The organism is Sphingomonas sp. RS2018, assembly GCF_054489605.1.
Genome location: NZ_JBTMWL010000002.1, coordinates 507,093 through 561,278 on the forward strand (window position 1 = coordinate 507,093; position 54,186 = coordinate 561,278).

The 54,186-nt window shown below is 66.1% G+C and carries 58 protein-coding genes, 3 tRNA genes and 1 other RNA gene (1 of these 62 cut by a window edge); 29 read left to right on the forward strand and 33 right to left on the reverse strand.

Annotated elements, in window-relative coordinates:
- Nucleotides 1-110: 110 nt before the first annotated feature.
- Entirely contained in the window at nucleotides 111-542 is a 432-nt protein-coding gene (locus ACX40P_RS07515; RefSeq protein WP_459125696.1) for a DUF488 domain-containing protein, read from the forward strand.
- Nucleotides 543-685: 143 nt separating this feature from the next.
- Here the strand turns inward: ACX40P_RS07515 and ACX40P_RS07520 are convergent, their stop codons facing one another.
- The 4 genes from ACX40P_RS07520 to ACX40P_RS07535 all read right to left on the reverse strand — a co-directional run bounded on the left by ACX40P_RS07520 (nucleotide 686) and on the right by ACX40P_RS07535 (nucleotide 5,508).
- Entirely contained in the window at nucleotides 686-1,354 is a 669-nt protein-coding gene (locus ACX40P_RS07520; protein ID WP_459125697.1) for a spermine/spermidine synthase domain-containing protein, read from the reverse strand.
- A 121-nt stretch (nucleotides 1,355-1,475) separates the two neighbouring features.
- Complete coding sequence (locus ACX40P_RS07525; RefSeq protein WP_459126035.1) at nucleotides 1,476-1,829, reverse strand: DUF952 domain-containing protein; 354 nt, start codon at nucleotides 1,827-1,829, stop codon at nucleotides 1,476-1,478.
- 8 nt (nucleotides 1,830-1,837) lie between these two features.
- Nucleotides 1,838-4,603, reverse strand: coding sequence for a DNA gyrase subunit A (gyrA, locus tag ACX40P_RS07530; RefSeq protein WP_459125698.1), 2,766 nt, complete (start codon nucleotides 4,601-4,603; stop codon nucleotides 1,838-1,840).
- A 206-nt stretch (nucleotides 4,604-4,809) separates the two neighbouring features.
- The gene (locus ACX40P_RS07535; protein ID WP_459125699.1) at nucleotides 4,810-5,508 is read right to left on the reverse strand and encodes an SDR family NAD(P)-dependent oxidoreductase; all 699 of its coding nucleotides are present in this window, start codon (nucleotides 5,506-5,508) and stop codon (nucleotides 4,810-4,812) included.
- Nucleotides 5,509-5,685: 177 nt separating this feature from the next.
- Between ACX40P_RS07535 and ACX40P_RS07540 the strand changes: the two genes are divergently transcribed.
- Complete coding sequence (locus ACX40P_RS07540) at nucleotides 5,686-6,957, forward strand: hypothetical protein (RefSeq protein WP_459125700.1); 1,272 nt, start codon at nucleotides 5,686-5,688, stop codon at nucleotides 6,955-6,957.
- Nucleotides 6,958-7,028: 71 nt separating this feature from the next.
- Here ACX40P_RS07540 and ACX40P_RS07545 read toward each other — a convergent pair whose 3' ends face one another.
- Entirely contained in the window at nucleotides 7,029-7,490 is a 462-nt protein-coding gene (locus ACX40P_RS07545; protein ID WP_459125701.1) for an Lrp/AsnC family transcriptional regulator, read from the reverse strand.
- A gap of 172 nt (nucleotides 7,491-7,662) precedes the next feature.
- Between ACX40P_RS07545 and ACX40P_RS07550 the strand changes: the two genes are divergently transcribed.
- On the forward strand, nucleotides 7,663-9,345 hold the full coding sequence (locus tag ACX40P_RS07550) for a sensor histidine kinase (protein WP_459125702.1): 1,683 nt from the start codon (nucleotides 7,663-7,665) through the stop codon (nucleotides 9,343-9,345).
- A 49-nt stretch (nucleotides 9,346-9,394) separates the two neighbouring features.
- Nucleotides 9,395-9,471, forward strand: a tRNA-Pro gene (locus tag ACX40P_RS07555).
- Nucleotides 9,472-9,589: 118 nt separating this feature from the next.
- Here ACX40P_RS07555 and ACX40P_RS07560 read toward each other — a convergent pair.
- Nucleotides 9,590-10,432, reverse strand: a complete 843-nt coding sequence (locus ACX40P_RS07560; protein ID WP_459125703.1) for a hypothetical protein — start codon at nucleotides 10,430-10,432, stop codon at nucleotides 9,590-9,592.
- A gap of 133 nt (nucleotides 10,433-10,565) precedes the next feature.
- Here ACX40P_RS07560 and ACX40P_RS07565 point away from each other — a divergent pair, with 133 nt between their 5' ends.
- From ACX40P_RS07565 to ACX40P_RS07585, 5 genes are all read left to right on the forward strand, one after another.
- Nucleotides 10,566-10,781: a hypothetical protein gene (locus ACX40P_RS07565; protein WP_459125704.1), complete on the forward strand. Its 216-nt coding sequence runs from the start codon at nucleotides 10,566-10,568 to the stop codon at nucleotides 10,779-10,781.
- Between the two features lie 85 nt (nucleotides 10,782-10,866).
- Nucleotides 10,867-11,649: a hypothetical protein gene (locus ACX40P_RS07570; protein WP_459125705.1), complete on the forward strand. Its 783-nt coding sequence runs from the start codon at nucleotides 10,867-10,869 to the stop codon at nucleotides 11,647-11,649.
- Complete coding sequence (locus ACX40P_RS07575) at nucleotides 11,642-12,433, forward strand: hypothetical protein (protein ID WP_459125706.1); 792 nt, start codon at nucleotides 11,642-11,644, stop codon at nucleotides 12,431-12,433. Before ACX40P_RS07570 ends, ACX40P_RS07575 begins: the two co-directional genes overlap by 8 nt.
- Before the next feature lie 71 nt (nucleotides 12,434-12,504).
- Nucleotides 12,505-12,900 carry a hypothetical protein gene (locus tag ACX40P_RS07580; RefSeq protein WP_459125707.1) on the forward strand — a complete coding sequence of 132 codons (396 nt, stop codon included), beginning with the start codon at nucleotides 12,505-12,507 and terminating at the stop codon, nucleotides 12,898-12,900.
- Between the two features lie 10 nt (nucleotides 12,901-12,910).
- Entirely contained in the window at nucleotides 12,911-13,138 is a 228-nt protein-coding gene (locus tag ACX40P_RS07585) for a hypothetical protein (protein ID WP_459125708.1), read from the forward strand.
- A 527-nt stretch (nucleotides 13,139-13,665) separates the two neighbouring features.
- Here the strand turns inward: ACX40P_RS07585 and ACX40P_RS07590 are convergent.
- Nucleotides 13,666-14,241 (reverse strand): recombinase family protein, encoded by a 576-nt coding sequence (locus ACX40P_RS07590; RefSeq protein WP_459125709.1) that lies wholly within the window; start codon nucleotides 14,239-14,241, stop codon nucleotides 13,666-13,668.
- A 306-nt stretch (nucleotides 14,242-14,547) separates the two neighbouring features.
- On the opposite strand from ACX40P_RS07590, the gene ACX40P_RS07595 reads away from it, so the two are divergent.
- The gene (locus ACX40P_RS07595; protein ID WP_459125710.1) at nucleotides 14,548-15,555 is read left to right on the forward strand and encodes a DUF4062 domain-containing protein; all 1,008 of its coding nucleotides are present in this window, start codon (nucleotides 14,548-14,550) and stop codon (nucleotides 15,553-15,555) included.
- On the opposite strand, the gene ACX40P_RS07600 is transcribed toward ACX40P_RS07595, so the two are convergent.
- From ACX40P_RS07600 to ACX40P_RS07685, 18 genes are all read right to left on the reverse strand, one after another.
- The gene (locus tag ACX40P_RS07600; RefSeq protein ID WP_459125711.1) at nucleotides 15,552-15,923 is read right to left on the reverse strand and encodes a hypothetical protein; all 372 of its coding nucleotides are present in this window, start codon (nucleotides 15,921-15,923) and stop codon (nucleotides 15,552-15,554) included. The genes ACX40P_RS07595 and ACX40P_RS07600 overlap by 4 nt on opposite strands.
- Nucleotides 15,913-16,365, reverse strand: a complete 453-nt coding sequence (locus ACX40P_RS07605; RefSeq protein ID WP_459125712.1) for a LacI family DNA-binding transcriptional regulator — start codon at nucleotides 16,363-16,365, stop codon at nucleotides 15,913-15,915. Before ACX40P_RS07605 ends, ACX40P_RS07600 begins: the two co-directional genes overlap by 11 nt.
- The gene (locus ACX40P_RS07610; protein WP_459125713.1) at nucleotides 16,362-17,345 is read right to left on the reverse strand and encodes a hypothetical protein; all 984 of its coding nucleotides are present in this window, start codon (nucleotides 17,343-17,345) and stop codon (nucleotides 16,362-16,364) included. The genes ACX40P_RS07605 and ACX40P_RS07610 overlap by 4 nt, the downstream gene beginning before the upstream one ends.
- A complete protein-coding gene (locus ACX40P_RS07615; protein WP_459125714.1) occupies nucleotides 17,342-17,824 on the reverse strand; it encodes a DnaT-like ssDNA-binding protein in 483 nt (160 codons plus the stop codon). Before ACX40P_RS07615 ends, ACX40P_RS07610 begins: the two co-directional genes overlap by 4 nt.
- Nucleotides 17,821-18,141 (reverse strand): hypothetical protein, encoded by a 321-nt coding sequence (locus ACX40P_RS07620; RefSeq protein ID WP_459125715.1) that lies wholly within the window; start codon nucleotides 18,139-18,141, stop codon nucleotides 17,821-17,823. The genes ACX40P_RS07615 and ACX40P_RS07620 overlap by 4 nt, the downstream gene beginning before the upstream one ends.
- 212 nt (nucleotides 18,142-18,353) lie before the next feature.
- A complete protein-coding gene (locus ACX40P_RS07625; protein ID WP_459125716.1) occupies nucleotides 18,354-19,253 on the reverse strand; it encodes a major capsid protein in 900 nt (299 codons plus the stop codon).
- A gap of 24 nt (nucleotides 19,254-19,277) precedes the next feature.
- Nucleotides 19,278-19,583 carry a hypothetical protein gene (locus ACX40P_RS07630; RefSeq protein WP_459125717.1) on the reverse strand — a complete coding sequence of 102 codons (306 nt, stop codon included), beginning with the start codon at nucleotides 19,581-19,583 and terminating at the stop codon, nucleotides 19,278-19,280.
- 8 nt (nucleotides 19,584-19,591) lie between these two features.
- Nucleotides 19,592-20,710, reverse strand: a complete 1,119-nt coding sequence (locus ACX40P_RS07635) for a hypothetical protein (RefSeq protein ID WP_459125718.1) — start codon at nucleotides 20,708-20,710, stop codon at nucleotides 19,592-19,594.
- A gap of 246 nt (nucleotides 20,711-20,956) precedes the next feature.
- A complete protein-coding gene (locus ACX40P_RS07640; RefSeq protein ID WP_459125719.1) occupies nucleotides 20,957-22,639 on the reverse strand; it encodes a terminase large subunit domain-containing protein in 1,683 nt (560 codons plus the stop codon).
- Nucleotides 22,640-23,405: 766 nt separating this feature from the next.
- Nucleotides 23,406-25,145 (reverse strand): tyrosine-type recombinase/integrase, encoded by a 1,740-nt coding sequence (locus ACX40P_RS07645; RefSeq protein WP_459125720.1) that lies wholly within the window; start codon nucleotides 25,143-25,145, stop codon nucleotides 23,406-23,408.
- Between the two features lie 263 nt (nucleotides 25,146-25,408).
- Nucleotides 25,409-25,484 (reverse strand) — tRNA-Ile (locus ACX40P_RS07650).
- Between the two features lie 47 nt (nucleotides 25,485-25,531).
- A complete protein-coding gene (locus ACX40P_RS07655) occupies nucleotides 25,532-26,284 on the reverse strand; it encodes a phosphoadenylyl-sulfate reductase (protein WP_459125721.1) in 753 nt (250 codons plus the stop codon).
- On the reverse strand, nucleotides 26,277-26,705 hold the full coding sequence (locus tag ACX40P_RS07660; RefSeq protein WP_459125722.1) for a DUF934 domain-containing protein: 429 nt from the start codon (nucleotides 26,703-26,705) through the stop codon (nucleotides 26,277-26,279). Before ACX40P_RS07660 ends, ACX40P_RS07655 begins: the two co-directional genes overlap by 8 nt.
- Nucleotides 26,698-28,329, reverse strand: a complete 1,632-nt coding sequence (locus tag ACX40P_RS07665; protein ID WP_459125723.1) for a nitrite/sulfite reductase — start codon at nucleotides 28,327-28,329, stop codon at nucleotides 26,698-26,700. The genes ACX40P_RS07660 and ACX40P_RS07665 overlap by 8 nt, the downstream gene beginning before the upstream one ends.
- Before the next feature lie 87 nt (nucleotides 28,330-28,416).
- Complete coding sequence (locus ACX40P_RS07670; protein WP_459125724.1) at nucleotides 28,417-28,713, reverse strand: DUF2849 domain-containing protein; 297 nt, start codon at nucleotides 28,711-28,713, stop codon at nucleotides 28,417-28,419.
- The gene (gene cobA, locus ACX40P_RS07675) at nucleotides 28,710-29,498 is read right to left on the reverse strand and encodes a uroporphyrinogen-III C-methyltransferase (RefSeq protein ID WP_459125725.1); all 789 of its coding nucleotides are present in this window, start codon (nucleotides 29,496-29,498) and stop codon (nucleotides 28,710-28,712) included. Before cobA ends, ACX40P_RS07670 begins: the two co-directional genes overlap by 4 nt.
- 95 nt (nucleotides 29,499-29,593) lie before the next feature.
- Entirely contained in the window at nucleotides 29,594-31,021 is a 1,428-nt protein-coding gene (astD, locus tag ACX40P_RS07680) for a succinylglutamate-semialdehyde dehydrogenase (RefSeq protein ID WP_459125726.1), read from the reverse strand.
- A 41-nt stretch (nucleotides 31,022-31,062) separates the two neighbouring features.
- Entirely contained in the window at nucleotides 31,063-32,430 is a 1,368-nt protein-coding gene (locus ACX40P_RS07685) for a protein adenylyltransferase SelO family protein (RefSeq protein ID WP_459125727.1), read from the reverse strand.
- Between the two features lie 18 nt (nucleotides 32,431-32,448).
- On the opposite strand from ACX40P_RS07685, the gene ACX40P_RS07690 reads away from it, so the two are divergent.
- From ACX40P_RS07690 to ACX40P_RS07710, 5 genes are all read left to right on the forward strand, one after another.
- On the forward strand, nucleotides 32,449-33,345 hold the full coding sequence (locus tag ACX40P_RS07690) for an alpha/beta fold hydrolase (RefSeq protein ID WP_459125728.1): 897 nt from the start codon (nucleotides 32,449-32,451) through the stop codon (nucleotides 33,343-33,345).
- 34 nt (nucleotides 33,346-33,379) lie between these two features.
- Complete coding sequence (locus tag ACX40P_RS07695) at nucleotides 33,380-34,135, forward strand: SDR family oxidoreductase (RefSeq protein WP_459125729.1); 756 nt, start codon at nucleotides 33,380-33,382, stop codon at nucleotides 34,133-34,135.
- On the forward strand, nucleotides 34,132-35,250 hold the full coding sequence (locus tag ACX40P_RS07700) for a glycoside hydrolase family 130 protein (protein WP_459125730.1): 1,119 nt from the start codon (nucleotides 34,132-34,134) through the stop codon (nucleotides 35,248-35,250). Before ACX40P_RS07695 ends, ACX40P_RS07700 begins: the two co-directional genes overlap by 4 nt.
- A 10-nt stretch (nucleotides 35,251-35,260) precedes the next feature.
- Nucleotides 35,261-35,752 carry a 2'-5' RNA ligase family protein gene (locus ACX40P_RS07705; protein ID WP_459126036.1) on the forward strand — a complete coding sequence of 164 codons (492 nt, stop codon included), beginning with the start codon at nucleotides 35,261-35,263 and terminating at the stop codon, nucleotides 35,750-35,752.
- A 45-nt stretch (nucleotides 35,753-35,797) separates the two neighbouring features.
- Nucleotides 35,798-35,874: transfer RNA gene (locus ACX40P_RS07710), tRNA-Met, on the forward strand.
- Nucleotides 35,875-35,888: 14 nt separating this feature from the next.
- Here the strand turns inward: ACX40P_RS07710 and ACX40P_RS07715 are convergent.
- Nucleotides 35,889-38,735, reverse strand: a complete 2,847-nt coding sequence (locus tag ACX40P_RS07715; protein WP_459125731.1) for a M16 family metallopeptidase — start codon at nucleotides 38,733-38,735, stop codon at nucleotides 35,889-35,891.
- A 126-nt stretch (nucleotides 38,736-38,861) separates the two neighbouring features.
- On the opposite strand from ACX40P_RS07715, the gene ACX40P_RS07720 reads away from it, so the two are divergent.
- Entirely contained in the window at nucleotides 38,862-39,644 is a 783-nt protein-coding gene (locus ACX40P_RS07720) for an enoyl-CoA hydratase-related protein (protein ID WP_459125732.1), read from the forward strand.
- A gap of 96 nt (nucleotides 39,645-39,740) precedes the next feature.
- On the opposite strand, the gene ACX40P_RS07725 is transcribed toward ACX40P_RS07720, so the two are convergent.
- Complete coding sequence (locus ACX40P_RS07725; RefSeq protein WP_459126037.1) at nucleotides 39,741-40,019, reverse strand: phosphopantetheine-binding protein; 279 nt, start codon at nucleotides 40,017-40,019, stop codon at nucleotides 39,741-39,743.
- Between the two features lie 79 nt (nucleotides 40,020-40,098).
- Between ACX40P_RS07725 and ACX40P_RS07730 the strand changes: the two genes are divergently transcribed.
- The 3 genes from ACX40P_RS07730 (at nucleotide 40,099) to ACX40P_RS07740 (ending at nucleotide 43,863) form a co-directional block, all read left to right on the forward strand.
- A complete protein-coding gene (locus ACX40P_RS07730) occupies nucleotides 40,099-41,601 on the forward strand; it encodes an acyl-CoA ligase (AMP-forming), exosortase A system-associated (RefSeq protein WP_459125733.1) in 1,503 nt (500 codons plus the stop codon).
- Complete coding sequence (locus tag ACX40P_RS07735) at nucleotides 41,598-42,797, forward strand: pyridoxal-dependent decarboxylase, exosortase A system-associated (protein ID WP_459125734.1); 1,200 nt, start codon at nucleotides 41,598-41,600, stop codon at nucleotides 42,795-42,797. The genes ACX40P_RS07730 and ACX40P_RS07735 overlap by 4 nt, the downstream gene beginning before the upstream one ends.
- Before the next feature lie 70 nt (nucleotides 42,798-42,867).
- Entirely contained in the window at nucleotides 42,868-43,863 is a 996-nt protein-coding gene (locus ACX40P_RS07740) for an ExeA family protein (protein WP_459125735.1), read from the forward strand.
- A 4-nt stretch (nucleotides 43,864-43,867) separates the two neighbouring features.
- Here ACX40P_RS07740 and ACX40P_RS07745 read toward each other — a convergent pair whose 3' ends face one another.
- The 4 genes from ACX40P_RS07745 to ACX40P_RS07760 all read right to left on the reverse strand — a co-directional run bounded on the left by ACX40P_RS07745 (nucleotide 43,868) and on the right by ACX40P_RS07760 (nucleotide 47,038).
- On the reverse strand, nucleotides 43,868-44,053 hold the full coding sequence (locus tag ACX40P_RS07745) for a hypothetical protein (RefSeq protein ID WP_459125736.1): 186 nt from the start codon (nucleotides 44,051-44,053) through the stop codon (nucleotides 43,868-43,870).
- Nucleotides 44,046-44,477, reverse strand: a complete 432-nt coding sequence (locus tag ACX40P_RS07750; RefSeq protein WP_459125737.1) for an MAPEG family protein — start codon at nucleotides 44,475-44,477, stop codon at nucleotides 44,046-44,048. Before ACX40P_RS07750 ends, ACX40P_RS07745 begins: the two co-directional genes overlap by 8 nt.
- A gap of 147 nt (nucleotides 44,478-44,624) precedes the next feature.
- Nucleotides 44,625-45,704, reverse strand: a complete 1,080-nt coding sequence (locus ACX40P_RS07755; RefSeq protein ID WP_459125738.1) for a 1,9-bis(guanidino)-5-aza-nonane synthase — start codon at nucleotides 45,702-45,704, stop codon at nucleotides 44,625-44,627.
- 104 nt (nucleotides 45,705-45,808) lie between these two features.
- Nucleotides 45,809-47,038: a type III PLP-dependent enzyme gene (locus tag ACX40P_RS07760; RefSeq protein WP_459125739.1), complete on the reverse strand. Its 1,230-nt coding sequence runs from the start codon at nucleotides 47,036-47,038 to the stop codon at nucleotides 45,809-45,811.
- 165 nt (nucleotides 47,039-47,203) lie between these two features.
- Between ACX40P_RS07760 and ACX40P_RS07765 the strand changes: the two genes are divergently transcribed.
- The 3 genes from ACX40P_RS07765 to ACX40P_RS07775 all read left to right on the forward strand — a co-directional run bounded on the left by ACX40P_RS07765 (nucleotide 47,204) and on the right by ACX40P_RS07775 (nucleotide 48,960).
- Nucleotides 47,204-48,172, forward strand: coding sequence for a threonine ammonia-lyase (locus ACX40P_RS07765; RefSeq protein ID WP_459125740.1), 969 nt, complete (start codon nucleotides 47,204-47,206; stop codon nucleotides 48,170-48,172).
- A 205-nt stretch (nucleotides 48,173-48,377) separates the two neighbouring features.
- On the forward strand, nucleotides 48,378-48,536 hold the full coding sequence (locus ACX40P_RS07770) for a hypothetical protein (protein ID WP_459125741.1): 159 nt from the start codon (nucleotides 48,378-48,380) through the stop codon (nucleotides 48,534-48,536).
- 70 nt (nucleotides 48,537-48,606) lie between these two features.
- Nucleotides 48,607-48,960 carry a hypothetical protein gene (locus ACX40P_RS07775; RefSeq protein ID WP_459125742.1) on the forward strand — a complete coding sequence of 118 codons (354 nt, stop codon included), beginning with the start codon at nucleotides 48,607-48,609 and terminating at the stop codon, nucleotides 48,958-48,960.
- Between the two features lie 18 nt (nucleotides 48,961-48,978).
- On the opposite strand, the gene ACX40P_RS07780 is transcribed toward ACX40P_RS07775, so the two are convergent.
- Nucleotides 48,979-49,635: an alpha/beta hydrolase gene (locus ACX40P_RS07780; RefSeq protein ID WP_459125743.1), complete on the reverse strand. Its 657-nt coding sequence runs from the start codon at nucleotides 49,633-49,635 to the stop codon at nucleotides 48,979-48,981.
- Between the two features lie 128 nt (nucleotides 49,636-49,763).
- Here ACX40P_RS07780 and ACX40P_RS07785 point away from each other — a divergent pair, with 128 nt between their 5' ends.
- The 5 genes from ACX40P_RS07785 (at nucleotide 49,764) to ffs (ending at nucleotide 52,753) form a co-directional block, all read left to right on the forward strand.
- Nucleotides 49,764-50,864, forward strand: a complete 1,101-nt coding sequence (locus tag ACX40P_RS07785) for a cysteine desulfurase family protein (protein ID WP_459125744.1) — start codon at nucleotides 49,764-49,766, stop codon at nucleotides 50,862-50,864.
- Nucleotides 50,861-51,916, forward strand: coding sequence for a cysteine desulfurase family protein (locus tag ACX40P_RS07790; RefSeq protein ID WP_459125745.1), 1,056 nt, complete (start codon nucleotides 50,861-50,863; stop codon nucleotides 51,914-51,916). The genes ACX40P_RS07785 and ACX40P_RS07790 overlap by 4 nt, the downstream gene beginning before the upstream one ends.
- Complete coding sequence (locus tag ACX40P_RS07795) at nucleotides 51,913-52,233, forward strand: 2Fe-2S iron-sulfur cluster-binding protein (protein ID WP_459125746.1); 321 nt, start codon at nucleotides 51,913-51,915, stop codon at nucleotides 52,231-52,233. The genes ACX40P_RS07790 and ACX40P_RS07795 overlap by 4 nt, the downstream gene beginning before the upstream one ends.
- Nucleotides 52,234-52,326: 93 nt before the next feature.
- Entirely contained in the window at nucleotides 52,327-52,617 is a 291-nt protein-coding gene (locus ACX40P_RS07800) for a hypothetical protein (RefSeq protein WP_459125747.1), read from the forward strand.
- Nucleotides 52,618-52,655: 38 nt separating this feature from the next.
- An RNA gene (ffs, locus tag ACX40P_RS07805) (signal recognition particle sRNA small type) lies at nucleotides 52,656-52,753 on the forward strand.
- Between the two features lie 128 nt (nucleotides 52,754-52,881).
- Here the strand turns inward: ffs and ACX40P_RS07810 are convergent.
- The gene (locus tag ACX40P_RS07810) at nucleotides 52,882-53,076 is read right to left on the reverse strand and encodes a hypothetical protein (protein WP_459125748.1); all 195 of its coding nucleotides are present in this window, start codon (nucleotides 53,074-53,076) and stop codon (nucleotides 52,882-52,884) included.
- A 154-nt stretch (nucleotides 53,077-53,230) separates the two neighbouring features.
- Between ACX40P_RS07810 and ACX40P_RS07815 the strand changes: the two genes are divergently transcribed.
- Both ACX40P_RS07815 and ACX40P_RS07820 read left to right on the forward strand, forming a co-directional pair.
- Nucleotides 53,231-53,656, forward strand: coding sequence for a hypothetical protein (locus tag ACX40P_RS07815; RefSeq protein ID WP_459125749.1), 426 nt, complete (start codon nucleotides 53,231-53,233; stop codon nucleotides 53,654-53,656).
- A 118-nt stretch (nucleotides 53,657-53,774) separates the two neighbouring features.
- Nucleotides 53,775-54,186: the 5' end (the start) of a DNA polymerase III subunit gamma/tau gene (locus tag ACX40P_RS07820; RefSeq protein ID WP_459125750.1), read on the forward strand. Its footprint extends 1,220 nt past the window's final position; 412 of the gene's 1,632 nt are visible here — the first part of the coding sequence; the start codon lies at nucleotides 53,775-53,777; its stop codon lies beyond the right edge, outside the window.

Here is a 54,186-nt window from a genome sequence, read left to right on the forward strand (position 1 = left end):
GTTGCGATTTCCTGATCCCGTTCGCACGGAGCTTGACGAAGGGCTGCCCGTCTTGCTGCCATGATCGCGCGGCAGGTCGATCGTGAGATGTCTGGTGCGGGAGCGGAACGATGAAAATCTACACTATCGGCTACGAGGCCGCGACCCAGGCCGAAGTCATCGCCGCGCTAAGGCGCGCCGGTGTCCGCCGAGTCATCGATGTGCGCCAGTTGCCGCTATCGCGCCGTCCCGGTTTCTCGAAGACCTCGCTCGCCGCGTCGCTCGCCGAACACGGCATCGATTACGTCCACCTCCGCGCGCTCGGTACGCCCAAGGCTGGCCGCGACGCTGCCAAGAAGGGCGATCGCGAGACGCTCACCACGGTGTACGACGTCCAGCTCGGCCTTCCCGAGGCCCAGGCCGAAGCCGCCCGCATGCGTGCGCTAGCCGCCGACCTGCCGAGCGCGCTGCTCTGCTACGAACGCGACCCCTGCGACTGCCACCGCACGTTGCTGCTGAACGCGGAGGGCGAGGGGGCGGAGGTCGTCGATTTGGTGCCGTAAGGGGTCGGATGGTTTCTACTCGCGCCCCGTTCGTGCTGCCGACGTCGAAGCGCGGTTTCGAACCATGCCCTTCGACTTCGCTCATGGCGAACGGGCACGGGATGGCCTGATCCAGTCTATTCCGAAAGACTGGTCCACACAGCCTACCGTCGCGCAAACCAGATCACATGCCGTGGCCCTTTGCCGTTGCTGCGCGCGCGCACCGCCACCTGATCGACCGCAAAGCCGGCGTCGTTCAGTCGCCGCGTGAACGCCGTATCGTCGCCGGCCGACCAAACCGCCAGCACGCCGCCCGGCCGCAACGCCGCCTTCGCGAGCGCCAGACCGCGCATCGAATAGAGCCGGTCGTTGGCATCGCGCACCACGCCGTCCGGTCCGTTGTCGACATCCAGCAGGATCGCATCATAGGCGCCCACGCCCCGTGCGATGACGGCGGCGACATCGTCCAGCGTGATCGTCACCCGCGGATCGTCGAGGCATCCGGCGGTCAGCGCCGCCATCGGCCCGCGCGCCCAGTCGATGATCTGCGGCACCAGCTCTGCCACCTCGACCTGCGCCGTAGCGGGCAGGGCGGCGAGCGCCGCGCGCAGCGTGAAGCCCATGCCATAGCCGCCGATCAGCAGTCGCGGGGCGGCGAAGCCGCCCAGCCGCGCGATCGTCATCGTCGCCAGCGCCTCCTCGGACCCGCTCATCCGACTGTTCATCAGTTCGTTGCGGTCGAGTACGATCATGTGATCGTCGCCCCGCCGGAACAGCCGCAGCGGCTCGCCGCCGGGAACGGGCGCGGTGTCGATCAGGGTGCGGGGCGTCATGGGCGGCGGGTCGATCCTGATACGAGGCGGCCGGGCGCCGCTATGGCGTGCAGAAGAAGGGCAGGGCTTCGACAAGCTCAGCCCGAATGGTCTTGGGGTCCGACCGTCTACTGCCGGGAGCCTATCCTGCCACCGGCAGCGTCACCCGCCCATCGCCATCGCGCTCCAGCGGGCCATAGGCGATGACCGCCGACAGCGGCAGCGCGGCGTAGATGTGGGGGAACAGCTGTCGCCCACGCGACTCCTCCCACCGCACCGCATCGCCCAGCGCGTCGAGATCGACCGCGACGACGTGCAGATCGTCCTGCCCGGCGAAGTGCTTGTCGACCGTCTCGGTCAGCTGGGTCGCGGTCGACAGGTGGATATAGCCATCGGCCAGATCGACCGGCGCACCGGCGAAGCTGCCGTCCGCCTCCAGCATGTCCATCTGCGCCGCGGTCAGCATCTTGTACGCGGTCGTCGGCCGCTCGTTCATGTCCACGCTCACTGGCCATCCTCCGGTCCGGCCGACAGATCGTCGCCGGTGTCGGCGTCCGGCGTCGTCTCGCGATCGCCCGCACCCTCGTCCAGCTCGGCGGCGATCAGCTCCTCGGCCGGATTCTCGGGCTCGGACTCCTCGTCGATCCGCGCCGCCGAGACGACGTGTTCGTCCTTGCCGACTCGGAACAGGATCACGCCCTGCGTATTGCGGCCGGTCACCCGCACCGACTTGACGGTGGTGCGGATCAGCTTGGCCTGATCGGTGACCAGCATCAGCTGCTCGCCGTTGTGCGCCGGGAAGCTCGCCACGACCGGGCCGTTGCGGTCCGAGCTGACGATGTTGGTGATGCCCTGTCCGCCGCGGTTGGTGCGGCGATATTCATAGGCCGAGGTGCGCTTGCCATACCCATTGGCGGTGACGGTGAGGATGAACTCCTCCGCCGCCTCGAATTCGGCGAGCCGCTCCGGCGACAGCGTCACCTCGCGCTCGCCTTCCTTCCATGGCGCCGCCTTAAGGTAATCTTCTCTTTCCTGCGGCGTCGCGTCGAACCCGCGCAGTACGGAGAGCGAGATGACCTCGTCGCCCTCGGCCAGACGCGCGCCGCGCACACCGGTGGAATCGCGGCTCTGGAATTCGCGCACGTCGGTCGAGGCGAAGCGGATCGCCCGCCCACCGCGCGTCGCCAGCAATACGTCGTCGTCCTCGGTCAGCAGCGACACGCCGATCAGGCGATCGTCCGATCCCTCTTCGAACTTCATCGCGATCTTGCCCGACGTGCGGATGTTCGCGAAGGAATCCATCGAGTTGCGGCGGACATTGCCCTTCGCGGTCGCGAACATGACGTGCAGGTCGCCCCACGTCGCCTCGTCCTCCGGCAGCGGCAGCACGGTCGAGATCGTCTCTCCGCCCGCCAGCGGCAGCAGGTTGATCATCGGCCGCCCGCGCGTCGCCGGCCCGCCCTCGGGCAGTCGCCAGACCTTCAGGCGATAGACCTTGCCGTGGTTCGAGAAGAACAGCACCGGGGTATGCGTCGACGTCACGAACAGGTTGGTGACGGCGTCGGCATCCTTGGTCGCCATGCCGGCGCGGCCCTTGCCGCCCTTCGCCTGCGCGCGGAAGGTTTCGAGCGGGGTGCGCTTGATATAGCCTTCCATCGTCACGGTGACGACCATGTCCTCGCGCTCGATCAGGTCCTCGTCCTCGATCCCGTCGGCGGCGGCGGCGATCTCGGTGCGGCGCGGCGTCGCGTACAGGTCGCGCACCGTGACCAGCTCCTCGCGCATCACTTCGTACAGCCGCACGCGGTCGGCGAGGATGTGGAGCAGCTCGGCTATCGAATCCGCCAGCTTCTTCAGCTCGTCGCCGATCTCGTCGCGGCCGAGCGCGGTGAGGCGATGCAGCCGCAGGTCGAGGATCGCGCGGACCTGCGTCTCCGACAGGCGATAGCTGTCCCCCGTCACCTCGGTATCGACCGCCTCGACCAGGCGGATGTAACCGGCGATCTCGGCGATCGGCCACTCGCGGGCGAGCAGCTTCTCGCGCGCCTCGGCGGGGCTGGACGATCCGCGGATGATCCGCACCATCTCGTCCAGGTTCGTCACCGCGATGACGAGGCCCAGCAAGATGTGCGCCCGGTCGCGTGCCTTCGCCAGCTCGAACTTGGACCGGCGGGTGATGACCTCCTCGCGGAAGCGGACGAACGCCTCGATGATGTCGCGCAGGTTCAGCAGCTCAGGGCGGCCACCGCGAATCGCCAGCATGTTCGCGGGGAAGGACCCTTGCGCCGGGGTATGCCGCCACAGCTGGTTCAGCACGACCTCGGGCGTCGCATCGCGCTTCAGGTCGATGACGATGCGCACGCCGTCGCGGTTCGATTCGTCGCGGATGTCGCTGACGCCTTCGACGCGCTTGTCCTTGGCGGCCTCGGCGATCTTCTCGACCAGCGCGTTCTTGCCCTGCTGGTACGGGATTTCGGTGAGCACGATCGAGCGGCGCTCGCCGCGCTGCTCGGTGATGTAGCGGCTGCGCACGATGATCGAGCCGCGCCCGGTCGTGTAGGCGTTGCGGCAGCCGGATCGCCCGAGGATCAGCGCGCCGGTCGGGAAGTCCGGCCCCGGCACGATCTCCATCAGCTCTTCTGCCGTGACCGCGCCATTGTCCATGTACGCCAGGCAGGCGTCGATCACCTCGCCCAGATTGTGTGGCGGGATGTTCGTCGCCATGCCGACGGCGATGCCGCCCGCGCCGTTGACCAGCAGGTTGGGGAAGCGCGCCGGCAGCACGGTCGGCTCGCGCTCCTGCCCGTCGTAGTTCGGAACAAAATCGACCGTATCCTTGTCGAGATCGTCGAGCAGCGCGGTCGCGACGCGCGCCAGCCGGCTCTCGGTATAGCGCATCGCCGCGGGCGGATCGGGATCCATCGACCCGAAGTTGCCCTGACCGTCGATCAGCGGCACGCGCAGCGACCAGTCCTGCGCCATACGGGCCAGCGCATCGTAGATCGCGGTGTCGCCGTGCGGGTGATAATTGCCCATCACGTCGCCGACGATCTTCGCCGACTTGCGATACGGGCGTCCGGCGACATAGCCGCCGACCTGCGCGGCATAGAGGATGCGGCGATGCACCGGCTTCAGCCCGTCGCGCACGTCGGGCAGCGCGCGCGCCACGATCACCGACATGGCATAGTCGAGATAGCTCGACTTCATCTCGTCGACGATCGAGATGGGTGAAATGTCGGAAGGGTCCGCGAGGACGGTCTCGTCGGTCAAATTCTGGCGCTTTCGGGTGAGTGTGTCAGTACCGTTACGACCTTACTCCGCGCCCGGACCACTCACAACCCCGCGCGCGTACGCGTGAGGGACGCTCCCCCCTCCCTGGAAGGGAGGGGAAGGGGGTGGGTGGGTGTGGGGCGTGCGCACCGGTTCCTCTCGAGCCGACCCACCCCCGACCCCTTTCTTATCAGGGAGGGGAGCGTTCAGGGCGTCACTTCTTCCCCGTCCCACGCGAAGATTCGCCCCGTATCCTTCGGCTTCAACCCGTCGATGACGTCGAGCAGCTGCACCGCCGCCCGGTCGGGCGCGAACAGGCTACCCGCTGCGACATTGCCCTGAAAAGGCCGCGACAGCGCGGTGTCGACAGTGCCGGGATGCAGCGCGACGACGATCGAGCGGGGGGAGGTTCGCGTCGCCTCGATCGCGGCGTTGCGCACGATCATGTTCAGTGCCGCCTTCGACGCCCGATAGCCGGTCCAGCCGCCCAGCCGGTTGTCGCCGATGCTGCCAACCCGCGCCGACAGCGCCGCGACCACTGGCGTACCGGTTCGGGGCAGGATCGGCAGCAGATGCTTGAGGACGAGGGCAGGGCCGATCGCGTTGATCCTGTAGTTGAGCGCCAGCCAGTCGGGGTCAAGGTCGCGAAAGCTCTTCTCCGGCCCGCGCTCGCCGTCATGCAGCAGGCCGCTCGCGATCACCACCAGCGTCGGCGGCGGGCCCGCGGCGATCGTCGCGGCGGCGGCGGCAATGCTGGCTTCATCACAAAGATCGATATGCTCACGACCGGACGACGACCGCGCGAAGCGGTGGACGACGTCGTGAGCGCCCTCTTCGCCGATCGCGTCGGCGAGCGCGCCGCCGATCCCGCCCGATGCCCCGATGACGACTGCCGATCCTGCCATGGCGGCGCGCTATCCGAATGCGGCGGGCCGGTCAAAGCGGGAGCCAACTCGTTCAAAAACCGTTCAGCGCCCATGCGGCAAGGGGTCGGGCATTCGGCCCGCTTGTATGCAGGCCACTCGCCAATTACAGCGGCGCAAAACCCGTTAACCGGGTTCGCCAGAGGAGATTTCGGTACAATGAGGCTCATCTCGAAGCTCGCGCTCGCCGCAGCGATCACCGTCGGCGTGTCGGCGACCGGGGTCGTCACCCCGGCACTTGCCCAGAAGAACAAGAAGGACGCCGCGCCGGCGGGTCCGCAGCTGAAGCTGTCGAACGAATTCCGCGCGCCTTTCGCTGCCGCGCAGACGGCGGCGATCGCCAAGGATACCGCGACCGCCAATGCGAAGCTGGCCGAGGCCGCGCCGTTCGCGAAGACCGAGGACGAACTCTACGTATATAATGCGCTGAAGCTGCAGTTGGTCGCGCCCACCAACGATCCGGCGGCAATGCTCCCCGTGCTCGATGCGCTGGTCAAGAATCCGAAGACCCCGGCGACGGCGTTGCCCGGGTACACCTACTTCCGCGGCGCGCTGCCGTTCCAGCAGAAGAAATATGCCGAGGCGCTGCCGTACCTCGTGAAGGCGCGTGACCTTGGCTACACCAACGAGAATCTGAACCTGCAGATCGCGCTGGCGTCGATGGAAACCGGCAACACCGCTGGCGGCGTCGCCGAGATCCAGAAGGCGATCGACGCCGAGACCGCCGCGGGCCGCAAGGCACCCGAAGCTTGGTACAGCGTCGCCGTCGGCCAACTGTACACGAAGAAGGATCCGGCCGTCGTCACCTGGCTCAACAAGCGCATCGTCGCCTACCCCACGCCGAAGAACTGGCGCGAGGCGCTGCTGACCTACCGCGAGAGCAAGGAAGTGAAGGGCGCCAACCAGCTCGACCGCGGGTTGCAGCTCGACCTTTTCCGACTGATGCGCGCGACCAAGGCGATGGCGGCGCGTGGCGACTATCTCGAATATGCCAACACCGCCTTCCTCGCCGGTCTGGCCGGTGAGGCGAAGTCGGCGATCGAGGAAGGCCGGGCCACCGGCAAGATTCCGGCTACCGATACCGCCGCCACGCAGTTGCTCAACGAATCGAATGCGGCGATCCGCGCCGAGGGTTCGCTTGCCGGCGTAGAGGCGCGCGCGAAGACGGCAGCTAACGGCAAGACCGCGCTGCAGACCGGCGACGCCTATCTCGGCCTCGGCCAGCATGCGAAGGCGGTCGAGCTGTATCAGATTGCCCTGCAAAAGGGCGGCGTCGACGCGTCGGAGGCCAACATGCACCTGGGGGTCGCCCAGACCCTGCTCGGCCAGAAGGACGCCGCCCGCGCCGCGTTCCAGCAGGTCGCCGCCGGTCCGCGCAAGGACATCGCCAGCTTCTGGCTGACGTGGCTGGATACCGGCACCGTCGCCTGATCGCCGGAGTTTCGATTGGAAGAGGGGCGGCGCAGCGATGCGTCGCCCCTTTTCGTGTCCGACTGCGCCGACTAGCCGAGCGGTATACCCGGCTCCGACTTCGCCGTGCGGATCGTCAGCGACGTCTTCACATGGCTGACGTTGGGGGCCGGCGTCAGCTGCGTCGTCAGCAGCTCCTGGAAGGATTGTAGGTCGATCGCGACGATCTTCAGGATGAAGTCGATCTCGCCGTTCAGCATATGGCATTCGCGTACTTCGGGGATGGTCGCGACATGGCGTTCGAACGCGGCCAGGTCCGCCTCGGCCTGACTCTTCAGGCTGACCATCGCGAAGACGGTGATGGTATAGCCCAGACTCGCCGGGTTGATCGTCGCATGATAGCCGCGGATGGCACCGGCATCCTCCAGTGCGCGGACCCGACGCAGGCAGGGCGGGGCGGTCAAACCCACGCGCTCGGCCAGCTCCACGTTGGTCATGCGGCCGTCATCCTGCAACAGGGCCATGATCTGACGGTCGATGCGGTCGAAAGCCATTCTTTCCTCTGCCTCGATATGTCCGGATACTCCCCGGCACGATAATAATATTACGTCATAGCGCAATTGTCCCACATTGCTACGTCCCGAAAAGGGCTGTTTCGCATCGAGAACCGCAGGGTTAAGGATTCGTTACGACGCGCCTGACGCTGCGTCGCGGGCGGGGACATAAGTGCGGTTCGACGATACTCTCGATACGGTTCTGTCTGCGCGCCCGCAAACGCCGGAGGCGCGTAGCGCCGTCTGGCGTCAGGTCGTTGATCTGACCGGGCGGGGGCGGGTCGCTGATGTCGGGCGTGCGGTCGCGGCGCTGTCCGAACTGCGCGACGCCGTGCCGCTGACCGTGCGCAGCGCCAGCGCCCGCGCGCTGTTCGGCGCCTCGCCGCCCGCGCCGCTGGTCACGCTACTGGCGCAGGACGACATCGCGGTCGGCGCGCCGGTGCTGCGATCGGCGACTCTCGCGCCCGACGACTGGTCCGCGCTCATCCCCACGCTCACCCCGACCGCACGCGCGATCCTGCGCCACCGCCGCGACCTGCCCGTCGAGGCGATCCGCGCGCTCGAAAGCTTCGGCTCGGTCGACTTCGTCCTCGGCGACGACGGACGGCAGACCGACACCGTCGCTCCCATTGTGGCCGAACCCGAGCCCGTGCCCGCCGAACCCGGCCCCTTCGTCACCGTCGGTCGCGTCGCGCTGGGCCTGCCGCTCGTCGCCGAGGCGCTGCGGCAGGAGAACGACAACGACGCGCCGCCGCCGGTCGCCGACGGCGGCTTTCGCATCGCCGACATCGTCGCGCGGATCGAGGCCTACCAACGCCACGAACCGATCGCGCCTGTCGCAATCGCCAAGCCTGCCGCTGAGCGCGACCGCTTCCGTTTTGAATGCGATGCCAACGGCACGATCCGCTGGGCGGACGGGGAGATGCGCGGCGCGGTGACCGGCCTGTCGCTCGCGCGCCCCGCCCATCCGGGGCAGCCCGGCGTCGACGCCGCCGTCGCCGGGGCATGGCGCGGCCGCGCGAGCGTGCGCGACGGCCGGCTGCTGGTCGGCGCCGGCACGCATTCGGGCACCTGGCTGGTGAACGCGGTCGCGGTGTTCGACACCGCCAGCGGTCGCTATGTCGGCCATCGCGGCATCGCCCGCCGCCCGCGCGTGCATGAAGCCGCCGTCTCGCCCTTCGCCGATGCCGTGCGCCAGCTCGCCCACGAATTGCGCACCCCCACCAACGCGCTCGCCGGCTTCTCGGAGATGATCGCGGCCGAGATGCTCGGTCCCGTCGCCGAGCCGTACCGCGTGCAGGCGATGGCGATCCACGACGATTCGCGCGCGCTGCTCGCTGCGATCGACGATGTCGATACCGCCGCCCGCACCGCGACCGGCGCGCTGCCGGTACGCCCGGAGGACATCGTGCTCACCGACATGCTCGGCATCGTCGCACGCGATCTCGCCGCCCTGGCGGCCGAGCGCGGCGCGACGCTGGCACTGGGTCGCGCCGACGCCGTCGTCCACGCCGATGCCCCCGCACTCCACCGTCTGCTCAGCCGCATGATCGGCACGCTGCTCGGCGCCGCGCGGGCAGGGGAGACGATCGCGCTGACGATCGAGAGCACCGGTGATTCCGTCGCGCTGACCGCGAATCGCCCCGCGGCGTTCGATGCCTATCCCGGCGAGCAGCTCTACGCGATCGACGCGGAGGCCTGTCCGATCTCGCTGCTCGGCGCCGGCTTCGCGCTGCGCCTCGCGCGCAACCTCGCCCGCGAACTCGGCGGGTCGCTCGGGATCGAGGCGCGCCACCTGACCCTGCATCTGCCCGCTGCGGTCGATCGCACGCTCGGCCAGGCGCAAACCAGCTGAGCTACAGCCGTTGCGCCCGGCGATCCGCTGGGCTAGGGCCCCCATCGGACGGGGAGTGGCGCAGTCCGGTAGCGCGCCTGCTTTGGGAGCAGGATGTCGCAGGTTCGAATCCTGTCTCCCCGACCAACGCGCTTTTATTTAATGAATTCAACCACTTGGCCTGGAGCGCTGTAGCAACGATTGTTGCAGGTGCTGTAGCACGCGACGTATCGCGCATGTTGAAAAGCTATTCCGAAGAGCAACGTTAAACCACCTTGGCACCGACCTCGACGTAAGAAATCTGCCCTTCGTTTTCGACCTTTTGGAGTTTACCCATCGCAGCATACCCACCAGCGTTGGCCGTGTGGTTGACAATTGTGACCTTCGAACCGCCTCGCGCAAATGCATCTGCCGGACGAGCGCTTTGTGGCAGGCCATTTGCAGCCTCTACAATGAGCGCGCGTGCTTGGGCGATGCCCTGCTTGAGTGTGATTGGATCGGCAATCGGCTGAAATGAAGGCACGTGGCGAAAGCTGTTTGCCGTATTCTTGAACTGCCGGATGTCTTTTTCTCTTTCGTTCAACGCCTTATAGATCTTGTGTTCGCCACCAAACCGGCTCTTCACCGATTCCCAAACCTTATATAAATCGAACCAAGATGGCTGCCCGTTAAAGTTGCTCAACGCTTGACGAAGGTCGTCGTTTGCAAATGCTTTACTCATCAAGCGCCCGAATTCGATGGGCGAAGCCAGTTTTTCTTCGGGCTTGCGAACCCGCAGGTGCAGATCGCTCCTCCTGGTCATTTCAAAATGATCTGGGAAGAACTTGTATATCGTTCCTACGTTCATGGGCAGGCAACCATCGAGCACCTGCAGGCAGCCTTCGATAAGTGACAAATCGCGTGCTGCTAGCTGTTCGACCTCGCTTGCCTCAGTTGCGTTATCCCATGCGCTGGACCGCAGAATCGGAACGTCGCTCATGGTGCTGACGAAGAGAGAGGCTGGTGACCGTATCGTGACATTGAGCTTGGCTATGAGGTTCTTGATGTCGTGTTCGTCGCCCTCGATTTGAGCGCCCCATTGCGAGTCCATCTGAAAAGGCTCAGTCATCTCTCTTCCCTTGCGATCGATTGCGAGGCGGCGAACACCGCCGAAATGTGCGTGTGTCATTTGCCATGCACCCCGGTTGTGCCCCTATAGGGCTTCCCACCGCACGAATCACCGGCGGGGGAGCACGACACACATGGGGATTTCCGAAGCCGCCTCGACCTTTTCGACGTTAGAGGCGCTTGAGTTGAAAGCGCTTGGCGAAGCTATCTTTGCCGACTGGTATCCGAACCACCGCCCCGGCGATCCGGTGCCGACGATGCCGCCAGCGCATATCATGAACGAGGCGCGAGAACTGGCGTTGCGGCATCGTATGATAGCAGCCCGCCGGCGGGGGGAGCTGGCGGCTTAAATACACAAATTGGCAGTCTGGCCCGCCTTTCCAAGTGATCGGCGGGCCTTTTTGTGCTATATTCCTTGAGAAGGAATTGCACTGAATGAACACGCTTCTTGGCCTTGACCCAAATTTTCCCGATCAGCTTTTATATATCCTATGGGTTGCGCAGTATCGTGACAGCTTCCCTGCCGAAACATATCGGCGCCTGTGGCAGCGAGACTTAGACGCGATAAGCCTTCGTGCTCCGGTATTTCTCGGTTCCGATAGTCACGAAGACAAGGTCACATACGCGGTTTCATCAATGATCGCCGACATCGCGATGGGCAAGGGCGATCAGGGCGATGACTCGTATTCCATCCCCCGCGCATGGCTTCGGGTTTTTTATGACTTGCACAATGCCGGTTACATCAACAGCGTTGTCTATGGCCGTGCTGCCCGTTTCATTTACACCAGTAGCGACGCGGGGTTAGGTTCGAGCGAGCACAACGCTTTTTGTCTGGAAGCGCTTCGGAAAGCCGATCCGCTAGGCCTCATGTACCCGTATGAGCATGAGTTCCTGTCGAACGAGCCGGACGTGATTACGCTATATCGTGGCAGCTTTGTTATTGATCCGACGCACGGCGCGCAGGGTCTAAGCTGGACCAACAATCCGCACGTTGCCGAGGGTTATTCGCACATGCGTAGCGCAATCGGTCAACGCTCTACACATCGGACGGTCTTGCTTGAGGCCGAAGTGCCGAAGGCCGCGATATTGGCGGTATCGCTGGGGCCAACACCGACATACGAGGCGCTGGTCGATTACGAGGCGCTGCCGGTGCTGGCGGTTCGTGAGGCTACGCTTGCTGGTATGTCGATCGCCATGCCGGCGTTCGCCGATGCTTGATGTCGGCTTTGACCTGTCGCAACCGGACAGGTTCCTGCTTGCTCTGTTGCGGGCTCGCTATCCCGGTCGACCGGCCCCCCTCAACCCCGCTGGATGGGATCGCGCTATCGACGTGGCTGAACAGATGCACCCGCTGATATTCGATCTCCGGGGGCGGCGGCGTGCGGTGCTCGCAACTTGCACTCTGCTACATGAGCTTGGCGATTTGGAACTGATCGACGGCGGGCTCTACCATCTCGTTCCGAAGGTCTGGCTACCGGTGTTCGCACATGCGTTCGACGCCGGCATGATAAACCGGATCGTATATGGCGCTGCCACTCGAACGATCCTTACTCATTGCGATGAAAAGCCGTGGAGCGCCGATCAGCCCGTTGCGGATCGGCTAGCTTCGCTTCGTGCCGGCGCTCCGATTGGCATGATGAACCGGCTTGAATACGAAGTCTGGCGATCCTTACCGCCGATCGTCACGATTTATCGGGGAGGGTGTGCCGACGCCCGCGACCCCGCCGCAGCAGCCGCAGAAATGGCGCTGGGACTTCACTGGACCACCGATCAGGCTGTCGCGGCGAAATACATGCGTGGCCGCAGCTATGCGCGTCGCTTTGATCCGGGCGCCGGATTGCCGACTATCGTGCGAGCTACAGCGCCCCGCGACGCGGTGTTCGCCTATTGCAACAACGGTGAGCACGAGCTGATAGTCGATTGTGCTCGCATCGCGCCTGCCAGTGTCATTGACCTGGGCGCTGATAATTACCTGTCCAAACCGGAGCGGATAGCAGCCTAGACAGGCGCCTAGCGCCGAGTATCGTGTCAATCGTTCAAGCAATAGGGGGATTGATGCGATACATTGCGATTATGGCTGCGCTGTCGGTGCTGCCCAACGGCATGCCGGTGTCTGCGCAGACGAAAGCGGCGCCGCCGGCAGCGGCCTCTACTGGCACCTGTGCTGTACTGATGCGGCAGTACGACGGTGCATCTATGGACCTCGCATCAGGGTTCGCGGCGTCGGTAGGTGACAACAGTGCGCCCCGCGCAACATTGCGGGAAATGGAGAACGGGAACGCGCTGGCGACAGCCAAAATCGCTCTCGATCTTATGCGCGACAACCGCTGCGCGATGCCAAAGAGCGCACCAAGCACCGCGCCATATCTGACGGCGGCTCTCAACTGCCGCAATGACCAGTTGAAGGCGAGCCGCGCGGAGTCGCCGGAGTCCTGCAAACGAGAGAATTGGACACGTGCGGGGCAGTAAGGAGCAATCAATGACGAACAAGGACGCAGAAAAATGCCTGATGGATGCGGCATCGCGTATCCAAGAGGCATACATTGAGGAAATACTGAAAGTGCTGAATGAGGCTGAACCGGGTTCACGCATCGCTGTCGGACCTTTCAGCAAAATGGTGAACCGGCGTGTCAATCTTCCTATGAAGTGGCTTGAGCCCGGAGAGGAGGTTCCCCCCGGAATGAAAGCCTTTGGACCAGTAAAGTAATGAACTAGGAGCGCGAAGCAAAACCGAAGTGATGGGGGCGCGGGCCGATTTGACACGATAATTGAGGTCCGCCCCTTGACAGTCTTTTCTGCTGATCGAGTCGTTTATATTCTCAAGCTCGTGTGATTCGGCGGCAATTCGATGCCGCAAAGCACTAGTGCGCAACCCCGCGAACCCCGTCGCCATCGACGTGAAAATCGTACAAGTTGGCGCGCGCTAACCGATCGGCGCGGGGTTCGGCTGTGCCGTAATTGGTGCTGATATTGTAGCGGTTCGCCAACCTCATCCCGCCAGAGGCGATGCGGGGCGCTCCGAGGCTTGCTGTTGGGGAACGGCAACCGATGACTAAGTGGCACGCTGCGCGCTGCTATCGGCGCTACGCATGGCTGTGCAGGGCGGTGGCGGCATTCGGATGGCGTGTCGCGTCGATCTTCGCCGAATTGGCAGGACACGAAGGCGAACTACAAAAATCAAGGCTTTGCATCGGGTCGACACCTCCCGCCCCGGAGGGGTGGGGTGCCCATGCCCTACGCTACGCAGTAGCGCGCAACCGTAGCCTTGCTGATACCGAAATGCTCCATCGTCTGCCGCACCGTGGCAGCATTGTCCCTGCGCCACGCTGCCACCGTCGAGGCGTCGTGCGCCTTCGGACGCCCCATGCTCACCTTGCCACGGTGCGTGCGGCCTGTGGATGCCAGCGCTGCCCGCGCGACATCGCGCCCCGCGTCACAGCGCTCGCGGATGCGCTGGCGCTCCATATCCGCCATCTGTGCCAGCACAGCGACAATCAACTCGCCCACGCCGCGCCCGATCGGCCCCAGCCCGCGCACGTCCAGCGTTACGCCGCGATCGAGCAACCGCCGCACGGTTGCCTGCACGTCCAGCGCATCGCGCCCCAGCCGATCCAGCGCATAGACATACAGAGTGTCGCCTTCCCGGACGTAGGACAGCAGCGCGCCGAAGCCGGGGCGATCAGCGGCAGCGGTGGCACCACTCACGCCTTCGTCGGAAAACTCGCGGCCAAAGCCCTCGCCAAGCGCATGCCGCTGTGCGTCGATCGTCTGGTCGCCGGTGCTGACACGATAGTATGCGATGCGGCTCATTGCCTTGCCTCCGAGTCTCAAAAGATACCCCTGATTAAAGCGACTGTATCACAAGTCAAACCGGTATCTTTTGAGGCGCTATCTGATGGGCATTTTAGCCCTCTCTAAAGGTGTAACTTTTGAGGCGTTATAGGGTGCCAAGCGGCGTCGAGCGCGGGAGCTGCCAGCGGTGCTGTCACAATGACAATGTCCACTCGGGCGCAGACTGCTGATGAGCGAGAGCGGCAGCGTTGTAACCGTGTGGTTGCGTTCGGGTGCTCGGTGGGCGAGAACAGATGGTGACCTTCCCATGCCATCGGATGTTCCATGCAGAAGAAATATCAGGTGTTCGTGTCCTCTACGTTCCGCGACCTCCAAGAGGAACGACAGGACGCTATCCGCAACATACTCGACCTTGGCCACATCCCAGCCGGCATGGAACTGTTTCCTGCCGCCGACACGGAGCAACTAGCGTACATAAAAAAGGTGATCGACGAATGTGACTACTACGTCCTTATTATGGGCGGTCGATATGGATCGCTTGATGAGGAAGGGGTTAGCTTCACAGAACGTGAATACGACTACGCGGTGCACACAGGGAAGACGGTGTTAGCCTTCCCCCATGGTGACGCGATGGCAATACCCGCCGGGAAGGTTGACCTGGGTGACAGAATGCGTGCGAACTTAGATGCTTTTCGATCGAAGGTGATGGCGGGGCGTCTGGTCAGAGAATGGAAATCACGTGAGCAGCTTGAGGGTCTAGTGCTCAAGGCATTGGTTCGCGCGATGACCGACTTCCCTGCTACCGGATGGATCAGGGGTGACACTGCGGCGAGCGAAGACATATTGAGTCAGTTGAATACGGTCCGCTCCGAAAACCAAAAGCTTTCATCCGCATTGTCCAAACTTCAAACGCAGTTGAAGCCTTCCGTATCAGATATAGCAGATATGGATTCGATTTATGCCGTGTCTTATAATTTTACTTTCCGCGATCGCTACGGATCGGAGACAAGAAAATCTGCCAAAAAACTCTCTTGGGAGAAGATATTGACAGCGGTTGCGCCGGCAATGATGCGTCCAACGACGAGAGAAATGATTGCCACTGCCATGACAACCTATTTGCGGGAACGATGCGAAGCCCCCGTAACTACGGTAGTATATAAAACTGATATAGATTTTATAATAAATCAGCTAATCGCTTTGAAATTAGCTCGTTCCTACAATGCAAAGGCGGTAAACGCGGGGGTGATGGAATTCATTGAACTTACGGAATACGGCAGAAAGGTTTATACGGAAATGACTGCTTTGCGAAAGCCGAATGCGCCAACAGATTAAAGGCGTGCGTTCGCCTCAATCAGCGCCGCACCGAAGTCATCCATGCCGGCGCTATCCCGCTTCGACACATCGCGGCTCTTTTTGGCTAGCCCCAGCTTAATGAGGTTCGCGCCTAGCAGCGTCACGTTGCGGCGGTAGTTCTCCTGATCGACCGAATTGCCTTCCAGCAAGTCGGCGGTCGCCTGTTCGCACAGCATCGCTAGCGTGGCGGTGTTCATCAGTAACAGGCGCTCCGATGGCGTGGGGTTGCGGCCTAACTGGTCGGCAAGTTCCAGCCCGATCGAGCGAAACCGCTTGGCTTCCATCGTGCGCCCGTCGATCTTGCGACCGGCGATACTCATGTCGAACGCGATCGGCTCAATGGACACTGTGGCGGTATCCTAGCGCTTTGATTACGGCGAACACTCGGGCGCGCGTTGCCGGCATGACGTTCGGACGGTCGTGGATGACGTTGGAGACGGTAGTCGCTGAAACGCCGGCGTGGCGGGCAACGTCGTGCATTGATAGGGCGCTTCGGCGGGAGGGCATATTAGCGCGCTTCAACGTCACTCGTGCTGCGGGATCGGCGGCCACTCGGTCGAGATAGGCAAGCACCTGTGATCGTACTGTGTGCGGCTCGAAACCGGCGAGTTCGCACACCGTGGCGAAATCTTCCCCAGCTTCGACAAACCACGTGCGAGCGTCCTCTTGGGACGACATTGCCTGTGCGGGTCGATTACGCGTCGCGATGCTACCAGCAGCCTCTTGGGCAGCATTGACGATGACACCGACAAACAAGCGTTGCTCGGGGCTGATGGTGCCGGCGATCATACCGCGTGCCTCAGGGTTGCCCTACACCGACAACCGGCCTCCAGTGGCGGCGTGAGGCATGGTCCTAGCGGCGTCGCGAATGGCTGATTGAGCGGTACGCCGTTGCGGTTCATTCTCGGCACCTGTGCATGGGCGAGGCGCACCCGTTCATCGCCAGCGGTGCGCCAGTAGCGGCGTTGATCGGCGGGCAGGGCACCGAAGCGTTGGGCGATTTGCCAACCGGTAAGTTTCGCGCTTTCGGCGATCTGGTGAACGGCATTCCCGGCGACAGCGCTGGTGCGAGCTCGCCGGAGTGCCTTGGCATGACGGTCTAGCAACTTCTCCGCTTGATCCGGGCTGGTGCCGGCACGGATCGCCTTGACGAGCATCTGACGCTGTGCGGCGGTAATGCTGCCTCTTGTCGCGACAAGGATAGACTCCGGGTCTCGGTTGGTGTCTGCAACATGGGCGATCAAGGCTTCGCGGATCGCGTGGAGTGATCGAGCTTGCGCAACCGACAGGCCGATAGCTCGCCGCATTTGGGCAGCGCGGCTATCGCTGGCACCGCGTGCGGTAAGCATGCGCTCAGCGGTATCGCGTAGCGCTTTCGCGCTTTCATGGACGTAGGCGGCGCGGAATGAGCGGATCGCGTTGTCGCGGGCGATCACGGCGTCGGCGGCGTTCGTATTCGCGACGTGGCAGGCCTGTGCGGCAGCAAGCGCCGCGACACCCGCGAAGAACGAAGCGAGGCCAGCGGACATCGTGGTCGCGTTAAGCGCGTCAGCTATCAGCCCTTCGTCGGCATCGTCCGCGCCGGTAAGCGTGCCGAGTAGTCCTTCGTAGTGTTCGCGCGCGTCGACGCCTTCGTCATCAGCGTTCGCCAGAAGGGCAGCGACAGCAACGGTGTCGAACAGCGTCAACGCGTCATCGATGGCGGCGTCGATCGTCTCCTCCAAGTCCCCCTCTTGGCGTTTGGAGAGCTGTTCAATCGGGTCGGTCACAGCTGCACCTCCGCGACGTTTGCCGAAGAAGCGCGCAGATGCGGTTCAATCAGCCGGCGGACGTGCTTCGGAAACTCATCAGCGATCGTCGGGAAATACATCGTCATGCTGTCGCCCAGCATCCGCTGCATCACCGGTGCACCGGGCATGTGTCCTTGCACCAGAAGGTGAACAGCAAGCTCAACGCATGCCGTAACGATGTCGGGCGGGGTAGCCGTGGTCAGCGGATAACCGTGCGGGCAGCGCTCGGGAAGGCGCGGCCATGCCAGCGGCTGTGTCGCGGCGAGGGGGCGACCCTGCCAGCGTAGCCGATCAAGCAGCGCTGTAGCAGTGATGAGCGCTTTCGATCGCGTCTGTTCCTGCGCGCCATTCCATGCGGTTGCGAACAGGCGGGTCGCCACAATTTCTTCGGCTTCGGCGAGACTGGCGTAGGAGTTCACGCCGGCACGGATTGCCCAGGTGGGCACGGGGTCGGTCACGTCAAATATACCTTGTGGAGCACGCCATCGGGCAGCTTGCGGCGTTCGAACCGTGCCACCTTGAGTGTCACAGCTTCGGACAACTCGAACATGTTGCCGATGGCGATGGGGTGCGGGTGGTCGATCAGCCACATGGTTGCGGTGGCGTCGGGGGAGGCCTCGCGTGACGCTGGTCCTAGCGTCTTGCCGGGACTGTAAGTCACCCGCGCGAGGTGCTCCGATCGCGTCGACCATAGAAGATTGCCGACTATATCTCGTTCGCCCGCGTGGAGCTGGATAACGACGTCGGTCATGAGCGGCGACAGGTCAGCGAGCATTGGATACCTCTGCAAAAGTTGTCAGCCACGCACCCGGACAAGGAGAGTTAGGTGCCGCTGACTGTCGGGGTTTTGCATGCGCGGGCACTCGCCGACTTATCCCGCGCCGGGTGGTGGCACCCGGCTCCTTTCCCACTCCGAGTGCGCGCGGCGGGCAACCTTTCCAGCGCAGCGGATAGTGTGGGTGGCTTCGTTCGCCCGCCGGGGTTAGCTTATGCGGCCTTGACGCCTTTGAGGCGCGCAGCGGCCTTCGGGTGCTTGATGACAAAGCCCGAATACCATTCGGTGCGAGTGCGTAGCGCCGGCTTGTCGTCGACCTCGCCGAGGTCGCGCGCCTCGATCGGCTTCGTCTGGATGCCGTGGAGCGTGTCAGCGCCAAATCGGACGGCGTAGATGCTGGTCGTCGCGTTCGCGGTGCCCTGCGTCTCGTCGAACGCGAGGATGTCGGCGCCGGTCTCGTCTTCCTCGATCAGGCCAAACGGCACGCCGGCATAGCCGTCCAGTTCACGGCCGAGCTGGTCCGTGGAAATGGTGAGCGCGTTCACCGAGCGTGCGAGCTGGCGAGCCTTACGCCGCACTGCCTTGTTCATCAGCAACAGCGACGGCGTTCCTCGCACCGCGTCGACCAGCTCGTCCAGCATCTCCAGCGTGAGCACGTTTCCGTTCGTGCCGGCGGTCAGGAGCTGCTCGCCTGTCAAACGCCGGTTCAGTCCGTCGAAGGCCTTCGGGTTGGCGGACGTGTCGCCGTCGAAGAAGGTGCGCAGCCAAGTCAGCGTTGCAGCCTTCGCCTTCAATGCGTCGTGAATGGCGCGGGTATCGTTGTCGCCGGTCTGCATTGCGATCTGTGCAATGTCGAAGTCGCTGTCGCCGCCAAGGATCGTCAGCGTCTCCGTCAGAGGGTTCACTACGCCGGTGGATTCAGCGTAGCCTTCGTTGAAGCCACGAAACGCCACGCCGGGGAGCGACTGCTCGCGATTGTAGGTGTAGGCGTTGCCGGCGATATTGATGAACGGCAGCGCGGCGAGCACTGGGTTCTCCGTTGCGAAAATCTCCACTATGCCGGACGTCAGCTGATCGGGGTTAAGCTTCGCCCATTCGGTAATCGTCAACACTTACAGGTATCCTCTCTTATTTTGTTACTTGCGATATCCGCCGGCCATGCGGGCAAACACCGGCAGGGAGGCAGGATCGGGGGTGGTCGGCGTAATCGCCGGTTTGCCGCTGTCGGTGGCGGGGACTGCCGGCTTTGTGTCGAACACGCCGGTCGCCTTGGCGGTGTGGAACCATGCGAGCTGGTCGGCGGGCGTCAGGCTGGCAGGAATCAGGCCGCGTAGGTTTTCAGGCACGCCGGCAAGCACGGTGCTGGCGGTGTCGGCGAGCTGTGCCTTGAGGGCAGCAAGCTCTGCGACGGCGGGGTCGGGGTTCGGGGTGTCGTTTTCCATGTCGATTCCTACAGAGGCAGCGCCAGCGCGGCGGACTCGTCGCGTCGGGATTGAAGTTCGCGCATCGCGGCAGCGCGGTCGGGGAAGCCATCGGGATTCAGCGCCATTAGGGCGTCAGCCGGCGACCAAAGGCCCAGGTCGATCTTGTCGCGCGTGTTGGCGAGCTGTTCGGCTTCGGTGAGGCTGTCTTGCAGTTCCGCGAAGTCCACGGCGATCATGGCGTCGTCAGGAATGGTGCCGGGGCGATGCGTGTTCACAACAGCCTTGAGCACTGCGAACAAGCGAGCTTCGGCGATGCGCCATTGCGCGATGTCGTCTAGCCGTTCCTCACGGAGTTCGATGCGCCCCGCGTGCTTCGCGCTACCGGACTCGGCGACCTTAGACAGGTCGAACACGTCGCTGCCGACGCCGTGCGTGGCGGCAGTCTGGCGCAACACGAACTCGATCGCCGACAAAATCGAAGCAATCGGCGAGTTGGGACTGGCGAAGCCGAACTGCCCGCCTTGGGGCAGCGCGATTGCGCGGTCGGGGCCGAATTGTAGCACCTCGTTCGCGCTGATGCCGGATGCCCACGCTTGCCCATGACTTTGTTGCTCGACTGAACGCCAAAGCGAGGCGAGCGCGACGTTCACGGCGTCTTGCGACTCCATGAGGTCGTTACCGCCGGGGAGGAAAAACTGGTCGTCTGGTAATCGGTCGAACAGCGGCACGAACGGCAGCACGCCATAGGGGTTGGCGTCGCCGGGATTGCCTTCGATTCGGCGAGGCACGCCGCGATAGTTCAGATGCCGGAAGCCGGTGGTAGTCCAATCGGAATAGGTCACATCTTCGGCGCGGGTCGCACCGTGCGTGATGATGATGCGTTCCGGGTTCTCCGGGTCGGTGTAGAGCACGTCCAGCACGTTCGGCGTGATGACGTTCAGCGTCGGCGTGCCCGTCGCCTCGTTGAAACCGACCTGTAGAAGGCCGGTTTTGCAAAGCTTCACATAGCGTGAAGCCTTCTTGAGCACCGCGTCGGCGTTCATCGCACGATAGAGCGCGTCCATCTTTGCTTGATCGACGCCCGTGAACACGCGGCGAGGCTGGATGCGGTAAGTGTTGGCGCGGCGGTTAGTGATCGCGCGCACGACGTTGATGCTGAAAAGCCGGAACTGGTCGGGGCGTGCCCACCGACGCGCGATTAGCTTGAGCGTCTCTTGCGACTGCTCATCCCAATAATAGCGAAGACGAAGCGCACAATCTTCCTTACGGTCACGTGATGCAGATGCTATCCGAACGGTATCAGTTGCGAATAGCACTTGACGAACTAAGCTCCAAACAGTCGAAAGTGGTAGCAGTATAGCGCAATACTGCATGCGAGTCACGATATCTATTCATCGTGGCACCGTATGTGCGCCGATATTTTTCATTTTCATTGTCGCAAAGACTTCGAAGGCGACGGCGTCGACTGGTTTGCGAGCGCGATAGGCTTCGAATAGGCGTGAGGCTTCGCGCATCGATCGACACTCACGCGCACACATCGGCACATGAGCACCACCGTTCAGGACGCAGGCGACGACTGCGGGACCGCGTCCGTTGCAGTGGATGCCCTCCAGCTCATATGGATTCAGCGAGACATGCCGCAGCGAGTGCGCGGCCCATGCCAGCGCATGCACAAAGTCGTCGTGAGCGCCGCGCGGGTGCGTGAATTTGGGAACGGCAGCTTCGCCATCGGTTGCCTTGCCGTCCGCATGCACCTCGAACACGGCGAGTTCGGCGAGTAGGTCTTTGAAGGCAGGATGGATGTGGAGGCGCTGTTCGGCGGCAGCCTGATACAGTCCCATAAACGCTTGATACTTCGACTTGCGCGACGGGTGGATCACCTCAACGCCGGAGCTGTAGGGCTGCGTCGCAGCCCAATCCGCCACGTCCTGTGCCCCGTAGGATTCCAGCGTTGCGCGGCTCATGCCATAGCCCCGATGGTAACCGTCAAGCCGGCTCTTGATGCCGCCAAGCCGGCCAAGGAACACGCTGTCGGCGTCCAGCACGAATAGGTGTTCCTCATCGTCCAGCACGATCTTAGCGACGCAGGCGGTCACGGTGCGATCGCCGTGGCGCGATCCGCCGAACGCCCGGTCCAAGCCACCGCCGACGATGTAGGCGGACGCGGCGGCAAGCGCCTTCACGTCCAGCGGATATTCGTGCGTGCATGCTGCCAGCACATCGGCGGGGAACAAGGCGCTGGTCGCATCGCCCCAGCGGTTCAGGTGGTACAGCGCGAACTCATGCGGGAGCATCTGGCGTGACAGCGACCGGAGCTTGCTTTCGCTAATCCACGGCGGTGCGTTCCGGCATGCGTCTTCAAGGTCGGCGTAAGCGATGTGGCTGAACGCGATTGACGTATCTGGGTCGGTTGGATGGTTCGCGGCCTGATACAGCTCAAAGAGCTTGTTCGACTTCGGGGAGACGGTGCTGTCGATCAGCATGAGGGAGCCGGCGGTGTCTAGCAGCGATCCGGCGAGCGCCGCGAATACCTCATCGCCGCGCGGCGCGGCGTGAAGCTCCGATACCTGGGCACATGACAGCTTTTTGCCCCACAGCGCGGCAGGGTTGGCGCTGAACGCCTGAATGGTCGAGCCGGCGGTTGGGAACTCGATGCGGTCGCTAAGCACGTTGATGGTGCCCGCCGCGACCAACCGCTTGAGCATCGGAGTTTGCTCGAAAGCCTCGCGGATCGACCGGAACGCCGTATCGACCACCTGCTTTTCGCTGTTCGCGACAACAGCGACGGTTTCGGTCTGCCGAGTAAGGAACCGCCAAACGATAATCATGGCGGATGTGACGGACTTGCCGTGTCGGCGGGGCCAGCAAAAACACGTGACTGACACGTCCTTGCCGTCGAGTGCCTTTGCGATCTCAGCGGCTTCGCGAGGGCCGGGAACGAACGGTGTGAACCCGCCGGTGCTCGACCGAACGCGGGGCTGCACGTCATCCAAGAATTTGACGAAGCCCGCGCTGCCGGAACGCCATGAGGCGATCGACGCGGTGAGGCTGGACGTGGGGGAGGGGGTGGACAACGATGGAAACTCAGGACTGTTAGGATGCCGCGTATTCGCGGGATCAGCCTTGTGACGCTCGACTTGAGCGGCCCTGTTTGGGCGGGGACCGCTCGCGGTCCTGAGGATTTGCAACGCCTAGTGCCGCTTCGCGGCTAGTGGCCCATCGGTTTTAGAGTGGCCGCGGTCTAAGTCTTCGCGCCGGACTTCCTCAGGTGGTTGAGCACACCGGGATGCTGGAGTGCTTTAGCCTCGCACTCCGAGAGGGTTTCGTCGGGATCATTCCAACGCCGAGCATGATACCCGATTTCGCGTTCGATGGGAATAGGTTTGTTGCATGCCGGACACACGCCACGCCGATGGCTGCGGCTTCGGCTTGATACGCATTCAGTTGCAAATCGAAACTTTTGACAAAAAGAGCGACGTGAAAACGTCGCTCCTTTTCTTCGAACGAAGTGAGAAGAAAAACGAATCTTAGAATTATGAATCTTAGAATATTAGTTATTTGTTTTTTTATGGATGCGCGCCCGCGAGCGAGCACGCGCTACGCGTGCGCATAATGCGCGTACGTGTACACGCGTACGCGCGCTAGGGGGTTCGACGTGGGTCACGAACTCCCGGCGGGCAACTTGGTCGGACGCACGATTTCGCGCCCCGCATCGGTCGCGGCGTGTGGTATGTCGGCAACATGTGTGACGCAATAGGCTCTATTTCCGCCGAGGACGGGCCATGCAGCGGTTTTTCGTAGACTTGTGGCCACGGACAGCCAAATTCATAAAAAGCCGCTCTATGGGCTTTTATGGGCGTTATTCAGTGGCATAAAATCTACGCCATCGAACCGCACCTGTTCGATCACCGGCGCGAGGAAACGCACTGTGCCCTGACGCACCGCGCCATAACCAGCGGTCGTGCTTTTCTGGTCGTGCCCCAGCGCGACGGCGATCTGGTCATCGACAAGCCCCACCTCAACACGAAGCCGGTCTGCCAGTTCATGCCGGAAGCTATGCGCACCTAAGCCATCGGCACCGGCCTTCACGCCGACGCGCGTTAGGTAGTCGCGCCAGAACGCCGAAGGCTCCGCGCCTAGCTGATCACGATCATTTGCCACCAGCTCAGGGAACAGACGGCTGTCGCCCTCAGCGGCGCGGCGTTGTTCCACGAAAGCGACGAACCCAAGCTCCACCAGCTTTGCGTGCGCCACCGACGCCCGCGATTGCCCCGCCTTCGTCGTTTGTCCCTTCTCCGGGGCGTGCTGAATATCGATGATCCACGCGCCGCTCTCATGCTGCGACACGTCTTCGGCGCGGAGCTGTGCCGCCTCGCCTACGCGCATGCCGGTGAATAGGCACAGCAAAGGAATCCAGTATCGCCAGTCGTTCGCGCGAACCTCGCCGGGGCGGTGCTCTTTGCCGTCCGCCTCAAACCCGGTGAACAGGGGCGATGTCAGCACCTTGTTCAGGCGATCGGTGCCGAGGGGCGGGCGCGGGTTCTTGCCCCGCACCTTATCGTGAAACAGGCCGGCGCATGGGTTCGACAAGTCCCATCGTTCCTTGATGAGCCACGCGAACAGCGGCGATATGGTGGAAAGGTGCTTGTTGACGGTCGTCAGCGCGGTGCGCTGCATCTCGGAAGCACGGGCCTTCGCTGCCGCCTCCCGCATCGACAAGCCACGCATATCGGCGCGGTCGCGCCATTTGGGCGGTAGCCGGCGCAATGTGTCGCGGTACTCGCGGACGTGCTCCGGTTTGATCGATGCGACCGCCCGATCGACGCCGACGAACGCCGCGAACTGCTCGATCACCTTGCGGTCCTGCTTGAGCGTATCGTCGCGCTTGCGGCCTTCGGCGAGACGCTGTTCGGCATAGCGGTCGAACAGGTCTAGCAATGCCTCGCCAGCTTTAGCCTTATCGGCTTGCCGTTGACGCTCATCGCGAATGAGCGCGCTTCTAGGCTCCGCGTTTAGCTCGCCAGAGTATCGGCGTTGATGAACCGACAGCGCCTCGATAGCGCTTTCCGCCAGCCCGGCGACCAGCGCCTCGTATTCCGAACTACCCTCCACAATCGGCAGCGAGCGGGCCGCAATCATGCGATCTGCCATGGCCCGGAACGTCGCGTCGTCGCCATCGGCATGCCGGCGGGTCAAGCGGCGAAGGTCCATTGCCCGCTTCGTCATTTCGGCGTCCTGTGCGGCATCGTCTGCCGGAAGGGCACGCCGCTGGCTTTCAAGTTGCTGCAACAGAGCCTCATGCTGGCCAAGCACCAGTGCTGGCACTGTCACGTCGTGGCGAGGCGATGCTTGTCGCGCGGGCATCGCCGCAAACGTCTCACCTCGCGCTGTTGCCCATTCTCGCTTCCAGTCGTCCAGCACAGCCAGGGCACGGTCAGAAGCGATGCGGCGATCGGTCGTGCCCATCGACTTGACTCGTTCCTTGGGCTTCCCGGGGGCGTGGAGGGCTCGCGGGATCGGCACGCGAAGCTGCCAAGTGCCACGTTTGCCGCGCTGGACAAGGTAGGTTGCGAGAGACATGAAAAGCGGATTCTCCGTGCAGGTGCTGTAGCAACTCGTAGCACGGGTGCTGTAGCAAGTGGAGTCTTAAACCCGCAGAAAACCGCGACTCGTGGTCAGTCCTATGTCACGAGAAGGTAGATATTCCCATCCTGTCTCCCCGACCATTTTTTTCAGCCATTTTCGATGATATCGCGAAAGCCGGTTTACGCCGCGGCGAAGCCGCGTCGTCGGACGGCGCTTTGCGCCGCCGGCCGCGTGACCGTGTGCTTGCACGGTCACGCTGGTGGGCCCGGCAGGATTCGAACCCGCGACCTAGCCGTTATGAGCGGCCAGCTCTAACCGCTGAGCTACAGGCCCACAGCGCGGGTCCGCGATTAGGCGGCGGCCCGGCGCGGTGCAAGCATCTAGAACGCCGGATCGTCGACGGGCGAGTGGATGCCGCATTCCGTCTTGTCCCACCCGCGCCAGCGGCCCGAGCGGGGGTCTTCGCCGGGCGCCACCTTGCTCGTGCACGGCGCGCAGCCGATCGAGGCGTAGCCCTCAGCCTCCAGCGGGTGGCGAGGCAAATCGCGGCGGGCGAAATGCGCCTGGATGTCGTCGCGCGTCCATGTCGCCAGCGGGTTCACCTTCAGCAGATCGCCGTCCAGCTCGAAGCGGGGGAGGGCGGCACGCGTGCTCGCCTGAAACGCCTTGCGCCCGGTGATGCTCGCGTCGAACCCGGTCATCGCGCGCTCGAGCGGGCGGACCTTGCGCAGGTCGCAGCAGCCATCGGGATCGTAGGACCAGCGCAGGCCGGCCTCATCGCGCGCTGCCAGTTCGTTCGCATCCGGCGTCAGCACGCGCAGGTCGCTCAGCCCCAGCCGCTCGGCCAGCACGTCGCGATACGCGATCGTCTCGGCGAAATGTTTGCCGGTATCGAGGAAGAACACCGGCACCGATGGATCGACCGCTGCGACCAGGTCGAGCAGCACCGCCGATTCCGCCCCGAACGACGACACGAGGCCGACCTCGCCCAGCAACCGCTCGCGCAACAGCGTCGCGAGCATCGTCGGCGCATCCGCCCCGGCGAAGCGCCGCTCCAGCCGCGCGACATCGTCCGCGCTCCAGCGGGGTGCCAGGTCGATCGTATCGACGATCCGCCGCACCGCCTCACCCATGTCGCAGCTTCCACACCGGCACATGGCCGTCGGCCGCGCGCTGGTACACGTCGTCATGTCGCGCCAGCGCTGCCGCCAGCACGCCCGCATCGATCGGCGCCTGCGGCGCGAAGCTGTCGAAGCCGCAGCGGCGCATCAACGGCACTTGATCGACCAGCACGTCACCCTGCGCACGCAGCTCGCCGGTGTAGCCCGCCTCGCGCAGGATGCGCGCCGCCGAATAGCCGCGCCCGTCGCGGAACGTCGGAAACGCGATCTCGACGAGCGTCAGCCGCGACAGATGCGGCAGCAGCGCGCGCGCATCCTCGCCCGCCTCCAGCCGCACCGCATGCGCATCCGCCTGGTCGAGGAACCCGTCCAGCGTCACCGCCGGCTCTTCCAGCGTCGCATCGTCGCGAAAGGCGAGGGGGGCATCAACCATAGATCGCGTCCTTGAACGGCGTCATGCCGAGGCGGCGATAGGTGTCGAGGAAGCGTTCGCCGTCGGTCCGCTCGGCGAGGTAGAGGTCGGTGACCTTCTCGATCGCATCGACCACGCCGTCCTCGTCGAAGCCGGGGCCGGTGATCTTCGCGAGGCTGACGTCCTCCGCGCCCGAACCACCGAGCAGCAGCTGGTAATTTTCGACGCCCTTCTTGTCGACGCCGAGGATGCCGATGTGTCCGGCGTGGTGATGGCCGCACGCGTTGATACACCCCGAAATCTTGAGCTTCAGTTCGCCAAGCTCCCGCTCGCGTCCACCCTGTGCGAAGCGTGTCGCGATCTTCTGCGCGACCGGGATCGACCGCGCGTTGGCTAAGCTGCAATAATCGAGCCCCGGACATGCAATGATGTCGCTGATGAGGTCGAGGTTGGCATCCGCCAGCTCGCCCTCGCGCAGGGCCGTCCACACCGCGTGCAGGTCGCGGATCGCCACATGCGGCAGGACGATGTTCTGCGCATGCGTGACGCGCAGTTCGTCGAACGAGTAGCGTTCGGCGAGGTCCGCGATCAGGTCGATCTGATCGGCCGACGCATCGCCCGGAATGCCTCCGATCGGCTTCAGGCTGACCGTCACGATGGCGTATCCCGGCTGCTTGTGCGGCGCGACATTCTGGTCGAGCCACACGGCGAAGTCGGGATCGCTGCGGTCGGCTGTGTCGGTCAGGCCGGTCTCGAACGGCGGCGCGGCGAACATCGCGCTGATCCGCGCCAGCTCGGCGGCGGGCGGATCGAGCCCCAGCGCCTTCACCGCGACATGCTCATCGGCCACCTGCCGCGCATATTCCTCTGCGCCCAGGTCGTGGATCAGGATCTTGATCCGCGCCTTGTAGATGTTGTCGCGCCGCCCGTGACGATTGTACACGCGCAGGCAGGCTTCCAAATAGGACAGCAGGTCGGCGGCGGGCACGAAGTCGCTGATCTGCGCCGCGATCATCGGCGTACGGCCCATGCCGCCGCCGACGAACACGCGCGCGCCGATCGCGCCATCCCGCTCGACCAGCTGGATGCCGATATCGTGCAGCCGCATCGCCGCGCGGTCGCTGTCGCTGGCGATCACCGCGATCTTGAACTTGCGGGGGAGGTAGGTGAATTCGGGGTGGAAGGTCGACCACTGCCGGATCAGCTCCGCCCAGGGGCGCGGGTCGGTCACCTCGTCGGCGGCGGCGCCGGCGAACTGATCCGAACTGATGTTGCGGATGCAGTTGCCGCTGGTCTGGATGGCATGCATCTCCACCGTCGCCAGCTCGGCCAGGATGTCGGGGGCGTCCTCCAGCTTGATCCAGTTGTACTGAAGGTTCTGCCGCGTCGTGAAATGCCCATATCCGCGGTCGTACTTGCGCGCGATATGCCCAAGCATCCGCATCTGCCGCCCGTCGAGCGTGCCGTACGGCACCGCGACGCGCAGCATGTACGCGTGGAGCTGCAGATAGAGCCCGTTCATCAGCCGAAGCGGCTTGAACTGATCCTCGCTCAGCGCCCCCGACAGGCGCCGCTCCACCTGATCGCGAAACTCGGCGACGCGCGTGTCGACGATGGCCTGATCGTATTGGTCGTATTTATACATGGTCTTCCTAAATCCTCCCCGACAGGGGGAGGAGAACCGCGACGCGGAGTTGCGTGGTGGAGGGGGCGAGCGGCAGAGAAATGCCGCTCATATCACCCAGTCTCCCGCTGCCGGATCGGCCGGCTTCAGCGTCAGGTCGGCGCGAATCGTCGGGCCCAGCGCGCGAATGCGGTCCTTGATATGGGCGGGGCGGGGGCCGTCCGGCGTCGCCGTCGCGTCGATGACATAGGGCACGTTGACGCGCCGCGCGCCTTCCTCGCTGCGCGCGATGCTCTCGCCGCCCTCATCGACGTCGACCGCGTCCTCGACGTGCCGGGACCAACCGTCGCCGGTCCACCACACCACGTCGCCGCTGGCGAGGTCGTTGCCCGTCAGCAGCTTCACGCCATCGCCTCCGCCTGCGCGGCCAGCGTGCCCAGCCGGTCCTCGGCATCGGCCAGCAGCACGACTTCGCCCACGACGATGATCGCCGGCGACCCGACCCGCTCGCGCGTCACCATGTCGCCGAGGTCCGCCAGCAGCGTGCGGAGCGCACGGTGGCCGCTCAGCGTCCCCTTCTCCAGCACCGCCACCGGCATGTCGGGCGCGACGCCGTCCGCCATCAGCTTGTCGGCGATGGCGGGGCAGGTGGCGACGCCCATGTAGATGACGAGCGTGCGGCCCTTGCCGGCGAGCCCGGACCAGTCCTGATCCTGCAAGCCCTTGCACTGTCCCGCGACGAAGCTGACCGCGCTCGACCAGTCGCGGTGCGTCAGCGGCAGCATTGCTTCGGCGGCACAGCCCAGCGCCGCCGACACGCCCGGGATCACCTCGACCGGCAGCCCGGCCGCACGCACCGCCTCGACCTCTTCGCCGCCACGTCCGAAGATGAACGGATCGCCGCCCTTCAGCCGCACGACGATCTGCCCCAGCCGGACATGCGCGACGATGAGCGCGTTGATGCCTTCCTGCGGCAGCGTATGCCGGTCGCGCTGCTTGGCGACCGAGATGCGGTGTGCCTCCGGCGGGGCGATATCCAGCACGCGAGGGTCGATCAGCCCGTCGTGGACGACGACGTCGGCCTGACGCAACGCCTCGACCGCGCGGACCGTCAGCAGACCGGGATCGCCCGGTCCCGCACCGACCAGGATGACGCGCCCGCGGGCGGTGGGATCGAGAAGGCTAGCCATGCTCCGTCAGATGGCCCGCGCTGGCGGATGCGGCAAACCAGCGATGCTTTGGCACGGGTAAGGAAAGTTTGTCGGGGACCGATGTCCGACCCCCCCTACCGATCCCCGACGATATCCCGCAACCCGATCCCGATCGCCCCGCGCGGCTGGTCCGCCTCGTTGCTGACGACCGGATAGGCGCAATAATCCGCTGCGTAATAGGCGCTCGGCCGGTGGTTGCCCGACCAGCCGATGCCGCCGAACGGTGCGCTGGACGACGCCCCGTTTGTCGGTCGGTTCCAGTTGACGATGCCGGCGCGGATCGTTGCCCAGAAGCGGTTGTAGAGCGCCGGATCCTGGCTGACGAGCGAGGCCGACAGGCCATAGCGGGTGTCGTTGGCGATCCCCATCGCCTCCTCGAAACTACCGGTACGATAGAGTTGCAGGATGGGGCCGAACAGCTCGATGTCGGGTCGCTCGCGCGCCTCGGTCATGTCCATGATCGCGGGCGTGAGGAACGGCCGATCCGCCTGCGGGCGCTCCAGATGGGTGAGCGGTCGCCCACCCATCGTCAGCAGCGCGAGAAAGCTTTCGCCCAGCATATCGGCTGTGTCGTTGTCGATCACCGGCCCCATGAATGGCTGCGGATCGTCGTGCGGCGCGCCGACGATGATGCGCGAGACGATCTTGCCGATCTCGTCCAGCAACGGGTCGGCCAGCCGCTCGTCGACGATCAGGCGTCGCGCGGCGGTGCAGCGCTGGCCCGCGCTCGTAAAGGCCGACTGCACCACCAGCACCGCGGCGGCGTGCAGGTCGGGCGTATCCCACACCACGATCGGGTTGTTGCCACCCATCTCCAGCGCCAGGATCTTCTCCGGTCGCTCGGCATAGAGGCGATTGAGCGCATGGCCGGTGCGCGCCGATCCGGTGAAGAGCAGCCCGTCGATGCCGTCGTGCGCGGCCAGCGCCTTGCCGGTTTCGGGCCCGCCCAGCACCAGCCGCACGCACCCCTCGGGCACCCCGGCGGCATGATAGCATTCGACCAGGAACGCGCCGGTCGCCGGCGTCTTTTCCGACGGCTTGAACAGCACCGCATTGCCCGCCAGCAGCGCGGGGACGATGTGGCCGTTGGGCAGGTGCGCGGGGAAGTTGTACGGCCCCAGCACTGCCAGCACGCCGTGCGGCTTATGGCGCAGCGCCATGCGCGTGTTCATAGGCGCTTCCGACCGGCGCTGTCCCGCTCGTTCCGACAGGGCGGAGACGGAGATGTCCACCTTGGCGACGACGGTGTCGACCTCGGTTCTGGCTTCCCACAGCGGCTTGCCGGTTTCGCGCGCGATCAGGTCGGCGAACGCTTCCGCCCGCTGGCGAACGACATTGGCGAAGCGGCGCAGCGTCTCGATGCGGTACGACACGGGCTGCGACGCCCAGCCGGCCCAGCTGTCGCGCGCCAGCGCGACCTCCGCGTCGACATCCGACGACACGCCGCGCCACAAAACCTCGCCCGTCGCGGGCTCGCTCGAAATGATGTCCTGCCCCGTCATCCCCGATCCCTGCCGAAAATCGTTAACCGTCACAAGGGGCGTCAGGCCAGCGCCGCGCCCATCGCCCGGATCGCCGCGACCTTGGCCTCCAGCGGCCCCCAGTCGTCACGTTCGTCGATCGCCGCCCAGATCGTCTCGACCTCGTCGATCAGCATCGAACAGGGCTCGCCCGACCAGTAGGGATCGTCGCGGTCGCGCCGCGCGGCGTAGGGCGTCAGCGCGGCGTCGAGCGCCGCATCGCCGGTCGGTTGTTTCCCGAACGCATTGAAGAACAACCGGTCGATCGACGGCGCGGCGCGCAGCGCGGCTTCCAGCGCCGCCACTGCCGCGCGATCCTCGTCCCCGCCGCGCGGCACGACGCCCAGTCGCCACAGCAGCGCCTCGGTCACCGCCGCCTGATAGCGCTCGGCATAGCTGTCCAGCACCGCGATCAGCGGTTCCGCCTCAACGAGCGCGCGCAGCGACACCGCCAACTGCATGACGTTCCAATGGATCGCCTCCGGCTGCCGCCCGAAAGCGTACAGCCCGCCGTGATCGAAATAGGCCGCAACGAACGACGCGTCCCAGTTCGGGACGAAACGCCACGGGCCATAGTCGAAACTCTCGCCCGTCACATTGATGTTGTCGGTGTTGAGCACGCCGTGCACGAACCCCGCCGCCATATAGCGGGCCGCCAGCACCGCCGCGCGTGACACGACGTTGTCGAGCAGCCGCACCGGATCGCCCGGCGCATCGCCGTGCAACTGCACCAGCACGTAATCGACCAGCCCCGCCATGGCGTCTGCATTGCGCAGGTAGGCGAGCCGCTGGAACGTCCCGATGCGAATATGCGAATGGCTCAGCCGCACCAGCACGGCGGAGCGGGTGGGGGAGGGCTCGTCGCCGCGCTCCAGCGCCTCGCCCGTCTCGATCAGCGAGAAAGTGCGCGAGGTCGGCACGTTCAGCGCCTGCAGCATCTCGGTCGCTAGTATCTCGCGCACGCCGCCCTTCAGCGTCAGCCGCCCGTCGCCGAAGCGGCTGTACGGCGTCTGCCCCGATCCCTTGGTACCGAGATCCATCAGCCGCCCGGCGCCATCGCGTCCCTGTGCGAACAGGAACCCGCGTCCGTCGCCGATGTCGGGGTTGTAGGTGCGGAACTGGTGCCCGTGATAGCGCAGCGCCAGCGGCTCGCTCAGGCTATCCGCCAGCGGCACGAACCGGCCGAAGTGCCGAACCCACGCCGCATCGTCCAATCCCGCCAGTCCGACCTCCGCCGCCGCGCGGTCGTTGCGGAAGCGCAGCCGCGTCTCGGGAAAGTTCGCTGCCGCGACCGGATCGTAGAAGCCATCGCCCAGCGACAGTATCGCGCGCTCCCCCGACCAGGCGGCGCGTGTCGGGGCGTTGCGATGTTCTTGAAGGATCGGGGTCATGCGGCGATATGGGTGGCGATGGCAGGTTCGCGCAATGCTTCGTTCGAAGACGGCTACTGGTGGTCGAACGACGGCCTGCGCCTGCACTACCGCGATTATGCGGGTGGTGCCGACGGGCGTCCGCCGATCCTGTGCCTGCCCGGCCTGACCCGCAACGCGCGCGATTTCGAAAGCGTGGCGGAGCGGCTCGCACCGGACTGGCGCGTCATCGCGCTCGATTTCCGCGGGCGGGGCGAGAGCGCCTATGCCGCCGATCCGATGAGCTATGTGCCGCTCACCTACATGCAGGATGTCGAACGGCTGTTCGACGAACTGAAGCTCAGCCGCGTCGTCGCCTTCGGCACCTCGCTCGGCGGCATCGTCACGATGCTGCTGGCGGGCACTGACGGCGGTCGGATCGCCGGCGCGCTGCTGAACGACGTCGGGCCGGAGCTCGACCCCGCCGGCCTTGCGCGTATCGGCAGCTATGTCGGGCGCAGCACATGGCACCCGACCTGGCTGCACGCCGCCCGCGCGCTGTGCGAGGGCAATCGCGACGTGTATCCCGCCTACACGCTGGAGGACTGGCTCGCGATGGCGAAGCGGCTCTACCGGCTCAATTCGGCGGGGCGGGTCGTGCTCGACTACGACATGAAGATCGCCGAGCCGTTCCGTGTGCCGGGCAATCAGAACGGCCCCGATATGTGGCGCGCGCTCGACGCGCTGGCTGGCAAGCCGGTGCTGGTGCTGCGCGGCGAGCGCTCCGACATCCTCGCCGAGCGGTCCGCGACGCGGATGGTGGAGCGGCTGGGCGAGCACGCCGAGTTGGTGACGATCGCGGGCGTCGGCCATGCGCCCACGCTGGAGGAGCCCGCGGCGACCGACGCCATCGACCGGCTGCTCGCGCAGATCGTCAGGGAACCCTCGCACGCCTGAAGCCTTTCCCCGGTACACCCCTGCGGGAGCCGCCATGACCGACGTTTCAGACGCCCACACTCAAATTCAAAGCCTGAAGGGACGCCGCGTCCTCGTGACCGGCGGCACCACCGGCATCGGCCGCGCCATCGCCGTGTTGCTGGCGTCGGAGGGTGCGCGACTCTTCGTCTGCGGCCGCGACGAAGCGCATCTCGGCGACGCGCTGGAGCGGATCAACGAGGTCGGCGAGGGGCAGGGCATCGCCATCGACCTGGCCGAGGACGGTGCGGTCGATCGCTTTTTCGACGCGGGCGCGCAGGCACTCGGCGGCGTCGATGTTGCCGTCATCAACGCCGCCGTCGCTGCCGAAGGGCTGACCGACATGACCGCCGACGAGGTCCGTTATGCGATCGCGACCGATTTCACCGCCTATCTGATGAGCGCCCACGCCGCGGTCGAAAAGCTGGGCGGGCAGGGCGACATCGTCCTGACCGGATCGATGAGCGCGCATGTGCTCGGACCCGGCTCGACCGTCTATGCCGGGATCAAGGCGGGCATCGCCGGCTTCGCCGAGGCGCTGCGTCGCGAACTGGGTCCGAAGGGCATTCGCGTCGCGCTGGTCGAACCCGGCAAGACCGGCGCCGACATGCAGTATCCGGACGTTCCCGCCGACAAGCAGCGCGAGATGATTCACGCGGAAACGATGCTGCGTGGCGAGGATATCGCGGTCGGCGTCCACTATATCCTCACCCAGCCGCGCCGGACCGTCGTGCAGCAACTGACGATCGTCCCGCGGGTGCTCGACGAATGAGCGATCGCATCGACCGGCTGGTCTTCACGCCGCAGGACGTCGACCTCACGCGCTCGCCCTTGCGCGGGCATTTCGATGCCGAAACCTATGTGCTCGGCGCCTTCAACCCCGGCATGACGCGATTGCCGAATGGCAATCTGCTCTTGATGGTGCGGGTGGCGGAGGCGCTGCGCACGCCGATCCACGACGGCCACATCCACGCGATCCGCTGGAGCGACGATGGCTACGTCCTCGACGCGTGGCCGCTCGAACATGTCGACACCAGCGATCCCCGCAAGTTCATGATGCGCGGCGGCGGGTGGAAGGTGATGGCGCTGACCTCGCTCAGTTGGCTGCTGCCGGTCGAGATGACGCCCGACGGCCTGTCGATCGTCGCGATCCACTACGACCGGGCGATCACGCCGCGCGCGCCCTATCAATGCTATGGCGTCGAGGATGCGCGGATCAGCCGAGTCGGCGACCGCTGGCTGATGACCACCTGTTCTGTCAGCCCGGAACGGCACTCGACCACGCTCTACACGTCCGACGATGCGATGGACTGGCGGCTGGAGGGCATCGTCCTCGATCACCAGAACAAGGACATGCTGATATTCGAAGGGCTGGTCGACGGCAAATACTGGGCGCAGACCCGGCCGCTCGGCGACCTCTACTTCGCCTATCCTCCCGGCAGCGAATGGCGCGCCGGGCCGTCGATCAATCTCGCGACCTCGCCCGACGCGCTCCACTGGAAGCCGCTCGACCGTCCCGGCATCCGCCCGCACGCCGCGACGCTTGCCACCGCGCGGATGGGTGGCGGTACGCCGCCGATCCTGACCGAACGCGGCTGGCTGACTCTGTGGCACGGGGTGGAGCCTTCGGGCGTGGTCGGCATCTATCGCACCTACTGGTCGATGCTCGACCGCGACGATCCGTCGAAGGTGGTGGCGACGCAGCACGTGCCGCTGCTGGAACCGGCACCGGCGCTGACCGAACCGCTGCGCGACCTGATGTACATCGACGACGTCGTCTTCACGACCGGCATCGTCGATGCGTGTACGCATTACATCGTCGCCAGCGGTGAAGGGGACCTGACATGCCGGATCACCCACATCGGCAAGGAGATGTTCCGTTTCTGATTCCGCGCCGATCATCGTCACCGCGACCTTCGGCCCGGCGGACGCGGCCGCGCTGGATGCCGAACGGCGCGAGCATTTCCCGCCCGAGCGCAACCAGCTCGCCGCGCATCTGACGATGTTCCACCACCTGCCGCCGGGCATCGCGGCGGAATTAAAGCAGCGGCTGTCGGCACTTACCCGTGGCATCGCGGCGCCGCAGGCGTGGCTGGCCGGCACGATCGAACTCGGGCGCGGCGTCGCCTATCGCATCGAATCGCCCGATCTGGTCGCGATCCGTGCCGAACTTGCCGATGTCTTCGCGCCGCTGCTGACCCCGCAGGACCGCGCCGGCTGGCGCCCGCACGTCACCATCCAGAACAAGGTCGAACCCGCCCAATCCCGCGCGCTAAAGGCGTCGATCGACGCGCGGTTCGGCCGCCGTCCGCTCGTCATCCGCGGGCTGGCGAGCTGGTGGTATCGTGGCGGGCCGTGGGAAGCGCTCTCCACCCACAACTTCGCTTGACCGCCCCGCGGTGCCGACCTATTGGGCGCGCCTTGCCGACGCCGGGGCGGAGTAGCTCAGTTGGTTAGAGCACGGGAATCATAATCCTGGGGTCGGGGGTTCAAGTCCCTCCTCCGCTACCACGGCGTCGGCGATTTCATTCGATCAGCCCCTTGGCGGGCACCGCCTTGCCGAGGCCGAGCGCGTCGAGCCGCCCCGCCTGGCTGGCGGCATCGCCGACGACGACATAGGTCATGCGGTTCGTCGGGAGATACTTCGCCGCCAGCGCGCGCACCTGTTCCACCGACATCGCGTCGACCACCGCCGCCTCGCGCGCCGGATAATCGACCGGCAGGCCATAGTCGCCGATCGTCGCCAGCATCGTCAGCTTGTCGTCGATCGTCTCGAACTGGAAGGCGCGGCTCTTCGTGAGATAGCTTTTCGTCACCGCCAGATCGTCGGCGGTGAAGCCGGTCGCATAGTCGGCGACGATCTTGCGCGCGAGCTGCGCCGCCTCAAGCGTCACGTTCGCTCGCACCGGGCTGACAAGCGACCAGCGTCCGCCGCTCTTCCACCCCTGCAACCGCGACTGCACGCCATAGGTGTACCCCTTACCCTCGCGCAGCTCCATCGTCAGCCGCGAGGCGAAGCCGCCGCCGCCCAGCGTGAAGTTCGACACGAACAGCGGGTAATAGTCCGGGTCATTCCGTGCTGGCCCCGGCGTCGAGAACAGCAACAGCGACTGTTTGGCGTCGGGGATGTCGTAGAAGAACAGCCGCGCCGCCGATTGCGGCGTTGCCCGCGGGGCGGGTGGCACGGTCGGCGCCGCTGTCGTCCACGCGCTCGCCAGCGGTGCGACCGCCGCCTCCACCTGCGCCCGCGTCACCGCACCCGCGACCCGGTAGCGCGCCGCGCGCGGCGACAGTCGCCCCTGCATCCGCTTCAGATCGTCCATCGTCAGCGCCGCGACCGATGCCTGCGTGCCGAGGATATCGCGAGTCCAGATCGCGCCCTTGTCGAAACTCACAACATCGGTCAGCCGCGCCGCGATCGCCTGCGGGTTCGACCGATTGTCGGCGATCTTCGCCGATACCGCCGCCTTGGTCAGCGCCAGCTCGGCGGCGTCCCAGCGCGGTTCCAGCAGCATTTCGCGCACCAGCGCCATCGTCGCGTCGTAGTTGCGCGCCAGCGTCAACCCGCTCAGCACGATCCGCTCGCGATCCGCCGTCGCCTCGACCCGAGCGCCGAGCGCCAGCAGCGCCGTCTCCAGCGCCGCCGCCGTGCGCTTCGCGGTGCCCCGCGTCATCATCCGCGCCAGCAGGTTCGCCGCGCCGGGCTTCGCCGGATCGTCGAGCAACTGCCCGCCGTCGAACGAGAAGGCGAAGGTCGCGACCGGCAGCTCCCGATCCTCGATCCCCGACAGTGAAAGGCCGTTCGCCGCACTGCCCTGCCACACCGCCGGCACCCGCACCGCGGGGGCGGGACCGGCGGGCGGCTCGACCTTGCGGTCGATCTTCGACGGCGTCGGCGTGAAGGCGGTGCGGCCGGCGGTCTGGTCCACGTCGGCTTCGGCGCCCTGCACGATCGGCTCGGTCACCGGCGTCACCATCGTCGCGCCGGTCAGCGCCAGCGCCGCGCGACCCTTCGGCACCGCGCTCATCGCCACGCTCGGCCGATTCAGCACGTAGCGGCGCAGCACCCGGTCGATATCGGCGGGCGTCAGCGCGCGCAGCCGCTTGAGATAGGTGTCGGCGAAATCCGGATCGCCCGTTTGCGCCTCGTACCGTGCGATCGTCGTCGCCTTGCTGTCGACATCGCGCAGCGCGGACAGCATCGCCAGCTCGCGCTGTGTCTTCACCCGCTCCAGCCGCGCCGCCGACACCGGCGTCCGCGCGAAATCGGTCAGCGTGGTGTCGATCGCGTCCTTCACCTGATCCAGTCGCACGCCAGCGAACGCGCGGGTCTGCAGTACGACCTCGCCCGCGATCTCGCTGTCCCAGCTGTACATGTCCACCCGGTCGGTCAGCTTGCGCTCGTCGACCAGCACCTTCGTCAGCGGCGCATCGCGCCCGTCGGTCAGCAGGTCGGACAGCGCCTCCAGCGCGACATAGTCGGGATTGCCGACCGGCACCGTCGGCCACGTGATCGTCAGCTGCGGCAGCTTGGCATAGCTGTCGACATAGGCGAGCGACTTCGCCGCGGAGAGCACCACCGGTCGGGCGACGGGGCGCGGCGCGACCGCTCCGCGCGGGATCTCGCCGAAATAGCGCGCGACCCATACCTTCGCCTGTGCGGGATCGAAGTCGCCGGCGATGGTCAGCGTCGAATTGTTCGGGGTGTACCAGCGGCGATAGAAGTCCTGCACGTCGGACAGCTGCGCCGCGTCGAGATCCTTCATCGATCCGATCACCATCCAGTTATACGGATGGTCCGCCGGATAAAGCGCACTGGCGATCAGTTCGCGCACATGGCCATAGGGCGCATTGTCGACGCTCTGCCGCTTCTCGTTCTTGACGACCTGCTTCTCCTTTTCGAGCACGGCCGGCGTCACCGTCTTGATGAAATAGCCGAGCTTGTCCGCCTCGGCCCAGATCATCTTCTCCAGCGCGTCGTTCGGCACCTCCTGATTATAGACGGTCCAGTCGCGGCTGGTGCTGCCGTTCGCGCCCGATCCACCGATCCGCGCCGACATCCGGTCAAGCCCGCCGGGGCCGAGATTTTCCGAATTGAGGAAGAACAGATGCTCGAACATATGCGCGAAGCCGGTTCGCCCCGCGACCTCGCGCGACGACCCGACATGCGCCGCCAGCACCACCGCCACGACCGGGTCCGACCGGTCGATGTGGAAGATGACCTTCAGGCCGTTGGGCAGCGTGTAGCTGGTGGTGGGCATCAGCCGCTGGGTCGCCGGGGCGGGCGTCGCCGGACGCCGCTGCGCCATCGCGGGAGATGTCAGCGCACTCGTCAGCGCGAGCAGGGTCAGCGTCGTCGGCCGGATACGCATCGCTCTTAGTCCCCCAGATCCCGTTCGCCGGAATAGTCCTCGTCGTGCGGACGTTCGTCAATGCCCGTGCTGGCGCCGCGTCCACCGCTGCCATAAGACGCTGGAAAGGACGCGACGGGAGAGACGATGACGTACGAATCCATCCGGAGCGATCGGCGCGGCGACGTGCTGGTCCTCACGCTGAACCGGCCCGATCGGCTCAACGCCATGCCGCCCGCCGGCTTCGGCGAGATCGCCGATGCGATCCGCAATCTGAACGGAGCCCGCGCGGTGCTGATCGCCGGGGAAGGGCGGGCGTTCTGCTCGGGCGCCGACGTCGCCTCCAGCGCGCTGGCTGCCGCCCAGTCGGCGCAGGCGACGCACGATGCGCTGACGAACCACTACAACCCCGCGATCGCCGCACTCGCCGACCTGCCCGTGCCGGTCGTCAGCGCGGTACGGGGGCCGGCGGCGGGCATAGGGTGCAGCCTCGCGCTCGTCGCCGACCTCTGCGTCGCCAGCGAGACCGCCTATTTCCTGCAGGCGTTCGTCAATATCGCCCTCGTGCCGGACGGCGGATCGAGCTGGCTGCTGCCCCGCCTGATCGGGCGCGCGCGAGCGACGGCGATGGTGATGCTGGGCGAACGCGTTCCCGCCGCACAGGCGCTAGACTGGGGCATGGTCCATCGGGTGGTGGCGGACGACGCTCTGGATGCCGAAGCCTTCGCGCTGGCCGAGCGTCTCGCCGCCGGACCGACGGCGGTACTGGGCCTGATGAAGCGCGGCATGGCCTACGCCGCCGACACGACGCTGGAGGCGGCACTGGCGCGCGAGGCGGACGATCAGCGCGCGGCGCGGGGGACGGCGGACTCCGCCGAGGGCGGTCGGGCGTTCATGGAGAAGCGCCGGCCCGCGTTCGAAGGGCGTTAACGCCAGCCCCGTCCTCCGTTCGTGCCGAGCGAAGTCGAAGCACCTCCGTGGGAGCCTTCGACTTCGCTCAGGCCGAACGGGGTGTTTATTCCACCCTCAAACCAGCGCCTTGCGCACCGCAAAGCCGGTCAGCGATCCGAACGTCTCCAGCGTATCGCCGTCGATATCGTCGTCGTCGATGATGATGCCGAGGCGATCCTCGAGCTCGGTCAGCACGCCCGCGACCGCCATCGAATCGAGTTCGGGCAGCGCACCGAACAGCGGCGTCTCGTCGCGAAAGGCGGCGGCGCGATCCGCGTCGATGCCTAGGACGTCGCGCAGAACGGCACGAACGGTCTCGATGATTTCAGGCGCACCATCGACCAGCACGTCCATCCCCCTGCAATTGCTAGGTCGCCCGTACTTTGTGCAGCGCAACTTGCCAAGCGCGGCGCGTTCGCGGCTATGTGGCGCCATGGTGGAGCCCGATCCCATGCCGCGTCCGATCGATCACGTCCTGCGCGGGCCGCCCGATGCGACCGCGCTGGAGGATCGCGTCGGCACGCTGACCTATGCGCAGGCGGAGGACGCGGTCGCGCGCATCGCCGGCTGGCTGGCGGGATTGTCCCTCCCGCCCGGCAGTCGCATCGCGAGCTGGCTCCCGAAGACGCGCGACGCCTGCCTATTGCCGCTCGCCGCGCCGCGTGCGGGGCTGATCCACGTGCCGATCAATCCGGTGCTGAAGCGTGCGCAGGTCGCGCATATCCTGTCCGACAGCGGTGCTGCCGCGCTGGTGACGCAGCCGAGCCGCGTCGCCACCCTCGAACCCGGTGACGTCCCCGAGGGCGTCGCAGTGTTCGACGGCACGGAACCGGGCGACCCGCTGCCGCCATCGACTGCCGATACCGATGCGCTGGCGGCGATCCTCTACACCTCCGGATCGACTGGTCGACCAAAGGGCGTGATGCTCAGCCATGCCAACCTGTGGCTCGGGGCGATCGGTGTCGCGCATTATCTCGGCCTGTCCGCCGACGATCGCGTGCTCGGCGTGCTGCCGCTCAGCTTCGATTACGGCCAGAACCAGCTGTTCTCGACCTGGGCCGCGGGCGGGCGGGTGATCCCGCTCGACTATCTGACCGCGCGCGACGTGGTGAAGGCGGTCGGGCGGCATGACGTCACGACGCTGGCCGGGGTTCCGCCCCTTTGGGTGCAGTTGCTGGAGGCGGCGTGGGGCGATGCGGGGGTCAGCCTGCGCCGCCTGACCAACTCCGGCGGCGCGATGACGCCGCGGCTGGTGCGAAGCTTGCGCGAGCGTTTCCCTGCCGCCGATCTTTACCCGATGTACGGGCTGACCGAGGCGTTCCGATCGACCTGGCTTCCGCCCGCACTGGTCGATGCCAATCCGGACGCGATCGGAGGCGCGATCCCGTTCGCCGAGGTGATGGTCGTCCGCCCCGACGGCGCGCAGGCCGCGGCGGGGGAGGCGGGCGAGCTCGTTCACGCCGGCCCGCTGGTCGCGCAGGGCTATTGGCGCGATGCCGAGCGGACGGCGGCACGCTTTCGCCCCGCGCCCGCCTGGTCGCTGAGCGGCGGAACGGCGGTCTGGTCCGGCGATACGGTCGTGATGGGGCAGGACGGCCTGCTGCGCTTCGTCGGGCGTGACGACGAGATGATAAAGTCCTCGGGCAACCGCATCAGCCCGACCGAGATCGAGGAGGCGGTGCTGGCGGGTGGCGAAGCGGCGGAGGCGGCGGCGTTCGGCGTGTCGGACGACCGGCTGGGACAGGCGATCATCGTCGTGCTGCGGGGCGATGCCGGCAACGAGGCAGGGCTGCGCGCACGGCTACGGCGCGATCTGCCGAGCTTCATGCAGCCGGCGCGCTACGACTGGCGCGAAGAATTGCCACGCAATGCGAACGGCAAGCTCGATCGCGCTGTCCTGAAACGACAAATCCTGGATGAGGCGCACGCATCATGAAGCCCGTCGGCCCGGTCCCGCCCGACTTCGCGACGCCCGGTGCGTTGCATATCGCCGGTCGTTCTGCGGAGGATTGGGTCGCCGAGCATGGTAGCCCGATGTTCGTCTACGACACCGCCATCGTCGCAGATCGCATCGCCCGGCTGCGCGCGGCGATGCCGGCGGCGCTCGACATCCATCTCGCGATCAAGGCCAATCCGCACCCGGTGCTCATCGCCCGCATCGCGCCGCTGGTCGATGGTCTCGACGTGGCATCGGCGGGTGAGATGGCGAAGGCGCTGGCGCTGAAGCCTGCCGCCTCGATCAGCTTCGCCGGCCCGGGAAAACGCGACGCCGAGATCGAAGCCGCGATCCGCGCCGGCGTCACGCTGAACGTGGAGTCGGAGGGGGAGGCCGCCCGCGCGCTGGCGATCGGAGCGCGGCTCGGCATCCCCCCGCGCGCGGCGGTGCGGGTTAATCCGTCGTTCGAGCTGAAGGGCTCCGGCATGAAGATGGGCGGTCGTCCGTCGCCGTTCGGCGTCGATGCCGATCGCGCGCCCGCGCTCGTCCGGACGCTGATCGACGGCGGCGCCGACTGGCGCGGCTTCCACATCTTCGCAGGCTCCCAGGCGCTGGACAGCGACGCCATCATCGAGACGCAGGCGGCTACGGTCGCGCTTGCCGAGCGGCTGGCCGACGACGTCGGGCGCGTGCCGCCGCTGCTCAATCTCGGCGGCGGGTTCGGCGTGCCCTATTTCGCGGGCGACACACCGGTCGATGTCGATCGCATCGGCGCCGCGCTGGCGACGCGCCTGCGCCCGTACTGGCGCTATGCGATCGAGCTCGGCCGCTGGCTGCTCGCCGAAAGCGGAGTCTACCTGACCCGTATCGTCGATCGGAAGGAGAGTGGCGGCGAGACCTTCGTCATCGTCGACGGCGGCCTCCATCACCAGCTCGCCGCGTCCGGCAATTTCGGGACGGTGGTGCGTCGCAACTACCCTGTCGCCTTGGCGCGCGATGTCGCCGGCGCGACGGAAGAGACGGTGTCGATCGTCGGCCCGCTCTGCACGCCGCTCGACCGCCTTGCCGATCGCATCGCGTCCCCGCGCGCGCAAGTCGGCGATGTCGTCGCGATCTTCCTCGCCGGCGCCTATGGATTGAGCGCCAGCCCGCACGACTTCCTCGGCCATCCCAAGCCGGCGGAGGCGGTGACCTGACGTCCCGACCTAAGCGGATGTTAACCCCTCCGCGTGCAGCGTCCGTCCGTATCATTGCGTGGCGATCCGAATGCATGACGTCCCCTATGGCCTGACCGGGCACCCATTCGATCCGACGCCCGACCCGCGCTTCTGGGTCGACACGGCGAGTCACCGTCATGCCGTCGCGCATCTCGGCTATGGGTTGATACTGGGGGAGGGCATTCTCGTCGTCACCGGCGATGCCGGGACCGGCAAGACGATGGTCCTACAACAGTTGCTCGGTCCCATCGATCGCGCTGCCGTGAACATCGTGAAGGTCACCGCCACCACCGACGACGATGCGTTGCTGCGTAGCATCTGCGCCGGGCTCGACGTCATGACGACCGGCATGGCACAGGCGGAACTGGCTCGTGCCGCGCACGCCGGACTTCATGCCCCCACCCGCCGCACGCTGATCGTCATCGACGATGCCCACGCCCTGTCGGACGACGGCCTGCGCGCCCTGCATGCCCTGTCGATCAGCGGCGGCGCGCAAGTGGTGCTGATCGGCCGATCCGCGCTGCGGGAGCGGCTGGCGCCGCTACAGAGCCGGGTGATCGCGCTGCATCGTCTCGATCCGATCGGTGCCGACGAGGTCGAAACCTATCTCGCCCAGCGGCTCGCCGTCGTCGGCTGGAGCGGCACGCCCGATATCGGACCCGACGCCGCAGCGACGATCCACGCGTGGTCGGGCGGGAACGCGGCGAGGATCAATGATCTGACCCACCGCCTGCTGCTGCACGGTGCTGCGCGCAGGATCGAGCGGTTCGATGCCGCCGAGGTCGAGCAGCTGGTCGCCGCGACCGCCGAACCGCGCGCCCGCGTCGTCCGCCCGTTCCTGGTCGACATGCCCCAGACCGACGAATTGCTGCTGATCGACCGCATCTACGACCCCGGCGAAGTCGCGGTCGAGGAGCGTATCGCCGCGATCGAGCGGCGGCTGGCGGAACAGGACGAGGCATTGCGTCGCGTGCTCGGCCTGCTGGTCGACTGGGCGGAGGCGGGCGGTCAAGTCCCCGCGCAGCTTCGCGCGCTCATCGCCTGACGCGTCAGCGCAGCTTCGCGATCTCCAGCCCGTCCGCCTTCGCGCGATCCTTCACCGATTCCTCGCTGCGGGTGAGCGCCTTGGCGATCGCGCGCAGGGCCATGCCCTTTTTCGCCAGCAGGTGAAGCTTCTGGATCTCCGCCTGCGTCCACGGCTGCCGGTGGCGCTCGAAGCTCTCGCCCTTAGCCATGGAACACCGCCATTGCCCCATGCAGCGTCAATGCGACCAGGCACAGGCTCGACAACACGAACGGCGGAAAGCGCCACGCGACCTTGTTGACCGTCGCCTGCACCAGCGAATGCAAAATCCTCAGGATCACATAGCCCCACGCCAGCCATGCGTTGAAGCCATCGCCGGTCCCGGTCAGCGCGATGACGATCGCCACCGCGTAGAAGACCGTCGGCTGCTCCATCAGGTGATTGTAGTTGTGCGCCGGCCACTGTGCCTTGGGCGGCAGCACCTTGTCGGCATCGCCGGTCTTCGTGCCCGTAAGCTTCGCGATGTCGATCCCCGCCGCCTTCAGCGCCGGCAGGCGGCTCGCGATCATCCATACCCACATGACGAGCGTCCAGGCGGCGAGTACTACCACCGGCTGCAAGATATCCCGACCCATCAAAAACCTCCCCCGGGTTGCCCGGGGGAGGTGCATGATTTGGCGAAGGTTGGCAACGTAACACCGTGCGCCCGCGCAGGCGGGAGCCCAGAGCCACTGGGACAAGCGTTCGTCATCCTAGGCGCCGGGCTGCGCCGGGCGCACGGTTCAGGCGAAGAGCTTCGCCCAGCCGCGCTTCGCCCGGTCCTTCCAGTGACCGCGGTGGTAGGCGTCCGACGCCAGCAGCGGCATCACCGAACCGGCCTCGGCGAACACCATCTGCTCGATGCCCGTGTTCACCTTGCCCCACGACGCCGCCTCCTGCAGCGTCGAGGACGAGCAGGCGCCGTCGCGTACGTCGGCGACGGTGATCTGCACGGCGTACTTGTGCACGTCGACATCCTCGTGGCCGAGGATCTCGGCGCAGACGACCGTGTCCTGGATGAAGTTCTTCGGCACGCCGCCGCCGATCATCAGCAGACCGGTGGTGCCCGCCTCGATCTTGATTTGCGTCAGCTCGCGGAAGTCGGCGATCGCGTCTAGCACCATGTACGGCTGGCCCGCCTTGGCACGATCGACCTGATGCTTGACGAGACCGAAGCCCGCCGAGCTGTCCACGAACGCCGGGCAGAAGATCGGCACGTCATGCTCGTAGGCGAGTTTGACGAGACTGTTGTCCTTCTTCCCATGCTCGACGAGATACTTGCCCATCTCGCGGATGAACGCACGGCTCGAATAGGGCTTGGCCTCCAGCGTCTCGGCGATCTCGAAGATCGTGTGGTCGACGTTCTGGAGCGCTTCCTCGTCGATGTACGTGTCGTAGATGCGGTCGATGTAGAGCGAACGCAGCGTGTCGTCGTCAGGGATTTCAAGCGCTTGATAGTGCTTGTGGCCAAGGCCCTCGAAGAAATCCATATCGACGATCGTGGCACCCGTGGCGACGATCAGGTCGACCATGTTGTTGCGCACCAGTTCGGCATACAGGTCCATGCACCCGCCCGCACTGGTCGATCCGGCGATCACCAGACACACGGTGCAGTCCTTGTCGGCCAGCATCTCGTTGTAGATCTTGGTCGCGCGGCCGAGGTCGCGGCTGGTGAAGCTCATGTCCGCCATCGCGTCGACGATCGGGCGCGCGTCGAAGCTGGTGATGTCGATGTGCTTGACCTGCTTGCTCAGCAGTTCGGCCTTGCGCGTATCGTTGATCGGCGCGTTCGCCGCGGCGGTCTTGGTCAGGGTATCGGTCATGGGGTCTCCCATCGTCTTGGCCGGCGTCGTTGTGGGGACGCGGAAACCCGTAAGGCGCGGCGGAGCGCGAACGCCCCGCCGCTAACCGGTGTGATTGCCGTTCGTTACAGCTTTACGACGTTCGACGCGACCGTCTGCTCCGCCTCGACGTACAACGACGCCATCGGCTCGTCCGCGACGACGACCGTCGCATCCGATCCGAAGCCGTTGAACGCGGTGCGCATCGCCGAGCCATAGGCGCCCAGCATGCCGACCTCGATATAGTCGCCGGCCTGCACGTCCGCGGGCAGCAGGAACGGCCCGGTCATATGGTCCAGATCGTCGCAGGTCGGGCCGTAGAAGCTGAACGGCATATCGCGCGCGTCGCTGTCGGGTTCGCGCAGCAGCCGTACGGGGAACCGCCAGCCGATATGCGCGGCATCGAACAGCGCACCATAGGCACCGTCGTTGATGAACAGCTCGTCGCCGCGGCGCTTCTCGACGCGCACGATCAGCGAGCTGTACTCCGCGCACAGCGCTCGGCCGGGCTCCGCCCACAATTCGGCCGAGTAGCTGATCGGCAGCGACTCGAACGCACGGTGGATCGTGTCGAAATAGCGCTGCAGCCCCTGCGGCTCCATCCCCGGATAGACGCTCGGGAAGCCGCCGCCGACGTCGATGACGTCCACGGTCACCGCCGCCTCGACGATGGCGGCGCGCACGCGCTCCATCGCCTGGGCATAGGCGTCGGGCGACATCGCCTGCGATCCCACGTGGAAGCAGATGCCGAGTGCATCCGCCGCCTGGCGTGCCGCGAACAGCAGCGCCTTCGCCTCATGCGGCATCACGCCGAACTTGGACGCCAGGCTCAGCTTCGACAGGTCCGACGAGACGCGGATGCGCACGCACAAGGTCAGGTCCGCGGCGGCGATGCCGTCCCGACTGGTCGCGCGGACGATCTTGTCCAGCTCCTCCATCGAATCGAGGCTGAAGGTGCGGACGCCATGCTCGTAATACGCCTGGTGGATCGCCTCCTCGGCCTTGACCGGGTGCATGAAGCACAGCGTCGCCTCCGGCAGCTCCCGCGCCACCAGCCGCACCTCGCCCAGCGACGCGACGTCGTAGTGCGTGATGCCGCTGTCCCACAGGATGTGGAGCAGCTCGGGGGAGGGGTTCGCCTTCACCGCATACATCGAGCGGCCCGGAAACTTCTCGACGAAGTATCGGGCGGCGCGCGCGGCGGCATGCGGACGAACGAGCGTGACCGGTTCGACCGGCTTGCTCTTGGCGATCTCTACGGCGTCAGGAGCCGAAGTCGGGGCGGCTAGCCCCAGCGCGCGATTTTGCTGGTGCAACTCAAGGGACCTCCAATGCCAGGGGGTCAGCCCCCCGGACTTTCAGTTACGAAATTCACTGCCTTGCGGTGGAAGTCCCATGGGGCAGCGGAGGCGGCGAAATAGGGTCACGAATTCGTCATGTAAAGTGTTTCGTTGCACGCTGATTTGCGGCAGGGACGAAGCGTGACCATCGTGCGACAACCGACCCGCGCCGGGGTGCGCGACGCCGCGGCGAAAATGGCGGAAATCCTGCCACCGACGCCGCTGTTCTTCGTCGAAATCCGCGGCGTCGACATCGCGTTCAAGGCGGAGTCCCTGCAACCGATCGGCGCCTTCAAGATCCGCGGCGCCTGGCATCGGCTGACCGCGCTCGACGAATCGGCGCGCGCGAAGGGGGTCGTCGCCTTCTCCAGCGGCAACCATGCGCAGGGCGTAGCCTGGGCGGCAAAGCAGCTCGGCATGCCCGCCGTCATCGTGATGCCGGACGACGCGCCGGCGGTGAAACGCGAATCGACGCTGGCGCTCGGTGCCGAGGTGGTCGGCTGCAACCGCTTCACCGACAGCCGCGAGAAGATCGCCGCGCACCTGGCGCACGCCCGCGGCGCGGTGCTGGTGCCAAGCTTCGACGATGCCTGGGTGATCGAGGGGCAGGGGAGCGCCGGGATCGAGGCGGAGGAGCAGTTCCTCGACTATGGCATCGACGCGGGCATCGAACATGTCGTGACGCCGTGTGGCGGCGGCGGGCTGGCGGCGGGCCTCGCGCTCGCCCTGCCGCACGCGTCGATGACGGTCGTCGAACCCGAAGGCTGGGACGACATGCGCCGCAGTCTGGAGGCCGGCTGGATCGAGGAGGTTCCCGCCGACGCGCCGCCCACCGCCTGCGATTCGCTTCAGACGAGGCGCGTGTCGCCACTGACGTTCGACGTTCTCTCGCGCCGCTCCGCAACCGGCGTAGCCGTCACCGAAGCCGAAGTCCGCGCCGCGCAACGCTGGGCCGCACAGGTGCTACGCATCGTCGTCGAACCCGGCGGCGCCGTGGCGATCGCCGCGCTGCTGTCCGGCAAGGTCGAGGCGCGGGAGAACACGCTGGTGATGGTGTCGGGCGGGAACGTCGATCCGGTCGCCTATGCGGCGGTGCTGGCGGACCGGTAACTGTGGCGGAGACCAGTGCCCCAACCCCGTTCGTGCTGAGCCTGTCGAAGCACCGTACTTCGGGTCGCGCCCCCCGTGTTGTGGGATGGCGCGGAAGCCCCTCCACCGTTCGGGCTGAGCTTGTCGAAGCCCTGCCCTTTCTTTGCAACCGCGGTGAAGATCAGGGCTTCGACACGTTCAGCTGGAACGGGGAGGGGGCAATCCAATGACCGCGCTCGCCCCAACCGTCGCAATGCTGGCCGTCTTCGCCCTGACCGCCGGCGGCATCCTCCTCCTCCGCAGCGGCCGCGAGCGCAAGAAGGGCTGGCTGATGCTGGCCTGCGCACTGGTGCTGCTGGGGAACGTGGCGATCTGGACGGTGTAGCTATGGGTCTCTCAACGCCCGATAGCGGACGTGGTGTAAAATCAAATCATCGGCGAGATTCACAGCGATGATGACCGATCCGACGACCGAGCTCCGACGTTTGCTCGACCGCTTTGTAAGTGGTGAAGATGCCAGCTTGAAGGCCGCAAACCGGCTTGAAGTTCTTCTTGAGGAGGCGTTTCCGGACGATGACGTGGTTCAAGACCGAGTGGGCGACTTGGCTCAATACCGCCCCGGTGGTGGCGAGTTTCTTTTTGACGAAAAGGAATGCGCAGTCGCCTCTCTCGCCTCCAAGGATACCTCGCCGCACGGGGTCGATGACCGCTTCCCACCAACACCCGACATCGGCAAAGCCGATGTCGTCGGTCGGCGCGTATCGCGCCGCCGACCGGGCTCGCTGCGGACGCGGACTAGCTCACGCTAATCCGCTGCAGCCTCCAATTCACCGGATCGGCGAATTGGGATCGAGCCGCATATCCAGATATTTGTCCACGCTGCCCATCAGCTGCGGCATCTCGTGCTCGAAGAAGTGGTTCGCGCCGGGGATCGTGTCGTGGTGGATGGTGATGTGGCGCTGGGTGCGCAGCTTGTCGACCAGCTTCTGGACGGCGAGCGGGGTCACCACCTCGTCGTTCTCGCCCTGGATGATGATGCCGCTCGACGGACAGGGGGCGAGGAAGGTGAAGTCGAACATGTTGGCCGGCGGCGCGATCGAGATGAAGCCGCGGATTTCCGGGCGGCGCATCAGCAGCTGCATGCCGATCCACGCACCGAAGCCGAAGCCTGCGACCCAGGTCGTCGAAGCTTCGGGGTGGAAGCTCTGCACCCAGTCGAGCGCGCTCGCCGCGTCGCTGAGTTCGCCGATGCCGTTGTCGAACGTCCCCTGGCTCTTGCCGACGCCGCGGAAGTTGAAGCGCAGCGTCGCGAAGCCGCGCCGCTGGAACGTCTTGTAGAGGTCCTGCACGATGCGGTTGTTCATCGTGCCGCCCGACGAGGGATGCGGGTGCAGGATCATCGCGACCGGCGCGCGCGGGCGGGGGGCGGGGGCGAAGCGACCTTCGAGGCGACCTTCGGGACCGGGGAAGATGACTTCGGGCATCGCGTTGACCTGCTGACTTGAAAAGCGGCCATCGGGGCGCCGGACGAGGGACCGGACATGGCGCGCGGAAAGGCCGGCGCTATATAAGGCCCGTCCCGCCCACGCAACGCAAACGAGAAGCCGTCCGCTTGCCCGACCGTCTCTATCTCGATCACGTCGCCACCACGCCCGTCCTGCCCGCCGCCGCCCATGCGGTCGCGCGCGGGCTGGCGATGTGGGCCAACCCGTCCTCCCCGCATGCGGAGGGCCGTGCCGCCCGCGCCGCGCTGGAGGACGCGCGCGGGGCGATGAAGGCGGCGTACGGCTGGCGCGGCGAGCTGATCCTGACCAGCGGCGCGAGCGAAGCCATCGCCATCGCGCTCACCCGCGCGCAGGTCGCCAGCCGGCTGGTATCGAGCGTCGAGCATGACGCAGTGCTCCGTGCCGCCCCCGAAGCGCTGCGGATCGCGGTCGGGCCGGACGGCATCGTCGATCTCGCCGCGCTCGCCGCTCAGATCGCCGCCGCACCCGCCCCGGCGCTGGTCGCGGTGCAATGGGGCAACAGCGAGACGGGCGTGGTCCAGCCGCTCGCTGCCATCGCCGCCATCGTCCACGCCGCCGGCAGCATCCTGTTCGTCGATGCCGCGCAGATGCCGGTCGGCTGGAGCATTGATCGGCCGCAGGACGTGGCCGACCTGATCGCCATCTCAGGCCACAAGCGCGGCGGCCCCGCCGGCATCGGCGCGCTGCTGGTCCGCGACCTCGGCGTGCTGCTGCCGACCGGCGGGCAGGAGCGCGGCTATCGCGGCGGTACAGAGAATTTGCCCGGCGCGCTCGGCATGGCTGCGGCCGTGGCGGAGCCTGAGGATATCGCGGCGATGGCGGCGATGCGCGTGCGGCTGGACCACGCCGTCGTCGCGGTGGGCGGCATCGTCGTCGCCGGTGACAGCCCGCGCGCGCCGCATATCGGCTCGTATCGCCTGCCGGGGCTGTCGGCGGCGGCGCAGCTGATCCGCTTCGACATGGCCGGCATCGCGGTCTCGGCGGGCTCGGCCTGTTCGTCGGGATCGATGCGGCCCAGCCATGTGCTGGGCGCGATGGGCTGGGCAGGGACCGACGCAAGCGAGGTCATCCGCGTCAGCTTCGGCCGAAGCACGACCCCCGCCGACATCGAACGCTTCATCGCCGCCTTCGCCGCGATCGCGCGGGAGGTCCGCGCCCGGACGGACGGCGCGGCGGCGCGCGCATGATCTACCTCGACTATCAGGCGACCACCCCGCTCGCGCCCGAGGCACTGGCGGCGATGCTGCCCTGGCTGGAGTCGCAGCACGCCAACCCGCACAGCGCCCACGCCCCCGGCCGCGCGGCGAAGGCGGCGGTGGAGGTGGCGCGCGACCGCGTCGCTACGCTGCTGCCCCCTGGCGGCACGGTCAGCTTCACCGGCGGCGCGACCGAGGCGCTCAACTGGGCGATCAAGGGCACCACCGGCGGCATCGTCACCACCGCTACCGAGCATGCCGCCGTGCTCGACACCGTCGCCGCGACCAGGCGGCCCGCCACCATCCTGCCGGTCGGCCCGGACGGCATCGTCGACATGGACGCCGCCCGGGCCGCGATCCGCCCCGGCGTGGGGCTCGTCGCCGCGATGCTGGTTAACAACGAGATCGGCGTAATCCAGCCGATCGCCGCACTCACCGATCTAGCGCACGCAGCCGGCGCGCTGATGCTGTGCGACGCGGTGCAGGGGGCGGGGCGGGTGCCGCTGCCCGAGGGCGTCGATCTCGTCGCGCTGTCCGCGCACAAGCTCCACGGTCCCAAGGGCATCGGCGCGCTCTGGATCCGCGACGGCGTGACGCTCGCGCCGCTGCTCCACGGCGGCGGGCAGGAGGCGGCGGGGCGGTCTGGCACGCTGTCGCCCGCGCTGTGCGCCGGTTTCGGCGCGGCGGCGCAGCAGATGGCGCAGGACGATCCGGCCCATGTCCGCCGCCTGTTCGACCTCGCCACCGCCCGCCTGGGCGACGAATGGACGATCAACGGCTCGGTCGAACATCGCTATTACGGAAACGTCAGCATCCGTCGCCCCGGCCTCGACGTCGCCCGCCTGACGAGTAACCTCCGCGACATCGCCTTCTCTGCCGGCTCGGCCTGTGCCAGCGGCTCGGGCCGCCCCAGCCACGTGCTGCGCGCCATCGGCCTGAGCGATGCCGATGCACGCTCGACGGTGCGCATCGGTTTCGGCCGCTACACCACCGCCGCCGAACTGTCGCAAGCGATCGACCGCATCGCGGACCACGCCGCATGATTCGCGTCCGCTTCACCGGTGCGGACGGCGGCCCCATCGAAACCACCGCCGACCCCGGCACCACGCTGCTCAAGGCCGGACAGGCCGCCGGCCAGCCATTGGAGGGCACCTGCGAGGGGCAGATGGCCTGCTCGACGTGCCACGTCATCGTGTCGGCGGAGGATTTCGCGCGGCTCGATCCGGCGAGCGACGACGAGGAAGCGATGCTCGACATGGCGGCCGGCGCCACGCGGACCAGCCGGCTCGCCTGCCAGATCGTCCTGACTCCCGCGCTCGACGGCCTCACCGTCGCCATGTCCGAGCGGAGCCGCCGCTAAACCCCTGGTGAACGCCATATTCAGCACTGTTTCAGCCACCATCCTTCACACCACTGCATGCCCGCGTTTCCGGGCGAGTGAAGGAGAATGGTCATGAAACTGATCGCATTCGTCGCCGCCGGCCTCGTCGCCGCCGCCGGCCTGACCCCCGCGACCGCCGATGCGCAGTATCGCGGCGACGGCTGGCGTGGCGGCTATGATCGCGGCTGGAACGACGGCCCGCGCTACCGCGACGACCGCCGCTTCGATAATCGTCGCGGCTGGAACGACCGCCGGGGCTGGCGCGGCAATCGCGGCTGGCATGGCGGTCGCAGCCGCGTCGTCTGCCGCTGGGATCGCGGCTACTACGGCCCGGTGAAGCGCTGCTTCCGCATACATCGCTGAGGCGTCTTGATCGCGCGGCCCGGCTCCCCTATCTGGCGCACGGGAGTCGGGCGGACGTGGTCGTCGCCAACCTGGTCAGATCCTGACGGAAGCAGCCACAACGATTTCGCCACGGGTCGTTCCGGCTCCCACCGCGCAGCGCGCACAGCGCTGGCTTCGCCAGCTACGAGATGCGCAAGCGCGGCCGGCGGGCAAAGCCGTTAGGCGACGCGGCTTCGCCACGGCGTGGACATTTCTGTTCGAACCATTCCCGATCATGGCGCTTCAGCTCGGATGCGCTTCACTCTCGCCGACATCATTGCTCTGGTCGGTAACGGACGTAATGTCGTCATCGGCATCGGTGTCCTCCTTGGACGCTACGACGTACGCCGCGCTCTCGTCGGCAATGCCCGCTTCTTCTATCCGGCGCGCCGTTTCTGCATCGTCGGCACCGACCGGATCGTTTCGCATATCGCTCATCATACGCTTCCTTTTATGGTGCGGTCCTAACGCACGATCGTCGTACCGGTGCCGGGTGCGCTTCTTTAGGCGTGCGCTTATACGTCGAAGGCGAAAGCCGCATGCTGGCGAAAAACCCTGTCCTACACGTCCCCGATCTGCTCCACCCTGCCGGATGACCGACGTGCCCGCCGCCCCCGAAACCCCGACCTTCCCCTTTACGCCCGTGCCCGTCGCACGCGTCCGCCACGACGGCTGGTCGCCGGATCGCCAGTGCCGTTTCATCGCCGCGCTTGCCGAAACCGGCAGCGTCGCCGCTGCGGCCCGCGCGGTCGGCTCTACCCGCAACGGCGCCTATCGGCTGCGCAAGCGCGACGGCGCAGAGAGTTTCGCCGCGGCGTGGGACGCGGCGCTGTCGGATGCGCGCGCCCGCCAATTCGACATATTGTTCGGACGCGCGACCGCCGGCGTCATCGTACCGCGCAAATATCGCGGCGGGTTCGTCGGCACGCGGCATTTCTACGACAATGCCGCTGGCCTTGCCGCGCTGCGCGATCCGCCACTGCCGCCGCATCTGCGCGCGGGCGGGGCGCAAAAGTGACGAAGGTGACAAAGGAGACGACAGGGGACGAATTCAGCGCGTTTCGGTGACCTTTGTCGGCGCCGCATCGCAACCAGCCCTTCGACAAGCGCCCTCGCACCCACTAGACAGGCGGGCAATGTCCGACTCCCTCGACCTCGGCGAACCCCCGCAGCCAAAGGGTGCCGCCTACCGCGTGCTCGCGCGCAAATACCGGCCGCAAACGTTCAGCGAGCTGATCGGCCAGGATGCGATGGTCACCACGCTCGGCAACGCGATCAAACGCGATCGGCTGGCGCATGCCTTCCTGCTGACCGGCGTGCGCGGGGTCGGCAAGACGTCGACGGCGCGGCTGATCGCGAAGGCGCTCAACTGCATCGGCCCGGACGGGCACGGCGGGCCGACGATCGATCCGTGCGGGGTGTGCGAGCCGTGCCGCGCGATCGCCGAGGGGCGTCACATCGACGTGATCGAGATGGACGCCGCGAGCCATACAGGCATCGACGACATCCGCGAGATCATCGAGGCGTCGCGCTACGCTGCCGTCTCGG

Bases quoted from the DNA above. Each gene is read 5' to 3' on its own strand.
- ACX40P_RS07515 (WP_459125696.1), top strand. From the start codon at position 111: ATGAAAATCTACACTATCGGCTACGAGGCCGCGACCCAGGCCGAAGTC.
- ACX40P_RS07520 (WP_459125697.1), bottom strand. From the start codon at position 1,354: ATGACGCCCCGCACCCTGATCGACACCGCGCCCGTTCCCGGCGGCGAG.
- ACX40P_RS07525 (WP_459126035.1), bottom strand. From the start codon at position 1,829: ATGAACGAGCGGCCGACGACCGCGTACAAGATGCTGACCGCGGCGCAG.
- ACX40P_RS07535 (WP_459125699.1), bottom strand. From the start codon at position 5,508: ATGGCAGGATCGGCAGTCGTCATCGGGGCATCGGGCGGGATCGGCGGC.
- ACX40P_RS07540 (WP_459125700.1), top strand. From the start codon at position 5,686: ATGAGGCTCATCTCGAAGCTCGCGCTCGCCGCAGCGATCACCGTCGGC.
- ACX40P_RS07545 (WP_459125701.1), bottom strand. From the start codon at position 7,490: ATGGCTTTCGACCGCATCGACCGTCAGATCATGGCCCTGTTGCAGGAT.
- ACX40P_RS07560 (WP_459125703.1), bottom strand. From the start codon at position 10,432: ATGACTGAGCCTTTTCAGATGGACTCGCAATGGGGCGCTCAAATCGAG.
- ACX40P_RS07565 (WP_459125704.1), top strand. From the start codon at position 10,566: ATGGGGATTTCCGAAGCCGCCTCGACCTTTTCGACGTTAGAGGCGCTT.
- ACX40P_RS07570 (WP_459125705.1), top strand. From the start codon at position 10,867: ATGAACACGCTTCTTGGCCTTGACCCAAATTTTCCCGATCAGCTTTTA.
- ACX40P_RS07575 (WP_459125706.1), top strand. From the start codon at position 11,642: ATGCTTGATGTCGGCTTTGACCTGTCGCAACCGGACAGGTTCCTGCTT.
- ACX40P_RS07580 (WP_459125707.1), top strand. From the start codon at position 12,505: ATGGCTGCGCTGTCGGTGCTGCCCAACGGCATGCCGGTGTCTGCGCAG.
- ACX40P_RS07585 (WP_459125708.1), top strand. From the start codon at position 12,911: ATGACGAACAAGGACGCAGAAAAATGCCTGATGGATGCGGCATCGCGT.
- ACX40P_RS07590 (WP_459125709.1), bottom strand. From the start codon at position 14,241: ATGAGCCGCATCGCATACTATCGTGTCAGCACCGGCGACCAGACGATC.
- ACX40P_RS07595 (WP_459125710.1), top strand. From the start codon at position 14,548: ATGCAGAAGAAATATCAGGTGTTCGTGTCCTCTACGTTCCGCGACCTC.
- ACX40P_RS07605 (WP_459125712.1), bottom strand. From the start codon at position 16,365: ATGATCGCCGGCACCATCAGCCCCGAGCAACGCTTGTTTGTCGGTGTC.
- ACX40P_RS07620 (WP_459125715.1), bottom strand. From the start codon at position 18,141: ATGCTCGCTGACCTGTCGCCGCTCATGACCGACGTCGTTATCCAGCTC.
- ACX40P_RS07630 (WP_459125717.1), bottom strand. From the start codon at position 19,583: ATGGAAAACGACACCCCGAACCCCGACCCCGCCGTCGCAGAGCTTGCT.
- ACX40P_RS07645 (WP_459125720.1), bottom strand. From the start codon at position 25,145: ATGTCTCTCGCAACCTACCTTGTCCAGCGCGGCAAACGTGGCACTTGG.
- ACX40P_RS07655 (WP_459125721.1), bottom strand. From the start codon at position 26,284: ATGGGTGAGGCGGTGCGGCGGATCGTCGATACGATCGACCTGGCACCC.
- ACX40P_RS07660 (WP_459125722.1), bottom strand. From the start codon at position 26,705: ATGGTTGATGCCCCCCTCGCCTTTCGCGACGATGCGACGCTGGAAGAG.
- ACX40P_RS07665 (WP_459125723.1), bottom strand. From the start codon at position 28,329: ATGTATAAATACGACCAATACGATCAGGCCATCGTCGACACGCGCGTC.
- cobA (WP_459125725.1), bottom strand. From the start codon at position 29,498: ATGGCTAGCCTTCTCGATCCCACCGCCCGCGGGCGCGTCATCCTGGTC.
- astD (WP_459125726.1), bottom strand. From the start codon at position 31,021: ATGACGGGGCAGGACATCATTTCGAGCGAGCCCGCGACGGGCGAGGTT.
- ACX40P_RS07685 (WP_459125727.1), bottom strand. From the start codon at position 32,430: ATGACCCCGATCCTTCAAGAACATCGCAACGCCCCGACACGCGCCGCC.
- ACX40P_RS07690 (WP_459125728.1), top strand. From the start codon at position 32,449: ATGGCAGGTTCGCGCAATGCTTCGTTCGAAGACGGCTACTGGTGGTCG.
- ACX40P_RS07695 (WP_459125729.1), top strand. From the start codon at position 33,380: ATGACCGACGTTTCAGACGCCCACACTCAAATTCAAAGCCTGAAGGGA.
- ACX40P_RS07700 (WP_459125730.1), top strand. From the start codon at position 34,132: ATGAGCGATCGCATCGACCGGCTGGTCTTCACGCCGCAGGACGTCGAC.
- ACX40P_RS07715 (WP_459125731.1), bottom strand. From the start codon at position 38,735: ATGCGTATCCGGCCGACGACGCTGACCCTGCTCGCGCTGACGAGTGCG.
- ACX40P_RS07720 (WP_459125732.1), top strand. From the start codon at position 38,862: ATGACGTACGAATCCATCCGGAGCGATCGGCGCGGCGACGTGCTGGTC.
- ACX40P_RS07725 (WP_459126037.1), bottom strand. From the start codon at position 40,019: ATGGACGTGCTGGTCGATGGTGCGCCTGAAATCATCGAGACCGTTCGT.
- ACX40P_RS07730 (WP_459125733.1), top strand. From the start codon at position 40,099: ATGGTGGAGCCCGATCCCATGCCGCGTCCGATCGATCACGTCCTGCGC.
- ACX40P_RS07735 (WP_459125734.1), top strand. From the start codon at position 41,598: ATGAAGCCCGTCGGCCCGGTCCCGCCCGACTTCGCGACGCCCGGTGCG.
- ACX40P_RS07740 (WP_459125735.1), top strand. From the start codon at position 42,868: ATGCATGACGTCCCCTATGGCCTGACCGGGCACCCATTCGATCCGACG.
- ACX40P_RS07745 (WP_459125736.1), bottom strand. From the start codon at position 44,053: ATGGCTAAGGGCGAGAGCTTCGAGCGCCACCGGCAGCCGTGGACGCAG.
- ACX40P_RS07750 (WP_459125737.1), bottom strand. From the start codon at position 44,477: ATGGGTCGGGATATCTTGCAGCCGGTGGTAGTACTCGCCGCCTGGACG.
- ACX40P_RS07755 (WP_459125738.1), bottom strand. From the start codon at position 45,704: ATGACCGATACCCTGACCAAGACCGCCGCGGCGAACGCGCCGATCAAC.
- ACX40P_RS07770 (WP_459125741.1), top strand. From the start codon at position 48,378: ATGACCGCGCTCGCCCCAACCGTCGCAATGCTGGCCGTCTTCGCCCTG.
- ACX40P_RS07775 (WP_459125742.1), top strand. From the start codon at position 48,607: ATGACCGATCCGACGACCGAGCTCCGACGTTTGCTCGACCGCTTTGTA.
- ACX40P_RS07780 (WP_459125743.1), bottom strand. From the start codon at position 49,635: ATGCCCGAAGTCATCTTCCCCGGTCCCGAAGGTCGCCTCGAAGGTCGC.
- ACX40P_RS07790 (WP_459125745.1), top strand. From the start codon at position 50,861: ATGATCTACCTCGACTATCAGGCGACCACCCCGCTCGCGCCCGAGGCA.
- ACX40P_RS07795 (WP_459125746.1), top strand. From the start codon at position 51,913: ATGATTCGCGTCCGCTTCACCGGTGCGGACGGCGGCCCCATCGAAACC.
- ACX40P_RS07800 (WP_459125747.1), top strand. From the start codon at position 52,327: ATGAAACTGATCGCATTCGTCGCCGCCGGCCTCGTCGCCGCCGCCGGC.
- ACX40P_RS07810 (WP_459125748.1), bottom strand. From the start codon at position 53,076: ATGAGCGATATGCGAAACGATCCGGTCGGTGCCGACGATGCAGAAACG.
- ACX40P_RS07815 (WP_459125749.1), top strand. From the start codon at position 53,231: ATGACCGACGTGCCCGCCGCCCCCGAAACCCCGACCTTCCCCTTTACG.